46 protein-coding genes are annotated in these 57,671 nt (G+C 43.0%); 29 read left to right on the top strand and 17 right to left on the bottom strand.

The annotated features are described in order from the left end of the window. Positions 1-47 precede the first annotated feature (47 nt). Complete coding sequence (locus tag ACM0OZ_RS02160; protein ID WP_414581188.1) at positions 48-1,448, top strand: ferredoxin:protochlorophyllide reductase (ATP-dependent) subunit N; 1,401 nt, start codon at positions 48-50, stop codon at positions 1,446-1,448. A 2-nt stretch (positions 1,449-1,450) separates the two neighbouring features. Here ACM0OZ_RS02160 and ACM0OZ_RS02165 read toward each other — a convergent pair whose 3' ends face one another. Together ACM0OZ_RS02165 and ACM0OZ_RS02170 are read right to left on the bottom strand one after the other, a co-directional pair. Continuing rightward, on the bottom strand, positions 1,451-1,576 hold the full coding sequence (locus tag ACM0OZ_RS02165) for a hypothetical protein (protein WP_414581189.1): 126 nt from the start codon (positions 1,574-1,576) through the stop codon (positions 1,451-1,453). Next, positions 1,577-5,914 carry a hypothetical protein gene (locus ACM0OZ_RS02170; RefSeq protein WP_414581190.1) on the bottom strand — a complete coding sequence of 1,446 codons (4,338 nt, stop codon included), beginning with the start codon at positions 5,912-5,914 and terminating at the stop codon, positions 1,577-1,579. Between the two features lie 138 nt (positions 5,915-6,052). On the opposite strand from ACM0OZ_RS02170, the gene ACM0OZ_RS02175 reads away from it, so the two are divergent. Beyond that, on the top strand, positions 6,053-6,295 hold the full coding sequence (locus ACM0OZ_RS02175; RefSeq protein ID WP_414581191.1) for a hypothetical protein: 243 nt from the start codon (positions 6,053-6,055) through the stop codon (positions 6,293-6,295). A gap of 91 nt (positions 6,296-6,386) precedes the next feature. Here the strand turns inward: ACM0OZ_RS02175 and ACM0OZ_RS02180 are convergent, their stop codons facing one another. Continuing rightward, positions 6,387-6,578, bottom strand: a complete 192-nt coding sequence (locus tag ACM0OZ_RS02180) for a LysM peptidoglycan-binding domain-containing protein (RefSeq protein WP_414581192.1) — start codon at positions 6,576-6,578, stop codon at positions 6,387-6,389. A 443-nt stretch (positions 6,579-7,021) separates the two neighbouring features. Here ACM0OZ_RS02180 and ACM0OZ_RS02185 point away from each other — a divergent pair, with 443 nt between their 5' ends. Further along, positions 7,022-8,203 (top strand): hypothetical protein, encoded by a 1,182-nt coding sequence (locus tag ACM0OZ_RS02185; protein WP_414581193.1) that lies wholly within the window; start codon positions 7,022-7,024, stop codon positions 8,201-8,203. A 56-nt stretch (positions 8,204-8,259) separates the two neighbouring features. On the opposite strand, the gene ACM0OZ_RS02190 is transcribed toward ACM0OZ_RS02185, so the two are convergent. Beyond that, a complete protein-coding gene (locus ACM0OZ_RS02190) occupies positions 8,260-9,273 on the bottom strand; it encodes an alpha/beta hydrolase (protein WP_414581194.1) in 1,014 nt (337 codons plus the stop codon). A 56-nt stretch (positions 9,274-9,329) separates the two neighbouring features. On the opposite strand from ACM0OZ_RS02190, the gene ACM0OZ_RS02195 reads away from it, so the two are divergent. From ACM0OZ_RS02195 to ACM0OZ_RS02205, 3 genes are all read left to right on the top strand, one after another. After that, entirely contained in the window at positions 9,330-9,488 is a 159-nt protein-coding gene (locus tag ACM0OZ_RS02195) for a hypothetical protein (protein ID WP_414581195.1), read from the top strand. Positions 9,489-9,651: 163 nt separating this feature from the next. After that, a complete protein-coding gene (locus ACM0OZ_RS02200; RefSeq protein WP_414581196.1) occupies positions 9,652-10,209 on the top strand; it encodes a hypothetical protein in 558 nt (185 codons plus the stop codon). Positions 10,210-10,284: 75 nt separating this feature from the next. After that, the gene (locus ACM0OZ_RS02205) at positions 10,285-10,929 is read left to right on the top strand and encodes a DUF3318 domain-containing protein (protein ID WP_414581197.1); all 645 of its coding nucleotides are present in this window, start codon (positions 10,285-10,287) and stop codon (positions 10,927-10,929) included. Between the two features lie 71 nt (positions 10,930-11,000). Here the strand turns inward: ACM0OZ_RS02205 and ACM0OZ_RS02210 are convergent, their stop codons facing one another. Both ACM0OZ_RS02210 and ACM0OZ_RS02215 read right to left on the bottom strand, forming a co-directional pair. Continuing rightward, positions 11,001-12,527 (bottom strand): esterase-like activity of phytase family protein, encoded by a 1,527-nt coding sequence (locus ACM0OZ_RS02210; RefSeq protein ID WP_414581268.1) that lies wholly within the window; start codon positions 12,525-12,527, stop codon positions 11,001-11,003. Positions 12,528-12,769: 242 nt separating this feature from the next. Next, positions 12,770-13,567 (bottom strand): 7-carboxy-7-deazaguanine synthase QueE, encoded by a 798-nt coding sequence (locus ACM0OZ_RS02215; RefSeq protein ID WP_414581198.1) that lies wholly within the window; start codon positions 13,565-13,567, stop codon positions 12,770-12,772. Between the two features lie 352 nt (positions 13,568-13,919). On the opposite strand from ACM0OZ_RS02215, the gene ACM0OZ_RS02220 reads away from it, so the two are divergent. The 13 genes from ACM0OZ_RS02220 (at position 13,920) to ACM0OZ_RS02280 (ending at position 28,942) form a co-directional block, all read left to right on the top strand. Next, the gene (locus tag ACM0OZ_RS02220) at positions 13,920-14,942 is read left to right on the top strand and encodes an exopolysaccharide biosynthesis polyprenyl glycosylphosphotransferase (RefSeq protein WP_414581199.1); all 1,023 of its coding nucleotides are present in this window, start codon (positions 13,920-13,922) and stop codon (positions 14,940-14,942) included. A gap of 611 nt (positions 14,943-15,553) precedes the next feature. Continuing rightward, on the top strand, positions 15,554-16,825 hold the full coding sequence (locus tag ACM0OZ_RS02225; RefSeq protein ID WP_414581200.1) for a glycosyltransferase family 4 protein: 1,272 nt from the start codon (positions 15,554-15,556) through the stop codon (positions 16,823-16,825). Positions 16,826-17,235: 410 nt separating this feature from the next. Then, entirely contained in the window at positions 17,236-17,832 is a 597-nt protein-coding gene (gene yqeK / locus ACM0OZ_RS02230) for a bis(5'-nucleosyl)-tetraphosphatase (symmetrical) YqeK (protein ID WP_414581201.1), read from the top strand. 126 nt (positions 17,833-17,958) lie between these two features. Next, positions 17,959-18,420: a ribosome silencing factor gene (gene rsfS, locus ACM0OZ_RS02235; RefSeq protein WP_414581202.1), complete on the top strand. Its 462-nt coding sequence runs from the start codon at positions 17,959-17,961 to the stop codon at positions 18,418-18,420. Next, positions 18,417-18,917, top strand: a complete 501-nt coding sequence (locus ACM0OZ_RS02240; RefSeq protein WP_414581203.1) for a CGLD27 family protein — start codon at positions 18,417-18,419, stop codon at positions 18,915-18,917. Before rsfS ends, ACM0OZ_RS02240 begins: the two co-directional genes overlap by 4 nt. Positions 18,918-19,003: 86 nt before the next feature. Next, positions 19,004-19,957 (top strand): asparaginase, encoded by a 954-nt coding sequence (locus tag ACM0OZ_RS02245; RefSeq protein ID WP_414581204.1) that lies wholly within the window; start codon positions 19,004-19,006, stop codon positions 19,955-19,957. A gap of 465 nt (positions 19,958-20,422) precedes the next feature. After that, positions 20,423-20,893, top strand: coding sequence for a group I intron-associated PD-(D/E)XK endonuclease (locus tag ACM0OZ_RS02250; protein ID WP_414581205.1), 471 nt, complete (start codon positions 20,423-20,425; stop codon positions 20,891-20,893). Between the two features lie 52 nt (positions 20,894-20,945). After that, complete coding sequence (locus ACM0OZ_RS02255; protein WP_414581269.1) at positions 20,946-22,406, top strand: DUF697 domain-containing protein; 1,461 nt, start codon at positions 20,946-20,948, stop codon at positions 22,404-22,406. A 207-nt stretch (positions 22,407-22,613) separates the two neighbouring features. Then, positions 22,614-23,801, top strand: coding sequence for a DNA cytosine methyltransferase (locus ACM0OZ_RS02260; protein WP_414581206.1), 1,188 nt, complete (start codon positions 22,614-22,616; stop codon positions 23,799-23,801). Between the two features lie 163 nt (positions 23,802-23,964). Then, positions 23,965-24,645, top strand: a complete 681-nt coding sequence (gene deoC, locus ACM0OZ_RS02265; RefSeq protein WP_414581207.1) for a deoxyribose-phosphate aldolase — start codon at positions 23,965-23,967, stop codon at positions 24,643-24,645. 146 nt (positions 24,646-24,791) lie between these two features. Continuing rightward, positions 24,792-25,691, top strand: a complete 900-nt coding sequence (gene recO / locus ACM0OZ_RS02270) for a DNA repair protein RecO (protein WP_414581208.1) — start codon at positions 24,792-24,794, stop codon at positions 25,689-25,691. Next, complete coding sequence (locus ACM0OZ_RS02275) at positions 25,675-27,324, top strand: MFS transporter (protein ID WP_414581209.1); 1,650 nt, start codon at positions 25,675-25,677, stop codon at positions 27,322-27,324. Before recO ends, ACM0OZ_RS02275 begins: the two co-directional genes overlap by 17 nt. Before the next feature lie 466 nt (positions 27,325-27,790). Continuing rightward, positions 27,791-28,942, top strand: a complete 1,152-nt coding sequence (locus ACM0OZ_RS02280; protein ID WP_414581210.1) for a glycosyltransferase family 4 protein — start codon at positions 27,791-27,793, stop codon at positions 28,940-28,942. Positions 28,943-29,116: 174 nt separating this feature from the next. Here ACM0OZ_RS02280 and ACM0OZ_RS02285 read toward each other — a convergent pair whose 3' ends face one another. The 4 genes from ACM0OZ_RS02285 to gpmI all read right to left on the bottom strand — a co-directional run bounded on the left by ACM0OZ_RS02285 (position 29,117) and on the right by gpmI (position 34,609). Then, complete coding sequence (locus tag ACM0OZ_RS02285; RefSeq protein WP_414581211.1) at positions 29,117-30,775, bottom strand: fasciclin domain-containing protein; 1,659 nt, start codon at positions 30,773-30,775, stop codon at positions 29,117-29,119. Positions 30,776-31,336: 561 nt separating this feature from the next. Beyond that, positions 31,337-32,125 carry a peptidase gene (locus tag ACM0OZ_RS02290; protein ID WP_414581212.1) on the bottom strand — a complete coding sequence of 263 codons (789 nt, stop codon included), beginning with the start codon at positions 32,123-32,125 and terminating at the stop codon, positions 31,337-31,339. A 515-nt stretch (positions 32,126-32,640) separates the two neighbouring features. Continuing rightward, positions 32,641-32,874 (bottom strand): preprotein translocase subunit SecG, encoded by a 234-nt coding sequence (gene secG, locus ACM0OZ_RS02295; RefSeq protein ID WP_414581213.1) that lies wholly within the window; start codon positions 32,872-32,874, stop codon positions 32,641-32,643. A gap of 136 nt (positions 32,875-33,010) precedes the next feature. Beyond that, positions 33,011-34,609: a 2,3-bisphosphoglycerate-independent phosphoglycerate mutase gene (gpmI, locus tag ACM0OZ_RS02300; protein WP_414581214.1), complete on the bottom strand. Its 1,599-nt coding sequence runs from the start codon at positions 34,607-34,609 to the stop codon at positions 33,011-33,013. Positions 34,610-34,837: 228 nt separating this feature from the next. Between gpmI and ACM0OZ_RS02305 the strand changes: the two genes are divergently transcribed. Then, positions 34,838-35,020 carry a hypothetical protein gene (locus ACM0OZ_RS02305; protein ID WP_414581215.1) on the top strand — a complete coding sequence of 61 codons (183 nt, stop codon included), beginning with the start codon at positions 34,838-34,840 and terminating at the stop codon, positions 35,018-35,020. 62 nt (positions 35,021-35,082) lie between these two features. Here ACM0OZ_RS02305 and ACM0OZ_RS02310 read toward each other — a convergent pair whose 3' ends face one another. After that, a complete protein-coding gene (locus ACM0OZ_RS02310) occupies positions 35,083-36,777 on the bottom strand; it encodes an ABC-F family ATP-binding cassette domain-containing protein (protein WP_414581216.1) in 1,695 nt (564 codons plus the stop codon). A gap of 301 nt (positions 36,778-37,078) precedes the next feature. Between ACM0OZ_RS02310 and ACM0OZ_RS02315 the strand changes: the two genes are divergently transcribed. Further along, complete coding sequence (locus ACM0OZ_RS02315; protein WP_414581217.1) at positions 37,079-40,459, top strand: PAS domain S-box protein; 3,381 nt, start codon at positions 37,079-37,081, stop codon at positions 40,457-40,459. A gap of 299 nt (positions 40,460-40,758) precedes the next feature. Here the strand turns inward: ACM0OZ_RS02315 and ACM0OZ_RS02320 are convergent, their stop codons facing one another. Beyond that, positions 40,759-42,042 carry an RNA-guided endonuclease InsQ/TnpB family protein gene (locus ACM0OZ_RS02320; protein ID WP_414581218.1) on the bottom strand — a complete coding sequence of 428 codons (1,284 nt, stop codon included), beginning with the start codon at positions 42,040-42,042 and terminating at the stop codon, positions 40,759-40,761. Positions 42,043-42,119: 77 nt separating this feature from the next. Continuing rightward, positions 42,120-42,704, bottom strand: coding sequence for an IS607 family transposase (locus ACM0OZ_RS02325; RefSeq protein WP_414581219.1), 585 nt, complete (start codon positions 42,702-42,704; stop codon positions 42,120-42,122). Between the two features lie 621 nt (positions 42,705-43,325). Between ACM0OZ_RS02325 and ACM0OZ_RS02330 the strand changes: the two genes are divergently transcribed. The 3 genes from ACM0OZ_RS02330 (at position 43,326) to ACM0OZ_RS02340 (ending at position 49,219) form a co-directional block, all read left to right on the top strand. Next, complete coding sequence (locus ACM0OZ_RS02330) at positions 43,326-43,607, top strand: Nif11-like leader peptide family natural product precursor (RefSeq protein ID WP_414581220.1); 282 nt, start codon at positions 43,326-43,328, stop codon at positions 43,605-43,607. Between the two features lie 589 nt (positions 43,608-44,196). Next, positions 44,197-46,467 carry a TOMM precursor leader peptide-binding protein gene (locus ACM0OZ_RS02335; RefSeq protein ID WP_414581221.1) on the top strand — a complete coding sequence of 757 codons (2,271 nt, stop codon included), beginning with the start codon at positions 44,197-44,199 and terminating at the stop codon, positions 46,465-46,467. Positions 46,468-46,945: 478 nt separating this feature from the next. Continuing rightward, positions 46,946-49,219, top strand: coding sequence for a diguanylate cyclase domain-containing protein (locus ACM0OZ_RS02340; RefSeq protein ID WP_414581222.1), 2,274 nt, complete (start codon positions 46,946-46,948; stop codon positions 49,217-49,219). Positions 49,220-49,334: 115 nt separating this feature from the next. Here the strand turns inward: ACM0OZ_RS02340 and ACM0OZ_RS02345 are convergent, their stop codons facing one another. Next, entirely contained in the window at positions 49,335-49,778 is a 444-nt protein-coding gene (locus ACM0OZ_RS02345) for a hypothetical protein (RefSeq protein ID WP_414581223.1), read from the bottom strand. A gap of 512 nt (positions 49,779-50,290) precedes the next feature. Here ACM0OZ_RS02345 and ACM0OZ_RS02350 point away from each other — a divergent pair. The 5 genes from ACM0OZ_RS02350 to ACM0OZ_RS02370 all read left to right on the top strand — a co-directional run bounded on the left by ACM0OZ_RS02350 (position 50,291) and on the right by ACM0OZ_RS02370 (position 54,826). Then, on the top strand, positions 50,291-50,632 hold the full coding sequence (locus ACM0OZ_RS02350) for a hypothetical protein (RefSeq protein ID WP_414581224.1): 342 nt from the start codon (positions 50,291-50,293) through the stop codon (positions 50,630-50,632). 56 nt (positions 50,633-50,688) lie between these two features. Then, positions 50,689-52,842, top strand: coding sequence for a pentapeptide repeat-containing protein (locus ACM0OZ_RS02355; RefSeq protein ID WP_414581225.1), 2,154 nt, complete (start codon positions 50,689-50,691; stop codon positions 52,840-52,842). Between the two features lie 142 nt (positions 52,843-52,984). Beyond that, on the top strand, positions 52,985-53,476 hold the full coding sequence (locus tag ACM0OZ_RS02360) for a hypothetical protein (RefSeq protein ID WP_414581226.1): 492 nt from the start codon (positions 52,985-52,987) through the stop codon (positions 53,474-53,476). Positions 53,477-53,750: 274 nt separating this feature from the next. Continuing rightward, positions 53,751-54,035, top strand: a complete 285-nt coding sequence (locus tag ACM0OZ_RS02365) for a hypothetical protein (RefSeq protein ID WP_414581227.1) — start codon at positions 53,751-53,753, stop codon at positions 54,033-54,035. After that, positions 54,002-54,826 (top strand): phosphate/phosphite/phosphonate ABC transporter substrate-binding protein, encoded by an 825-nt coding sequence (locus ACM0OZ_RS02370; RefSeq protein ID WP_414581228.1) that lies wholly within the window; start codon positions 54,002-54,004, stop codon positions 54,824-54,826. The genes ACM0OZ_RS02365 and ACM0OZ_RS02370 overlap by 34 nt, the downstream gene beginning before the upstream one ends. A gap of 257 nt (positions 54,827-55,083) precedes the next feature. On the opposite strand, the gene ACM0OZ_RS02375 is transcribed toward ACM0OZ_RS02370, so the two are convergent. From ACM0OZ_RS02375 to ACM0OZ_RS02385, 3 genes are all read right to left on the bottom strand, one after another. After that, the gene (locus tag ACM0OZ_RS02375) at positions 55,084-56,334 is read right to left on the bottom strand and encodes a tetratricopeptide repeat protein (RefSeq protein WP_414581229.1); all 1,251 of its coding nucleotides are present in this window, start codon (positions 56,332-56,334) and stop codon (positions 55,084-55,086) included. Positions 56,335-56,762: 428 nt separating this feature from the next. Next, the gene (locus ACM0OZ_RS02380) at positions 56,763-57,170 is read right to left on the bottom strand and encodes a type II toxin-antitoxin system VapC family toxin (protein WP_414581230.1); all 408 of its coding nucleotides are present in this window, start codon (positions 57,168-57,170) and stop codon (positions 56,763-56,765) included. Next, the gene (locus ACM0OZ_RS02385; protein WP_073630354.1) at positions 57,167-57,406 is read right to left on the bottom strand and encodes a type II toxin-antitoxin system Phd/YefM family antitoxin; all 240 of its coding nucleotides are present in this window, start codon (positions 57,404-57,406) and stop codon (positions 57,167-57,169) included. Before ACM0OZ_RS02385 ends, ACM0OZ_RS02380 begins: the two co-directional genes overlap by 4 nt. Positions 57,407-57,671 lie beyond the last annotated feature (265 nt).

Consider the following 57,671-nt stretch of genomic DNA (forward strand, 5'->3'; position numbering starts at 1 on the left):
TTGTTCTATCTTCTTTCTTATAAAAATTAAGGGGAGAAAATACCAAAATGACTCTTGCTCAACCAGAAGCTTTAACTTTTGAGTGCGAAACTGGAAATTACCACACTTTTTGCCCAATTAGCTGCGTCGCTTGGCTTTATCAAAAAATTGAAGATAGCTTCTTTTTGGTAATCGGGACAAAGACTTGTGGCTACTTCTTGCAAAACGCGATGGGGGTGATGATTTTTGCTGAACCCCGTTATGCAATGGCAGAGTTGGAAGAAGGAGATATTTCCGCACAGCTTAATGATTATGAAGAGTTAAAGCGGCTGTGTTTGCAGATTAAGCGCGATCGCAATCCCAGCGTGATTGTATGGATTGGCACCTGCACCACGGAAATCATCAAAATGGATTTGGAAGGCTTGGCACCCAAGCTAGAAGGCGAAATTGGTATTCCGATTGTTGTTGCACGTGCCAACGGTTTGGACTACGCTTTCACTCAAGGGGAAGACACCGTATTAGCGGCGATGGCGACACGTTGTCCTGATAAAGCCCCCGTGGCGGAAACAGACAAGAACGAACGCAACGCTATTTCCAAACTGCTCAACTTTGGTAAGAAGAAAGAAGAAGTCGTTAAAGAAGAATCTGAGTATGTGGATCATCCACCATTGGTGCTGTTTGGTTCCCTCCCCGATCCCGTTGTCACTCAGTTAACTCTTGAACTCAAGAAGCAAGGTATTAAGGTTTCTGGTTGGCTACCCGCAAAGCGGTTTACCGAACTACCTACCCTTGAAGAAGGGTATTATGTCGCTGGTGTCAACCCCTTCCTTAGCCGGACTGCGACTACCTTGATGCGTCGCCGCAAGTGCAAGCTGATTGGCGCACCTTTCCCAATTGGTCCCGATGGTACCCGCGCTTGGATTGAGAAAATTTGCTCGGTGTTTGGTATTACTCCCAAAGGCTTGGATGAAAGGGAAGCTCAAATTTGGGAAGGCTTGGAAGAGTACGTCAAATTGATTCGTGGCAAGTCTGTGTTCTTCATGGGCGATAACTTGCTGGAAGTCTCCCTGGCGCGTTTCTTAGTGCGCTGCGGTATGACGGTTCATGAAATCGGTATCCCTTACATGGATAAGCGCTATCAAGCTGCTGAGTTGGCGTTGCTAGAGAAAACTTGCCAGGAAATGGGCGCACCTCTGCCTAAGATTGTGGAGAAGCCAGACAACTACAATCAAGTGCAGCGGATTTATGAGTTAAAGCCAGATTTGGTGATTACTGGTATGGCTCATGCTAACCCATTGGAAGCACGGGGTATCAATACTAAGTGGTCTGTTGAGTTCACTTTTGCTCAGATTCACGGTTTTACCAATGCGCGTGACATTCTGGAGTTGGTGACTCGTCCGTTGCGTCGGAATAACAATTTGAAAGATTTGGGTTGGGATAAGTTGGTGAAGGAAGAAGCTAAGATTTAACCTCAACCTAAAAGAAATTTTGTAGGGTGCGTTAGCGATCGCGTAACGCACCTTCTTTTTTTACGAACCGCCAAGACGCCAAGGACGCCAAGAGAAGGAAAAGAGCGATCGCTTTCGCTGTGTTTCATCTAAAATTCTCTATATGTTTTTATCTCCTGAAACACTTTATAGTATTCATGCTGGCTTGCAAAAGCATCACGCGGACTTATATCTCCGTGGAACTCTCGCTCACCCCAAATTACCCAAATTAACTCACTATTAGTTTCCGATAAAAAACGTTCTAACAAATCTTTGCGTAAGTACGTAAAGTCTTGTGATGAATGCCAATATTCTCCATAGCGAAAAGTTATTGATGCACGTCTACCACTTTTATCAAAAAGGTCATAAGTTTGGGGCTGGCTGCACAAATCAAGTTGTTGTGCAATTTCTTTAGCAGGGGTAGTTACACTTCGACCTGGAATGATGCTGCTGTGGTAATCCTCCCATCTATTGTTCCTTACTGGAATCAAAACCTCAAATTTTTCATTCCCTTCAAATTGTGCTTCGTTTTCAACACTTGTTTCTACAAGTTCTAATCCATTTTTAATGATTGCTGTATCTATAGCTTCATAATCATTAGCTTGCAATAGCTCTTTAATACTCTCGAAAAAAGAACTTACTTCTTTATCAGATAGAAGTTGACCGTTTCGCTGTAGTGCAAATTTTAACTCAAAGCTTAACTCAGTCTTCCCATTGTTAGGATAAGTATCACACCAAGGTATCTCTCCAGCATAAGTATAATAATCCTTTGGAATTTCTGGTAGCCACCTTCCTCCTAAATTTTGTTTTTCTAGCCTTTGTAATAAGTCATTAGCTTCTTCGGCTTTAACAATCAAACATCTCAAAAAAGTAAATCTACCTCGATTAAATTTAGAATCTTCCTGATTAATATAACCATCTAATAGCACCCAACTTCCTTCCTCTCCCAAAAGTTCATCAACTATTAAATATGATTTAACATCTGGAACTCCACCCGACAAAATCCATTCATGAAGAGGCATATCACGATTTCCCAAAAAATCTTCACAAACAAGGTTATGCTCTTGAAGCATGACTGGAAAACTAGGGTCAATATCTGCTTGCGAAGTTCTTTCGTAAGGTTCATCCCATTCATTCTTTAGTAAATTACTATCGTCTCGATAGCCCATAAGTTCGTAAGTAGCAATTAAGCAGTATTTCCGACCATAATGCTCTGAATAGTGTTCCTTTTGAGAATAACTATTAATGTAGTTAAGACGAACTATCCATTTGTCTACATCGCTAAAAATTTCCAACGAATAGCCAAGATTGTAAATGCGCCACCAAAGATTTGCTTTTGCTTGTAGATATTCTGGAGTCTTTGTTTCATATTTAGAGATAGGTTTTCCTAACCATTGCATTGGGTCATCATCAGCAAAGCCAAATGGGCAATTTCCATCTCGATACTCTTGATAATTTCTATCTTCACTTTTGCCCCATTCTCGAATACCGCCATCTTGAAATGGTGGTGTAATTCTTTGCCTTTCTTCTTTGGTTAGTAACTCTGGATAATGAAGTAAAGCAATATCAATTGTACGCCTTGCATAGTCACGCGCAAGTATGTGTGTTGTTGAGTGAGGCGCATTAGGTTTAAACATTGCTTCATATAATTTCCGTCCGTATAATGGAAGAAAGTTTTGAGTAAAGCTGGCATCTTTAAAATCATATTGGCGTGCCATAGCAATGCCGTAAGCAGCAGCTAACATTCTTTCATAAACGTAAGGGTCATTGACCTTTAGTGATTGAAGCAAAAGCTCCAAAAACTTTTCTGGTTTTCTTCGTCCATACCAGTACAATGCCCGTGTGACTTTATCTCGCAAAGGTCTTACTGTAGATGTTAATATCCACATTATGTAGACTGCCAAAAGGTAAAGTCTCTCCTCCATCATTTCGGATAAATTTTCATCACTTTTGCAGATGCCTTCAAATTGACCTAGAATTTTTTCAACACGTTCAATATTTTCTCGTATATACTCTGTCCAGCTAATATCTCTCTCTGGCATTGTTAATACCCGGAGTTGCCGAGACCAAAATGTAGCATTTAATGGGTGTTGGGCATATCCTATTGTGGAGGCTGATAAATTTAGAAGTTGTCTACGATTATCAGGTTTTTTAAATAAACTTTCGATTAAATTAAGGCATTCCTCACTAATATTTTCCGGTGGAATTTCAACTAGTGCTTTTACAGATAAGTCAAAAGCTTTTGAGTTATCGATTAGATTATGTAGATATAACCCTGTTTGTACTGGGATTAGCGCCGCTAAACAGCGTCCAATATCATTGTATAAAGGGTGTAATAGTCTAAAATTATCACTGAATAGTGCAGTTATTATCTCTTCGGATTGCACCATTAGTTGAATATTATTCTCAGCCTGTTTTATCAGATATTTTGCAATTAAATAACCTCCAAACAAGTCATAGGTGAAGAAAACAAACTCTCCATTAGTCCCCCAATCACGGCATACTAAAAGACCTTCATCTAGGATTGCATTCGTCTTAGATTGCTGCCAATTTAAAGTGTCTAGAGGTTGACCATCAACAATTTCAGCTAGGTCAGTCAAGGGGATACTACGCTCCATTGGTTGCCAAAAGCGTTTGGCTATTTTGAGCAGAGCTTGTGTAACTACGGGTGTTCCACGACGGAGACCTAGCCTTTCACTGATAACGCGATTACAGAGGTTTAAATAATCCTCAAAAACCTCGAAGAGCGTTTGTTCGCCAACATATATATGCTTCTCTTCTATACGCTCAGCGTTTTTATTTTTACAAAATATTTGAAGATAAATAGGATGCTGAAATTGCTCTAAAGGAGTGGCTGTTAAATCACCTTTTATTTTATAAAAGCGAAAATACTTTTCAACAGCTTTTTCTACGTCTTCATTAAAACCATTAGCATATTTTATATTTGATGGTTTATTATCACTCCAAATAGCATCTTGATAGGTGCTTCGAGAAGTTGTAATCAAAACAACATTTTTTAATTGCCCAATCTCTTGAATTAAACCAGGTAAACCTTGCCAAACTCTCGAAAATTTACCATTACAGGTTGCTTCATTTAAACCATCAATTACCAATGGAATGCGCGTCCGATATGCCTCGGCAGCAGCATCTAGAGCTTGGAGAAAATCATTCCAGCTATAGATAGGAGGAATATCGAGAATTCCTCGTAATTGTTCTTCTAAAGAGCGGTCACTTGTGAAACGGCTTCCTAAAACTAATAAGGCAGGTAAGCTAGAATTTAAGCGCTCATGACATATATTGCTAACAATATGAGTTTTACCAAAACCAGCATTACCTAATATATGTAATTCTGTTTGATTAATTGAATTAATTTGAGCAAATATTTCTATAATCTCAGCCATTAAGCTATATGATAATCTGAAAGGCTGAAATGCTTTGTTTTTAACTTGCTGAACCTCACGAGATATTTTATCCTTTTCTTTCTCTTTACCTATATAGGTAAGTTCTTTAGCATAAAGCTTTTGTTCTAATTCTTCGCATATAGCTTGATTTTTTTCTAATTCAATTTTTATTTTGTTAAAATCTAAGTTTAAACTGCGTATTTCGTTATGTTGATTTTCACTTAAAAAATACCTAGCAAGATTTATCTGAGAAGAAGCATGAGTTAGTAAACTATCTACAAAGTTATTAAAATCGATAATTACTGCTTTGATAGTATTCCAAGCATTCTGTTCAACAATTTCATGAAAACTGCTGCTTTCAAGTTCTCTGATAGATTTGTTATATTCGTTAATTCTATATTGAAGATTGTCTAGGATTTTGCCAATTTTTAAGGTAAAAACCTTATCATTTAAAACTTCATGAATATAATCGTTAAGATTTGTTTCTATATGTAGTACTGGATTAAACTTATGGCTAATTCCTGCTAACTGTTTGGCAAACTGATTGCGGAACCAGTCAATATTTAGCTCTAATTCACCAAAAAAATAGTTTTTCTTGCCATTGAAACGTGGTTCACTCAGCCAGTTGTTAAAGTCACTATCACCCCAATGAATAATCTCCACTTCCATATTTTCTGGAATTGACTTCGGAAGTGTTTTATCAAACCAAGCTTGTTCATCGCGTGTGAAGTTAGTTGGGGTGCATAAGAACCATTTCTTTAAAGCTGGATGCACCTTGCAAGCTTTTTCTAACGAACCTTGAATAGATGACTTACGACTACTGGCACTGAGTCGAGATTCGGGGTAATAAAATTTTGCTTGCCATCCCCATTCGTCACCATTAGGCAAAGCCATGTAAAATTCTATTCCATCTCCACCACCGCTATCGTCTACCGAGGTAAAACGCCCTTTATGTCCGTGTAGAACTTTGGCAATTTGAAAGCATAATTCTTCAAAACTTTTATACTTGTCGCTTTTGTAATGTTTTAACTTTGACCAATCAATCATGCTTTATGGTTTGGGAGGTGGAGTAAAAGAATGACTGCAAACTTTTATACTCTAGCTTAGAAACTATTAGAACGAGTTTTTTGCTTTAAAAATGCAACGACTCTGCTACTATCAAATCTACATATTATTGTTCATATTATGGAACTACCTATTGAGTCGCTACCGGATGAGCAAGTTTTAGTTCTGTGCGATCTACAAATGGAACGAGAACAGCAAGAGGTTTTCAGTGACCTTTTGGCGCGTAACCAAGAAGGACAACTTAATAATGCAGAAGTGAAACGATTAGATGATTTGATGGAGGTTTACCGATGTGGGTTGGTACGTAAAGCGAGAGCCATGAAAGTAGCTGTTGAACGTGGCTTAAAACCCCCTTATTCCTGAAATCAGGATTTTGATTACAGGAACTTTGCGCCTACTTCCGACTCAATCAGGAATTAGGTAATTATCAAAGCAAATAGCTTTCATTGTTATCCTAAACAACGATAATTTGCCATTCCCTTTGCAAATCAGAACATGAGTCAAGAGGAATGAAAAGTTCTACTCCAGGGATAAGTACAATCACATCCTGATTAGCATCGTAGATTGTTTGCCAACAAGTGCGATCGCCATAAAATTTTTCAGCAATCCTCGGTAGTGTGTCTCCAGATTCTACAGTATAAAACATAACTAGCCCCTTTCATGAGTTGAGTTTTGGTGAGTAGAAGGTAATCTCTTCAAAACCTTTGTTCTGATTCTAAAGATTTATTAAGACTATGAAAATTACGAAGTCTAAATAATTTTGGGCATGACGGTTGACACAGAATTACGCAAAGGCAAGGCTTCACACCTTATTCCCCCAACTACCCGCTCCTCTGATCCAGGGCGTCGGTAGGATTGGAACCAAAAATCGAGTTTAGGATAAGGATTAAGGGTCTTCTTAAGAGCGGATAACACGGTAAAAGTGCTTAGTGTGTTGTACCTCTAACTTGTCTTGCAAGACGAGTTAAGAGATCGTTTGTTTCAAAAAAAGAATCATTAAGTAGATATAGTAAAAATCCCCATTGGATTTGTATGCGATGAAGGCAATTTTAAATTAGTTAAGAATCATATTTTAGCCTAAAAAATACTATGAGACATGAGCAACCGCAGGATTTAGAGTCTACTTCTATTCAGGAGCCAGTGAGATCAGCAGATACTGGACAAAATTCCCAGAAAGTAGAAGAAAAAGTTTCTTTTGTACAAAAAACAGAGCGCATTAAAGCTTGGAGCGAGTTTATTAAGTCAGTGGCTCCCTTTATATGGGCTGTTGTAATTATTATTGTTATCATTCCCCTGCTAGGCAAAGCTTTAATAGCAGATTCCTCACCCGGAAAACCAGGAGATCCAGCTAAAAACACTAGTAAAGAAATCAGTATAGTCGTCCCACAAATACCCAAAGATATCGACCAAGCACTTGTTACTGCTCTCAGCAATGCACACTCGCAATCAGAGAGTTTTGCTTCCGAACAATTAGATAAGTGGGTAGATGAATTAATGACCCGTGTTGATGATAGTTTCCTTGATTGGTATTTTAATTACTTCAATCAAAAGAAGATGGAGTTGAGCACTCCTTTTAGATGGTTATATACAGCAGTTGCTCATTGGACAAATAAAAATAGTCCCCCTCCAGGACAAGCAGTCGCCGAAAAACTGACTGAGGATTTTCAAACAGAATTTGCCAAGCGTGTTCTTAGACCTAAAGTTGCACAGCTTGAACTTGAGAAAATCACAAGCGATAGTATAAATGTGTATGTGTCAGAATTGGATAAAAATCTTTCTAATATCCAAAGCAGTTACAAAATTCCCCAGGGAGATTGGGAGCGTTATCTGGGTGATATTGCAGTGACTATCAATGATACAGAAGGAAATATCTCTAATCTATCATTGAAAGTTTTGACTGGTGGAAGCGCTTACATACTTGCAAAGGCAATGATTCCAGCAGTGACAAAGGTAGGAAGTAAAATTGCTGTATCATTTGCCGGAAAAGCTGGTGCAAAAATGGCAGCAAAGACTGGTGGTGTAGTGGCTGGAAAAATTGGAGCACAGTTATTAGACCCAATTGTAGGTATAGGTATAATAATTTGGGATGTTTGGGATTATAATCATACAGTTGCGGTCGAAAAACCAATTGTAAGGGATGCTATTCACGATTATTTGAAACAAGTGAAAGATTCCCTGCTAGAAAACCCAGAAAATGGCATCCTGGTAGCCATTAATCAAGTAGAAAATGGTATTCTGAAGTCAATGAAAACATCTCCCCAACCATTATAAATTTTACAACACTTGTTCTCAATAACAGGCTTAGCTTGTTATTGAGAATTCCAAAATTAGCCTGTGTAAGCATCAATAATCATTTTCTTATCCATCACTGCCAACATCACTGATAAATCTGGAGAAACTCTTTCAGATAAATTTAGTTCTTTCACAGCAGTCTCAAAAGTTTTTCCTTGCAGTATTTGATAACCAATTTCCATGACTTCAGTCCAGGTAATATCGCTTTCAATATAAGCTTTAGCTACAGTTATGAGCAAATCTTGATATTTATTTCCCTCGGCTTGAGTCATCATAGTGTGAGGAATTTCAAAGATTTTATCAAAGCTGTGATACCAAGATTTTGGCTGTATATGAATTGCAGATGTCGAAAATTTTAGCAATTCATGGTGGTTGATGGTTTGGTCGCTTTCACTATAAATAATAAACACTGGCACTGCTAAATCCTTTTTGACTCTCTCAGTAATTTCTTGCCCCATATCTAAAAAGAGCCGCAATGCTGGAATGCGAAAGCCGTCATAGCCAAAATTCCCTGGATTATCTTTATTGAGCCATTCATAATAAATGGGCAGAACCTCCACGCTGAAATTGACTATTGCATTGTTACCGCTAATATAAGGAGCAAATAATAAGGCTTTCTCAATTTGTTGGGGATGTTCTAAGGCTAAAGTTACTGCCAAATTTCCACCCGTAGACAATCCACCGACTATCACTTGCTGTCCTAATTTTTGTGCAACCTCCAACCAGGAAAGCGCAAAATCTTGATAAATTTCCCGTTCGGTCGGTAAGGGAGGGGGATTATCTCTATTCCAATTTCCTGCAACTCCATGACCTGGTTGTAAGGGAACCAAAACATTGTAACCAGCGTCAAATAATTTTTTTCCTATCGGTTCAAATTGGTAGGGACCAGCAGTGAATCCATGAAAAAAAAGGAAAACTTTAGCAGTTGGATGTGGATGCAAAAAAAGTTTTGAGCGACAAGCATCATTTTTTATTGGTAGTTCCTCAACGGATTTTGCTTGTTCAATAATGGCTGCTGCTGTTGTTGAATAATCCGACATATTTGACATATTTTTTGACATATTTATGTATATTGAAGCCGCTATAATTTAAGTGGAAAACAAAATTGTTTAAACTCAGATCTTGCACCCAACAAGAGCCAGAGGCTCTAATATCTCGTTACCAGGTTGAACCTGGTAATGAGGGTTTGGACGGCGACGCAATGTCACTGTTGCAACTCTTGCAAGATCTCAGTTTAAATCTACTATCAGACGTAGAACTGTAAAAACTTAAATTTATTAGGTTTTTCGTATTTTTTTTTACATTTTTTTTGTACGTGGAGAACATAAGACAACAGAAAAGAAGGTAGCAATAGGATTCTATGCTCCTACCCTTGGCAGGTTAAACTAAATCTGATAACAGCGGCTCTGTCAACATATGAGGCTTTTATGGCAGCTGATCTGCAACAGATTGCTTATTTCTTAGACAACTTAGGTTGGGATTACCGTATTGACGAGGATGAAGACCGTATTATTACAGGTGTAGAAAGTGATAACGTCGAAGATTTCCTGATTGTTGTCCAGCTTGACGAGGACGGAAAATTTTTCCGGCTATTTGCGCCTCAGGTGCTATCAGGCGTGACAGATCATCCTCACAAAGCAGCTATTCTTCAAACAATGCTTTCCATTTCCTGGGAAACCAAAATGCTGCAATGGGAGTATGATCCATCGGATGGAGAGATCCGTGCGATAATTGAGTTTCCGTTGGAAGACTCGATTCTGACAGAAAAACAATTTAACCGTTGTTTGCATGGGTTAATTCAGCTTGTGGATAATGTCGCGATACCTCGCCTGATGGCGGTGATGGAGACGGGTCATGATCCAGGGAATCTAGAACTGGGTGAGAGAATTTTACTTAGCATTCAAGAACAGGCTCCTGGATTGCTAGAACTTTTAGAAAAGGCGATGCAAGCTCGCAAAAGGCGGGGAAGTTTTCCTAGCGAATGAGCCGGAACGCCAGTGAAATCGCTATACTCCAAAGTGATACCCTCAATATACTGAAGTTTTCTAAGGCTGGATATTATGACATCCTATGTAACCTCATCTGCTAAAGCGGAAATGAGTGAACTAAGGCGGTTAAAGGGCTTACTACCGCCAGAATTGCAGAGCTGGGTCACGGTTGAAGGTACGACTGAGGTCAATCCACCCATGATCCGCTGCGAAGAAATTGGCAAAGACCAAGTTGAAATTCAAATTGACTTGGCGAAATGGGATTCGCTGGCGATGGATCAGCGGAATTTGTTGTTCTGGCACGAAGTTGCCCGCATTCAAAATGACACCATTCCTAAAGATGGTTGGGAAATGGCAGCTCTGGCGATTGGTTTAGGTGGTGCTGTCGGCGAGTTGTGGGTACAGGATGGATTGTTGCTGGTATTAGCTTTAGCTCTGTGCGGAGTTTCTGGCTGGCGACTCTATCAAAAAAATAGTGGCGAAAAGCAATTAAAAGAATTAGTCGATGCTGACGATAAAGCGATCGCCTTGGCAACTCGCTTCGGTTACACTATGCCCAATGCTTACAAAAGTCTGGGAAGTGCCTTAAAAACCCTTATTGACACCACACCTAGCAAACGCCAACGCTCTAAATACGAAGCACGGCTCTCTGCTCTCAAACGCAGTGCCAATAAGGCAAAAGCGAAATCTAGAAATACTGAAGAGGGCGGAATTTAGAAAAATCACAAAAGAGGGCGTTCTTTTTCATGAGTCATTTGTCATTACAAAAGACAAGTGACAATTTCACGCTAACGCCGCCCTTTCAGCCATAAACCGCTTAAACCCAGCAACATGAGCCCAGCAGTTGCCGTGGGTTCTGGCACTTTTTGTGGTGGGACAAATTTGCCTAGTTCAGCAGAACTCACCTTAAACGAGTAAAGGAACCCAGGAATTAACTTTTGACCCTCTGGGCAGCCACTGTCAATCACTCTGCGGCTATAGCTGGTACCGTTGGCATTCGTACAAATATCAAACTGAGTTATAGAATTGTCCTCTTGAGTGACACTAAAATCGTTGTCAGTGCCTATAAGAAGCGCGTAGGAACCATCTTTAAGTTGCGGACCAATCGCCAGCCCCTCCATCTTTTCTGCTATCTTTGTCCAATCACCTGGATTGTCAGGACCTAAAGCCGCAGCAATATCTAGAAATAGGGATTTACTTACGGGGTTGACACCTGTGGGTAATGTATTGGTGTTTGCCAAACTAATCCCGCTCACATCGGTTGCGTTTGTGAGGTCAATTTTGTAAACTCGCTTGCTACCAACAGGTGGTGGTGTCTCGTTTGGATCATCCACCAAAGCGTTCAATGCGTCCACCCCAAATCCGCGATTATCTCTTTCCAGCACCAAAAATTCCTTGTCATTGAGGGCTGTAATTGCACTGATACCAATATTGCGCCCTTGGGAATTCGCTCCAAAATCATCTGTTGTTCCAGGAATGCGCTGATTAATTTCTGCCAGACTTTCTAGCTGATAGATGTACTGTGCCGTACTCTGTCCTGTTGCTGTGTCAAATTCTACCAATCTTAAATTGCGGCTGCGCCGTCCATCTGCTGAACCATCGTTAGAACCCTCATTCACCAAAGGGTCTTGCAGCAAGCCATAGAGCTTTTTGCCATCTGGGCTTATAGTCAAACCTTCAAATCCTCTGTTATCTTGGCGACCACTGGTAATGGTTGGACGACCATCAACAAAGTTGGGATCGCCATTAGCAATGGGAATGAGATTTTGTGGGGTCGTAAATGCTCTGACGAAAGAACCATCTGGTTTAAATTCATACACAGACGGACCATATTCATCCGAAACGTAGAAATTGCCATTAGGAGCCACAGCAAAGCCTTCTGGATCATGACTCAAACCAAGAGTTCCGGCATTGCCATTCAGTAACCTAGGATTCAGTCCGTTAAAATTCTTATCATCTTTGCTGAATAAAATTGTGTCTAGTATCTTAAAGTTGGCTATCGCTCCTGTATTTTGGTCAACATCTACAGAAAATTTCTGGACTCGTGTTTGGTAGGGTATCACCCCGCCACCAGGACCGCGATCGCCTAATGCATAGTACACATTGTTAAAGCGATCGTAGTAGATATCCGAGAAAAATCCAAACCGATTGACGTTTGCACCATTCCCAGGTTGTAAATCTGTCGTTTCACCAGGAATAGAAAGGGTATTGGTCAGGGAAATACCGTACGCTGATGATGCGTATCCTGTAATACTAACAGCAGACATTAGAAGCGTGCAACTTAATACAGAAAGCCAATGCCTTGCTTGAATCATGTATAAAACCCAAAGAATCACTTTTTTCAGCATCTGGCTCCCGTATTAAGAACAGTTTAACTCTCCAGTTATCTACTGTTTTTGACATCAAAAATTTATACAATTTGGCTTTTTCTTGATGACATCTTCATTAAGAAAAACTCATAACCCGATTTGGCTTTTCCTCTATCATGAATTTTCAATTCTTCATTGAAATCCTTTAAATTTCTTGGTCGAAACATTCTAAATTATGAGTTTTGTTCTTAGAGCTGATTAAGCATTTTATGTGTTTGAGGAACTACGCGTACTTGCTTGACAAAACGCTTCATCAGAGATTGCCAATTTAAAACTTGACTCGGAGAAGGAGCAAGGACAGGCGGTTGGTTGAACGCGATCGGATCATCTAATGGTGTGACAGGTTGTAGAAATACTGGGATAGATGGACTGACAGATGCTACCAATTGAGCGGAATGTTCCAACTCAGTTGGATCTGTGGTTTGAGAAACAATTATTTTGACAAAAACTTCTACTTGTGATTTCCAACAAAGTTGGAGAAATTCTGCGTGTTCTCGCCAACGGTTTTCGCCACTCGTGCTTGGCAGTTTGAAATCCATTCCTACAGAGTCTAGATAAGGTAGTATGGTATCCAGTTGTTCTGGTCGATGTCCCCCAGTCTCCAAGTATACAGGTAAACCTGTCACTGAGCGTACTTCGGGTAAAAATTCCAACAAAAATGGGGTATGAAGAAGTGGTTCGCCACCAGTTAAGCTAATGGTATCGTGTAGACATGGCAGATTTTGGCGCTCTACCCATGAGAGTAACATCGGTAGTGGAACAGGATTTGAGTAAATTTCAAAGTCACGTAATCCAGGGGTTTGCTCTATCTTACAAGTGGCGGGTGCGTTCCAAGTATGTGCGCTATCGCAAAAGTGACAGCGCAAGTCACAAAGAGCAAAGCGAATAAAAATCTGACGTGTTCCCACATTTAGTCCTTCCCCTTGTATGGCGGAAAAGACCTCTATCAGGCGTGCGGTAGGTGGAATAGTATTCTTAACAGTCATGTAATGATAGCAACAAGTATCTGCTATGTAGGCACAAAAACAAGGATGTTTTTTACTAAAAAAGTATGAAGTATCAAGTTAGAAATATGAAGTTACGGCAAAAGTGAGAAATAGAAAGTATGAATTGAAGTATAAAGTATTTCATACCTGAACTTTACGCTTTATCCTTTCTTTCATAGTTTATCCTTGATACTTCAAAGTTTAGTTAGCTTCTTGTTCTATTGTGAATCGTCCCTGATGATATCCAATCTCAACTGAAGTAACTAGCGATGAGTGGTTATTCGTACTGATTAACACTCATGAGGTAAGGCTACTTGCTAAGACACAATAATGTTTGGCAGATTATATTGACATGGCAACGAAAGTGCAGGGCTTCATGACTAGCCAACCCAAAGAGGTAAATTTTCCGGTGATGTTCTCAAATGACACGGCAATTGTGCAGGTATCCGCGCGGTTGAGTGTGCTTGAGGCTGTAGCTTTTAAGCAAACCTGCCAAGATATCACACGAGCAAATCCTGATACCAAACAGATTATCATTGACTTTCACCAAACTACTTTTATGGATAGTAGTGGTTTAGGTGCCCTGGTTAGCAATTTGAAAATTGCTCAGGAAACAAATATCGAATTTATACTGCGGAATGTCACTCCTCAGGTGATGTCAGTCCTTAACCTTACAGGACTGGATAAAGTTTTTTCAATTGAATCTCAAGGGGAAACGTCACCCCAAAAGAGTCAATTTGAAGAACAGTTACCAACTACACATCCTTCTGTCCGTTCTTGGATGAAACGATTTATAGATGTAGTTGGGTCACTTGTAGGATTGGTAATTACAGGAATTTTATTTATCCCAATCGCCGCTGCTATTAGACTCAATAGTCCTGGTCCAATTTTTTTCAGTCAAATCCGTTGTGGTTGGATGGGTAAGCGCTTTCAAATTTGGAAATTCCGCTCAATGTATATTGATGCAGAAGCGAGAAAAGCCGAATTAGAAAAGCAGAACCAGGTTCAAGGGGCATTTTTCAAGATAGACAACGACCCACGAGTTACCAAAGTCGGGCGCTTTTTGCGTCGAACCAGTCTAGATGAACTGCCCCAATTTTTGAATGTTTTAAAAGGAGAGATGAGTTTAGTAGGCACTAGACCACCTACGCCTGATGAAGTTGAACGCTATGAAGTCCCAGAGTGGCAACGTTTGGATGTCAAACCGGGAATGACCGGAGAATGGCAAGTGAATGGGCGGTCTACTGTCCGTAAATTTGAAGACGTTATTCGCCTAGATTTGCAGTATCAAAAAAACTGGAGCTTAATGTACGATTTGAAGTTGATTTTTAAAACAGTAGCTATCTTGTTTAACAAAAACAGTGGTGCTGTTTAAAACTATTTTTAAGGGTGTAAAGAACTAAGAGTGTAGCCAACCTACTTAACTTCTTCACTACAAAATTTAAACAACTCATGTTGAATCTCCTGGCATAAATGCCGGGTTTTTTATTGTCTGATGATATTACCAATCCGCGCAGGATTCGTGAAAAACAAGATCCCCGACTTCTTTAAGAAGTCGGGGATCTGAAGGGTGTCAATTTATGCGCTTCCCTTCAGGACGCTTTGCGTTAGCACAAGCCTCGTCCGGACTTACAAAGCAGGTTACGCCCATAAAAATATACAGAGGATTGCCATATCTAAATATATTTTTTCTATATATAAAACCTATGTAACAAGAATTTTACATAACAATAAACAATACAGACACTGTTTACGTAATTATAAGGTTAAAAGAATATATAATATTCAACCCTTAACACAAATACCAATCCATTTTTCAGAAGGTCGCGTCAAATTTTACTCAATCTTCAATGAAGAATGACTGATATTAAAAGAGTCTAAAGGCAAAATACAACAAGGAGGCATACTTACGTGCGAAATGATGTTGTGAACAAATGTTGTCATAAAACAGGACACCAGGTTTCTTCGGACGAAGACTAATTTGTAATGCGCATTTTGATTTACTCGTACAACTATTACCCAGAACCAATTGGTATCGCCCCTCTCATGACTGAATTAGCAGAGGGACTGGTCAAGCGCGGACACCAAGTGCGCGTAGTAACTGCTATGCCCAACTACCCTGAACGTCGGATATACCCGGGCTATCGGGGCAAGTGGCATCTCACTGAGTACAAAAATGGAGTTCAAATCCAACGTAGTTATGTTTGGATTCGTCCGCAGCCCAACTTTATAGATCGGGTATTGCTAGATGCTAGCTTCGTGCTTACAAGTTTTCTGCCAGCGCTTGCAGGGTGGCGTCCAGATGTCATTCTCTCAACCTCACCATCCTTACCTGTTTGCTTACCAACAGCCCTTTTGGGATGGCTACACGGCTGCCCTGTGGTCTTAAATCTTCAAGATATACTGCCGGAAGCTGCCGTACATGTTGGTCTTTTGAAGAACAAATGGCTGATCAAATTGTTTACAGCGTTAGAAAAATTCGCTTATCACAGTGCTACTAAAATTAGCGTTATCGCTGATGGCTTTGTAGAAAACTTGCTTAAAAAGGGCGTAGCCTCTAAAAAAATCGTACAAATTCCCAACTGGGTGGATGTCAATTTCATCCGACCTTTAGCGAAAAAAAATAATGCTTTCCGAGCAGCCCATAACCTAGATGACAAATTTGTAGTACTTTACTCTGGCAACATTGCCCTCACTCAAGGCTTAGAAACTGTTGTCAAAGCTGCTTCTTTGTTGCGGCATATTCCAGATATTGCCTTTGTGATTGTTGGTGAAGCAAAAGGTTTGCAGCGATTGCTTTATGTTTGTCAGGAATCCGGTGCAACTAATGTTTTACTACTGCCTTTTCAACCTCGTGAACATTTGCCAGAAATGTTGGCAGCTGCTGATGTGGGTTTGGTGGTACAAAAGAAAAATGTCATATCTTTCAATATGCCATCGAAAATCCAATTGTTACTCGCCAGTGGTCGCGCATTGCTGGGATCTGTGCCTGCAAATGGCACAGCAGCACGAGCTATCAAACAAAGTGGCGGTGGAGTCGTTGTTCCTCCAGAAGATCCTCAAGCTTTAGCAAAGGCAGTTTTGGATTTGTACAACCACCCAGAAAAAGTGAAAACATTTGGTTATAAGAGTCGCCAATTTGCAGTTGAGCAATATGCTTTTGAACAAGCATTAAATCAGTACGAGTCTTTGTTCTACTCACTGACGGCTGAGCGTTCAGCAATTGAGCCAGTCGTCGTGTCCAAGCAGGAAGTTTAACCTATCTAGCTTTTGGTCGCTCGACACTTACCGCAAATCTGGATATCTCGAACTCACGATTGAAAACAAGGCTGATCACCACAACAGGGTACTTTCTACTTAACAGTCATAGCTCAATCAGCGTATGGTTGCCCTACTAAACAGGACTAAGTAGGTGTAGCCTTGATGATTTATTTTCCGGCTAGGGAATATTTTGATAGACTCATATGACAGCAGAATTGTCAGGCTTGCACCTATAGCTCCCGTCGCCCACGCATATGGTGAACATCTAGGCTGAAAAATAGGTCATGGGTGGAGCGAAGGAATCCAAAGTAAAACTTCGTTAGAATAAAACTACATCTTTATTATTCAGTGTATTCCTGCCACAAAGTATTCCTGCCACAAACCCCAATTCTAAGAGTACAGCCATTATGCACGAAAAAGTCTTAGCCTGGTTAACAGAGAATGTTCCAGTTTCTAGGGTCAACCACATTCTTAGGGTTGAGCAAATGGCGGTGGATCTGGCGGTACACTACAAAGTAGATCAGCAAAAAGCTGCAATGGCAGGGTTGATGCACGATTTAGCAAAATATTTTAAGCCGCATAAACTCTTGCAGATGGCACACAAAGAGGGATTGGAAGTAGACGAAGTGATGCAAGCAAATCCGCATCTGTTGCATGCAGACGTGAGCGCTATCGTAGCAAGAGATACATTTGGCGTAGAAGATAAAGAAGTATTACAAGCCATTGCCAATCACACTTTGGGTAGACCAGGCATGAGTGTACTGTGCAGTATCGTATTTTTAGCAGATAGCTTAGAGCCAGGACGTGGGGATACCTCGGAATTACAAGCTTTACGACAACTTAGCCGTCAAGATATTAATCAAGCTGTGTGGAAGACAAGCGATTACACTCTCAAATTCTTACTCGAAAGTTCTTGTTTAGTTCATCCGCGAGTCGTGTTTACGCGTAACTGGTTCCTACAAAAGTGGAAGGCAAAACAGGCAGTTGTACAACAAACCGCGTAGACACCCCTTTTTTTTGTTAGTATTCAAAAAAACCAGTTCTCACAGTTGCAATTCCATCTTAATTTTTGTTTGTTAGTAGAAATTGTCAAAAATAGTTACACAAAAAGATAAAGCAGCTGAGGTTTAATGTCTGATTATTTCCAACCAAATTTCCTAAGACAATCCGTCGCCGTGACAAACAGCCCACTAGGAAATCCAGTGGGTGACGCCAACGATGTAAGTGGAAAGATAGCTTTGAGCATTGCCGAAGCGGCATCAGACCGCAAAGCAGGTGATATCTTACTGTTGAGGGTAGCAGATGTCTCTTACCTGGCGGATTATTTTGTGGTGGTGACGGGCTATTCGAGGGTACAAGTCAGGGCGATCGCACAAGCAATTGAAGACAAAGTGGAAACAGAATGGCAACGGCGTCCCCTGCGCTCAGAGGGAAAATCTGAGGCAAGTTGGGTGGTGCAAGACTACGGCGAAGTCATTGTTCACATTATGATGCCTTCTGAGCGGGAGTTTTATAATCTTGAAGCGTTCTGGGGACATGCGGAACGTATCGAGTATCCAACAACCGTTGACGGTGGGGGTAAACCAACATGATTAAGTCTTCAGTCTCAAATTGCCCAGTTCCTGCAGAACAGCAACCACTCAATGAGTACGAAGAGTTAAAATCCTCTTGGCTGTTTCGTGACTGCACCTTAAGTTGGCGCGACTATATTACAAAAATCGCTCTGATTTGGGGTTTATCGTGGTTTGTGGCAGGACCAGTAGCAGCCACTAGCTTTCCCCCACATAAGCATACTGCACAGTTTATTCTCAGCAGTTGTGCAGGAGCAAGTGTCGCTTTAGTGCTGGTACTGGTGCGATTATCTTTGGGCTGGTCTTACATTCGGGATCGCCTGATAAGTCCAGTCATCTTTTACGAAGAGTCAGGTTGGTATGACGGTCAAACTTGGACGAAACCAGAGGAAGTGGTAACACGCGATCGCCTGATTGTTTCCTACTCGATTCAACCAATTATTAAGCGATTACAAATTACCTTTGCTGGCTTGGCTGTGTTGTTCGTTGCTGGTACGATAGTTTGGCACCTAGTGTAAATAGTTAGGAGTTAGAAGTTAATAAGTTGTAACTCCTAACTCATAACTCATAACTCATAACTCAAAAAGGTGGTACATTTTAACCCATGACAATGGGAAAACGAACACAAGCCGCCGCATTAGAAGTCAGGTTACTGCGTGAAGGCATTATAGAATCAAAGCATATCGTCCAAGCTGTGGTATGCGACGACAAAGGACGGGTGCTTTCCGTTGCCGGAAACTCCGAAACTGCAACATTTGTCCGTTCCGCACTCAAACCATTTCAGGCGATCGCCGTAACCAGCACGGGTACTTTAGAACGCTACAACCTAAGCGATAAAGACCTAGCAATTATCACAAGTTCCCATAAAGGAACAATAGAGCAAGTCCGACAGGCATTTAATATACTTTGGCGAGCTGATGTAGACCCAACAGCACTCCAATGCCCAATTCCAGAAGGCAAGCACAGTCGTTTAGAATACAATTGCTCAGGCAAACACGCCGGAATGCTAGCCGTTTGTCAGCTATGCAATTGGTCCTTAAACAACTACTTACAGCGGAAACACCCAGTACAGCAGCTGATTTTAAGCAAAGTATCAGAATTGCTGCGAATGCCAGCAGAGGAATTCATCAGCGTTCATGACGACTGTGGCGCACCAACGTATCTGATGCAACTCGCTCACATGGCGTCATTGTATGCTCATCTCGCTGCTCGTAGCAATTTGGATATGGAGCGTATTGTCCGTGCCATGACTCATCACCCAGTGATGGTGGCTGGAGTTGGAGAATTTGATACAGAACTGATGCGCTTAGCCCCTGGGGAAGTCGTTAGCAAAGCTGGTGCTGAAGGAGTACAGTGCATTGGCAGACTGGGTGAAGGCATGGGATTGGCAATTAAAGTTATGGATGGAGCCAAGCGAGCAAAATATGCCGTTGCCATTCACTTACTTCAGCAGTTGGGCTGGATTAGTCCCAGCGTTGCCGAAGCCCTATCGGAAAAGTTTATGAACCTCGGTAAATACAAGCGTTTAGAAGTTGTTGGAGAATTATCGATTTTATAGTTGCCAAATTTCGGACTATGGTGTTATAGTTAAAAAGACGAGAAGGCGACGCGGGATAGAGCAGCCTGGTAGCTCGTCGGGCTCAATCGGCAAGGCAAACTAAACGCTTATCAGTTAGTCTTGCAGTGGGCGGTACATGAGGAAACTTATGTGCGATTACCTGTCAAACTCGGGGAAGCCACTAGCGCGGTAATCCCGAACCAAGCCCCAGAAGTGGGGAAGGTGTAGAGACTGGGAGGCAGGCACCCTAACGTGAAAGACGAGGGTGAAGGGACAGTCCAGACCACAAACTGGTTAATCCAGGCAGTGAAAGCTGTAGATGGTAAGCATAACCCGAAGGTCAGTGGTTCAAATCCACTTCCCGCCACCAAGTGAAAGATAAAGCAAAGCCCTACAATCCTAAAAGGTTGTAGGGTTTTGTTTTAGGCTAATTAGCAGCTATTCCTATATTCCTTGTGGTGGCAGATGGACACAAAGCTCAAAGGAGACATAGCAGAACAAGCTGCTATTGTTCATGCCTTGAAGCGTGGTTGGGGAGTTTTAAAACCTGTTGGCGATAGGCTTCCTTACGATTTAGCGTTTGATGTTGAAGGAACTTTAATTAAAATTCAAGTCAAGTATGCTTGGTTTGATGAACCTTCTAGCAATTATGTTGTAGATAATCGGCGGACAAAAACAAATCGGCGGTTTATGCTTAGAGAAGTCTACAAGGCATCAGACTTTGATTTTGCCCTGGTCTATGTAGAGACACTTGACCTGTTTTATGTCTTCCCTGTAGATGTGTTCATAGGTTACGGTAGCGAAATACACCTCGTTGAAGCTGAGAAACGACAGCGCAAACCTCGTTCCGCAAAGTATCGTGACGCTTGGGACTTCATCTTAGAAGCAGCCGTATGTAAAGAAAATGTTGTGCCTCTACCAATCGGGTTCCCATAAGCGGGTTTTGAGCTAATCTGGAGTAGAAGCCATCCAAAAAGCGGGGAGAATCATAGTTGTGAAGTTGCGGCGACCGATTTTAGTGGGAGGATTGGGACTGTCCTTTTCTTTATGGATGTTACAAAGTTGGCAAGATTCACTTGTGCAGGTGGGTGAATTCGGCTTATTGAGTCTCTTAGCAGTTGGCGGCGGTTTGTGGTTGTTAAAACAAAATCGCGCCAAAGACGGTTCTGAACTGCTAGATAGTCTACCTGTAGATCGGGCAACGGTGTTCGGGGCGATCGCCAAAGCCGAAGCCGTCGTTAACCAACTGGCACAAGAAGCAGAAAATCATCAAGCCTTGGCGACACTGCGAGAACAAGTTGCCAATCTCACAGCTGAGTTAGACAGACAAGAGATGATCGCTGCTGTCACTGGCGGTAAGTCGGTAGGTAAAACGACTTTAATTAAAGTATTAAAGCAAAATCTAGAACTCTCGGATACAACGCCTCTACAATTCCAAGAGACACAGCCTTTGTTTGTAGAAGCAGCCGAAAATTCAGATTGTGCTGTTTTGGCAGAAGCAAAGACATCTGATGTTGTTTTGTTCCTGACAAACGGGGATTTAACAGATTCAGAATTCCAAAGCTTGCAGCAGGTAAAAGCAGCAAATCAAAGCACAATGCTGGTTTTTAACAAACAAGACCAGTATTTGCCAGAAGAACGCGTGTGCGTGTTGGAGTCGCTGAAACAAAAGGTGTCCTCAATTGTCGTAGCAACTGCGGCGTCTCCTATTCCCATCAAAGTACGTAAGCATCAACAAGATGGTTCCGTGCAAGAGTCGCTGGAAGTGCCAGCGCCAGATATCCAACAGTTGACTTCTCAGTTGGGTGAAATGGTGGCACAGCAAGGACAGCAGCTGGTGTGGGCAACTACCATGAGGAAAAGCTTGTTGCTGAAAGCGGAGGCGAAAAACTGGCTGAATGGAATTAGACGCGATCGCGCTGTACCAGTCATTGAACAATACCAGTGGATAGCTGCGGCGGCAGCATTTGCCAACCCAGTACCAGCGCTTGATATCCTGGCAACAGCGGCAATTAATGCGCAGATGGTTATGGATTTAAGTGGTATCTATCAGCAGAAATTTTCCTTGGAACAAGCGCAAACTGTTGCTGGAACAATGGGAAGTTTGATGCTGAAATTGGGTTTGGTGGAACTGTCTTCCAAGGCGATCGGTACGGTGCTGAAGAGTAACGCTATCACCTTTGTTGCTGGTGGCGCAGTACAGGGAGTCAGTGCGGCTTACCTGACTCGCATAGCCGGTTTAAGCCTAGTCGAGTATTTCCAACAGCAGGAAGTCGCTATGAATTCTGAAGGTGGCTTAAATCTCGACAAGTTACGGCAAACCTTGCAAAACGTGTTTCAGCAGAACCAGCAGATTGGTTTGTTGCAAAGTTTTGTTAAGCAAGGAGTGGGGCGTTTGTTGCCAGAAGCACCTGAGGCTGAACTTATTACTGCTGAAAAGGCGGTGTGATAATTTCACGCAAAGACGCAAAGGCTATCTTAGCATCATTAAACTAGTATTGACCTTGCAAATCCCGGTCTTAATACCTTTTATTTTATAGCCCGCCCAGGCGGGCTTTGTTGTATAGCCCCAGTCTTGTAGACTGCGGGCAAAACAGTTTTCATCTGTGTTTATCTGTGGTCTCATTAAATAATACCGATTTTTGCAACAAGTTTAATGAGTACTACCCCTAAAATCTTCTCCTTTTTTGCAGGTTCAGGTTTCCTTGATTTAGGTTTTGAAACCACTGGTTTCAATATTGTTTATGTCAATGAAATATTTTCCCCATTCATGGAAGCATACCGTTATTCACGGAATGTTATGAATTTGCCATCACCAGAATACGGTTATCATTATGGGGAAGAAGGAGACGTAACTAAACTTACTGAAGGATTACAAGCACTTCGTTTGCAAGAATTACTAAAAGATTGCCGCAAGTCTACTGATATTGTCGGATTTATTGGTGGTCCTCCATGTCCTGACTTCTCGGTAGGTGGAAAAAATCGAGGACACTTAGGAGATAATGGAAAAATTTCCGCTTCCTACGTTGAATTAATTTGCCAACAGCAACCCGATTTCTTTTTATTCGAGAACGTCAAAGGTTTGTGGAAGACAAAAAAACATCGTTTGTTTTTTGAAGCGCTTAAAAAAAGCTTAAAAAAAGCTGGTTATGTCTTAATAGAACGGTTAATTAATGCTATCGAATACGGCGTGCCTCAAGATAGAGACAGAATTATTCTTCTTGGTTTCCGAAGTCAGTTAATCAAGGACATAGGAATAGAACTTGAGAAGGAAAATGTTTTGCCGGAAGGTGCTTTTCCTTGGAAAAAATATATTTTCCATCCTAGAGATAAAGTTTTTTCTTACACTTGGTGTCAATCACAACCATTTAAAGAAGATTCTATTCTGTCTTGCCCTGATGGTATTCCTCAAGAACTCACAGTAGAATACTGGTTTAGAAAAAATGATGTGCTAAACCATCCCAATGCTGGACACTATTTCCAGCCTAGGGCGGGGATGAAAAAATTCGTTACCATAGATGAAGGAGATGATTCCAAGAAATCTTTTAAACGCCTCCACAGATGGCGTTACTCTCCCACAGCTTGCTATGGAAACAATGAAGTCCATTTACATCCCTATAAAGTTCGGCGCATTTCAGCAGCAGAAGCTTTAGCAATACAATCTTTGCCTGCTAACTTTGTGCTTCCAGAGAATATGTCTCTAACTAATATGTTTAAAACAATTGGTAATGGGGTACCTTACTTAGCATCAAAGGCACTAGCTCAAACTATTCTTGAGTTTTTAGCAATTTATAATAAAAACTATTTTGCACTAACGAGCTTAACTAAACTTAATGTAAGTTAGAAGACTTGCAAGAATTCAGTGATTTTTCTAGCAGTGGTCAGTGACACTCAGTAAGACCGTAAAGTTCAGGTAAAGAACGTAAAAATTATGATTTAATTTATCTAAATAGTTTTAAATTTTTTATAAAGGTTAATAATTCATTACTGGTACGAAAAAGAAAGCGATGGCAGCAGACTATCCAGACATTGATATTGCGCCATTTATCGATCACTCCCTGCTGATACCAACGGCTACCTTTGAGCAGGTTGAACAATGGTGTGAAGAAGCAGATAGATTTCATTTTGCGGCAGTTTGTCTATACCCGGCATACGTAAGGCAAGCAGCAGAACTCCTCCACGGCAAAAAGCCCAAGGTTTGTACAGTCATTGGCTTTCCTACTGGGGCGACTACTTCGGCAACAAAGCTGTATGAAGCTCAAGAAGCGGTGGAAAATGGTGCTACTGAGTTAGATGTGGTGATCAATTTAGGCTGGTTGAAAGCAGGCAAAACTGACGACGTGCATCGGGAAATTGCGGAAATTTGTGAAGAAACTGGGCAAACTGTGAAGGTGATTTTGGAAACTAGCCTGCTGACAGATGAAGAAAAAAGAATAGCCGCAGAAATATGTATGGAAGCGGGTGCGGCATTTCTTAAAACCAGTACCGGTTGGAATGGTGGTGCAACAATAGAGGATGTACGACTTTTGAAGGAAGTTGCACGGGAGAGGGTTGGAATTAAAGCCTCAGGGGGTATTCGCAGCATTGACCAAGCTTTAGACTTGATCCTAGAAGGTGCCACTAGATTAGGTACGTCTCGCGGTATCGATTTGCTCCGCCAGCGCGGTAGGCTGGAAAAAAGTGAGTAGTCATTTGTCCCAAGTCCAATTGCTAATGACTAATGAACGCCACTTGCGGGACTCGGGGGGAACCCCAACGCCAGTTACCTGCGCTCGGGTTACCCTCCTTCAGTACTGGCTCCGCAACGCAGTGGCTCACTAATAACTAATGACTAATGACTAAAACGTATCAAGCAACTGGAATTAATCTTAAGGCACAGCCTCTGGGAGAATCAGATAGACTAGTGACAATTTTGACACGAGAGTTTGGTTTGATGCGAGCAGTTGCGCCTGGTTCACGCAAGCACAATTCCTCCCTGGGTGGGAGGAGTGGGATGTTTGTAGTCAATGAGTTAATGATTGCTAAAGGGCGATCGCTCGATAAAATTACTCAAGCACAAACTGTAAAATCTTACCCAGGTCTTGCAAAAGACTTGGGAAAACTTGCTGCCAGCCAGTATTTAGCGGAAATAGTACTGTATCAGGCGTTAAGCGAACAACCCCAAGAAGAACTTTATGAGTTACTAAACGAACATCTCAGTCGCTTAGAAGCATTGCCCAGCAAAAATGCATTTGATGTTCTTGCACATCTATCTCATGGGGTATTTCACCTTTTAGCTTTGGCAGGACTCACTCCGGAAGTACAAGTTTGTTGCCTCTCTGGACGCTCTCTGATACCAGATTTCACAGACCCCAACTGGCATGTGGGATTTAGCATACCAACTGGTGGAACAGTTTGCTTAACTGCTTGGGAACAGCTCAAACAGGAGATGAGACAAAATCTTCCTCATCGTTCCCACTCTCCTGCTACTGTGAAAGAGAAGGCTTCCAGCTACCAAACAGTCATTCATCGGCAAGAAATACCAGTCATATCTAGCCGCTTGAATGCCACAGAACTTACTATACTCCAGCATCTGTCGCAACCAGAGATAATACAAGATGCAGCCAGAAATGATGCCTGGTTATCTGTTGAGCAAATTTTACGTTCCTATGCTCAGTATCACTTTGGTCGCCCTATTCGCTCCGCTGCTTTAATAGATTCTTATTTTGCTGCCAACCATGATGCAACCGTCTGATTTGGATACAAAAATCCTGCCGTTGTCACAAAGCTATGCTAAAAAACAGCATAGGGCATCGGTACCTAAAGGAACCAAGCACCCAAGTGTTCCAAAGTCTTTATCTAGTCATATTCCTTATCATGAAATGTCGGCAAAAGACGTTTCTGGAAACCAAAAAAATTCCACATCGGAAATACCAAAAACTGATGTGACTAACCTAAGCGAACAAAAATCGGAAAATCAATCAACCCATAGTCAGGCAAATGGCAAAAATAGTGCCTCTGAGCATAGTATACAATCTGCTACAGCCACTGTAGTGAAAACACCAGATACAGAGGCTTCTGATTCAAATACAGACGCCGCGTCAGGTGATGAACAAGGGTTTTTGCCGATCTTAAAAAACTCCAATTTTTTAGCACTTTGGGGTGGTCAAGTCTTCTGTCAATTGGCAGATAAAGTGTACCTGGTTTTGATGATTGCCATCATTAATACTCAGTTTCAAAGCAGTGACCAAACTATTAGTGGTTGGGTTTCGACGCTGATGATGGCATTTACCATTCCCGCAGTTCTTTTCGGTTCCGTGGCTGGTGTATTTGTGGATCGCTGGTCGAAAAAGACGGTGCTGGTAGCAACGAATATTTGGCGCGGCATACTGGTTTTGGCAATTCCACCATTACTATGGTTGACTCACGATTGGCAACCATTGGTGGGAGTGTTGCCAGTGGGTTTTACTATCCTTTTAGCGATGACTTTCTTAGTTTCCACGTTGACGCAGTTTTTTGCACCAGCAGAACAGGCGGCAATTCCTTTAGTGGTTAAAGAGCAGCATTTACTTTCTGCTAATTCACTGTATACCACAACAATGATGGCGTCGGTGATAGTCGGGTTTGCTGTTGGGGAACCATTGTTAGGTGTCGCAGATCAAGTATGGTCGCAATTAGGTGGTAGCAGCGGATTGGGCAAAGAATTGGTGGTTGGTGGTAGTTATGCGATCGCCGGACTCATTTTGTTGCTGCTTGTCACAAAAGAAAAACCCCACCAAACAGAAACAGAAGCGCCTCACATTTTTGCTGACTTGCGAGATGGTTTCCGCTATCTTGGAGAAAATCGTCGCCTCCGCAGTGCCCTAATCCAACTTATCATTTTGTTCTCCATATTTGCGGCATTAACCGTTTTAGCGGTTCGTATGGCAGAATTAATTCCGGGTTTGAAAGCTTCCCAATTCGGCTTTTTACTGGCAGCTGGAGGTGTCGGTATTGCTCTTGGAGCAACGATTTTAGGTATATTTTGTCAACGCTTCTCTTACACCCAGTTAAGTGTGTTCGGATCTGTGGGCATGGCAGCATCTCTGATTGGTCTGTCGATATTTACAAAACAGTTATGGATCGTCCTGGTGTTGATAACACTGTTAGGTGTCTTTGGTGCATTAGTGGGTATCCCCATGCAGACTGCTATCCAAACAGAAACTCCACCAGAAATGCGTGGCAAAGTCTTTGGTCTGCAAAACAACGTGATTAATATTGCTCTTTCCTTACCTTTGGCATTAGCAGGCGTAGCAGAAACCTTTGTCGGATTACAGACAGTGTTTTTGGGATTAGCTGCGATCGTCTTTTCAGGTGGTATATTAACCTGGTATACCTCTTCTAAGTAGCCATCATGAACTGCGTACACCAGGACAGATGAAAATTTATTTTTTCTTCTGCGTTCTGCGTTCCTAGCTGCGGAGTTCTATTTTCAAGCTAGCTATTAGATAAAAGGAGTTAATTTCAGCTTTCTGCAACCGCTTATTGACCGAAAGCTTTTGTTTTCGTGGTAAACTTAGCTCAGTAAGAAATTCTCACCGACTTGCTGGCGAACAATCTCAACTTTAGCTAGACGTTATGTATAGCGTCTAGATAAGTTGTTATGAAATTCTATAAATTAACAACTGAAAAATAAAGTTAAGTCAAGCCAAAAGTGTGCTGTTTGGCGAAATGTAAAAAATTTTCCAACAGATGTAACAATGAATTGTGTTTGGTGATACTTGAATAGCCAGCAAGTAGAGCGAGACAAAGGACTTATTAAACAAGGACAAAAAGCTAATATAATAATTTCGCTTTCCTGATAGCTAACAAAGAATGCGTATAGCCTGGATTGGAAAAAAATCACCCTTTTGTGGCAACGTCACCTACAGTAGAGAAATTACAAATGCCTTGCTAGACCGGGGACACCAAGTTAGCTTTCTCCACTTCGCCCAAGAAGAATCAGACTTGGATAACTGGCCCAATTGCCCAGAAGTCACCCTACCCTTCATTTACAAGTCCCAGGTTTACACAATTCCGGCTTTCAAAGCGACTAAGGTTTTAACTCAGTCGCTGCGACGCCTCAAACCTGATATAGTCCATGCTTCTCTCACCCTGTCTCCCCTTGACTTTGTTCTGCCAGAAATTTGTGAGAAACTGAAATTGCCACTGATTGCCACTTTTCATACACCGTTTGCCGGAAAGGGAGCAAAACTGGTATCAGGAACACAACTTTTGGCTTATCAACTCTACGCACCCTTTTTGGGTAACTACGATCGCGTGATTGTATTTTCCCAAATTCAACGAGAATTGTTAGCTCGCATGGGTGTCCCGGAACAAAATATTGCGGTTATTCCCAACGGTGTGGATGTTGAGAAATATTCTCCGGGTCCAAGCAAAGTTAAAGAGGAATTTCGAGCTGAACGCTTGTTTGTCTACCAAGGTCGGATAGCCCCAGAAAAAAATGTTGAAGCCCTGCTTCGTGCTTGGAAACAGGCAGAAATGGGACCAAACAGCAAATTACTCATTGTGGGTGATGGTCCCTTGAAGCCTTCCTTAGAACCATTTTATGGTTCGGAGTACAACATTACCTGGTTGGGATTTGTTGCTGATGAACAACGACGCATCGAAATTTTACGGGGGGCAGATGTCTTTATTTTACCATCTCTAGTAGAGGGTTTGTCTCTGTCTCTATTAGAAGCAATGGCTTGTGGGTTGGCTTGTTTGGCTACCGATGTGGGTGCAGATGGAGAAGTTCTGGAGAAAGGAGCGGGTGTCGTTCTTAACACTAAAACGACACGTTTTCAATTAAGAACCCTTTTGCCACTCTTCCAAGACCATCCCGAGTTGACAACTTTGCTAGGGCAGAAAGCAAGAAAGCGGGTATTAGAACAGTATACCCTCAGCGGCAACATTACTCGACTTGAAGAACTTTATACCAAAGTTTTGGAACAGCGACGACGCGTACCGCTAAGTTGGGGAGCGTAGAAAGCATAGGCGACAGGATAGGGGAAAAACCCATAACCTGTAACCTATCGCCTTACTACTTGTAGCAGACTGCAAATCGTTTCAAGTAAATTTGAGGCTGTCAAACAAGCGTTCAACTGCACTCTCATCCCTGCACCACAGACATCTGTAACAATAACAGGAATGTCTACTTGGTTAGAAATTGAAACCAATTCCTAGCATCAGCCCTACATCAGTCTCATCTAGGAAAGCTGCATTTACAGAACCTGTTAATGTAAATCTATTACCCAAAGGCACATCTACACCACCAGAGAGAAGGAAAGCAACATCAGCATCATCGCTAGTTTCAATAGCTACACCAGCACCTATGTAAGGGGCTATGTTAAACCCTTGTCCTGTTCCTCGTAGGGAAAGGTCGAAGGTAATGGGAACTAGAACAATGGGATCATCCCCAATTACTGCTGAAGGTCGCACCGAGAAGTTTCGTGTCAGCCCAATTTTACTGAAAACTGCAAAATTTCCTTCACTAAGCGCTGAATCACCGCCTAACCCAATATTGCCACCAACCCCAATATAGCTGGAGACACCACGAGTGGCTCTACCTGGTGTAATGCCGTCTCCACCATTCTGCGGCTGCTGATTGAGACTCACATCAGACGGTATAAGGACTTGATTAATCGCATGAATAACACCATTGCTTGCTTGGATGTTTGGCTGAATCACACTCGCGTTGTTCACTGCAATTTGATTACTACCAGCATTGACGTTAACGTTTAAGGGTAAGCCCTCAGCAGTTTTTAGATTGCCAGTCGTAAGTTCATTAGCAGTGATACCACCAGGCACCACATGGTATCTCAAAATTTTAATCAGTGTTTCTCTGTTTTCTGGCTGCTGTAACCGCTGTAGAGTTTCTTGCGGCAAAGCAGCAAATGCCTCATCAGTCGGAGCGAAAACAGTATACGGACCTGGTTGTTGTAGAATATCTGCTAAACCTGCTGTCTTTAGTAAAGAAGTTAGAATTGTAAAGGAATTACTAGAGGCAGCAAGGGATACAATGTCTTGGTTGGTTTGAGTGGCACTAGTGGTTCCACCTACAACATAACTAGCCGCTGCGATATTCTTAGGAATAGGTTGTAACTGTCCCTGTCTGACTAAAGCTTGATATAAATGTGCTGCTGCTTCTGCACGAGTTAGAGGCGTAAGGGGATTGAGCGTCCTTACATCTGGATAGTTAACCACAAGATTAGCTTGTGTTGCAGTTGCTACATTATTTAGGGCGTAGCTTGGAATAGCATTGGCATCTGTATAGTAGGTACTAAGAATATTTGTTGCATCACCGCTAGCAGTCAAACCAAGACCACTTGTTAAAGCAACGATCGCCTGCACCTTGGGAATTTGCTGATTTGGCAGAAACAAATTCTCTGGATAGCCTGACAGAAATCCAGTCTCATAAGCTGTCTGAATTGCAGAAGCTGCCCAAAAGCCAGAAGGAACATCCTTAAATCCACCAGGACTTAACTGCCGAACTCGGTTTTGGTTGAAAGCTTTTTGAATCATTGCTGCAAATTCAGCACGAGTCACGGGTTGATCCGGTCTATAAGTGCCATCAGGAAAGCCAGTAATTACGTTTCTTGCGGCTAGGGCTTGAATAAATGGTTGTGCCCAGTAATCCGCTGCAACATCAGGAAAGTTAGTTGCTGGAGTTGTCGTTGGAGTTGTCGTTGGAGTTGTCGTTGGAGCGGTTTCTTGAGCTATAGTTTGAGCAGAAATGAATGTGGGACTAACTGTAGCAGTTATTATTCCTAGCGCTATCAATGCGGTGCTTACTGTTGACAAACGCCTTAAGCTATACATAAGTTTTTTCACTCCTCACATAAAAGATGACACCCATCTCGCCTACCGAAAAATCCTGAGAAGTCATGAGACTCAGTTGATCGATTCCACTTGAATCAACGACAGAACAAGCGATCGTTGCAACTTAGACCTCAATAGAAAGAACAACTCATGGAAAATTCAAAATGTTTTGATACACCTAGGTATCAATTAGCTAAAAACGTAGAAAACAATACAGTAATAAACTTTTCATTTTAGAAAAAGACAATTACTGCAACCAATGAAGTATTTATATAGCTTGATATAGCTCTTTAAGAAGAGACTCAACATCTATCTCAGGCAAGGATTTAGTTTAGTTGTCACTAAATAAAATAATGACTTTTGTATTACTTTCAGCAGAGAACAATCGTAAATCCTGGCTTTACAGCGTTTTTCTGTAAGGTGGGCATTGCTCACTACTATCTCAAACACATAAGCTTTTCTGAGCAATGCCCACCCTACGATTTGTGGTCTATTCATATGAAAACCGCTGTAACTTAGTTTCACAACAATTTTTGATTGAAACTCAAATGCTTCTATCAGCTATTTCAAAGGTATTGAGACGGATTTTTCCTGCACAGACCATCCCAAACTCGTTGACTGTTCATAAACCCGCTTGAGGGTATTCACATCTCTAGGAGAAATTGGCGGCGGGTTGCGAACCTGGGAGAAGTATAAGGCGTCACTTGGTTGCGGACTATGTCCCCAAATTCCTAGCGCATGACCAAATTCATGGCGCGTCGCTGCTAAAAGATATTGACCTGTTTGGCTGGGACTCAGCAGAATTGTGAAGCGGTGGGATAAAAGATTATTTTTGCTGACGTAGAACTCGTAAGTCGTTTGAGCAGAACGCGCACGAGGAATTTTACTATTAGGAGAAGTTTGCAGTGGTGGAGCTTTCCGCATAATAGTAATATCTGCATCTTCTGGCTGTTTAACTACCACCAAAGGTAAGTAAACATTCCACTCCTGTACAGCTTGTAAAACGCTATTTACCCATTCTTCTGCCTGCTTAGCGTTCACTACTTTCGGTGGTTCTACGTAAACCCGAACGGGAAACTGCGACCAAACTAAATAACCGACTTGGATTGGGTTGACTTGAGAAAAGTAGTCACCACTGTTGGTGCTATCTTCCCATTGTGCCAATGTTGGTGGTAGAGGATGGGGTTTGAGGGGAGATGAGGGAGTAGGGGGAGATGAGGGAGATGAGGAAGATGAGGAAGATGAGGGAGATGAGGAAGATGAGGAAGAGGTAACAAAAATGGCGCTTGATGGGAGGTTTGTCAAAATAATAAGCAGCGCTGTACCAATAGCTAATGCTAAAGAGGTCATTAAGCGCTGCCAAAATACAGTTTTTGTGATGATCACCGGAAAAATCCAATGACGGGTGCTAGATGTAGAGTTGTTGGTTATTTTATCTGCCCATCTGCTACACAGAACATGACTAAACTTGTTTAAAGTTTATCATTCAACTAAAGTTTTCTTTAGAGGGTCTGCTTCCCGCTTCATTCAAGGGAGTCGGCTCCTTCTTGTCCACGGGCGTAAAGAAAGGATGTAGCCCATCCTATTTATCAAAAGTTTATGAGCTTTGAAGCTTTTAGCCACTTTAAACCGCTATTTTCAGCAAATTTAACAAATCGTGGACTTGACCTTTGACCTTTTTACAGGCTTGCTAGTAATGACCGCGACTATGGTTTACAAACCATTTTTTTAAGCCTTGGTTTTCGGCATGAAATTAATTTTACAACACAAAGTCAAAAAAACTTACTCATATTGAAGAGATATAAGTAAGTTTAATAATGTTTTTAGCTATTTAATTTAGCTCTTCATCTCCCCGTCTCCCCATCTCATTTAGGGAGCCAACCAGCACTCAAAACTACGGTTAAACCGAGAAAAATGACTGTGAGCGCCCAAGTGACTCGGTTTAATGTGTTTTCTGCACTCTTGGTGCTGCTAAACAACTGAGCCTGTCCGCCAATGGCTCCTATGCCGTCGCCTTTTGGACTGTGTAGCAAAACTAAGACAATCAAACCTACAGCGGAAAATGCCCAAATCGCTTCTAGGACGTTATTAATGGTCATGGTAGCTAATGTAATAGATGAAAAATTTCAAGAAATAAGAACTATAAATTATAAATTATAAATTAAATTATAAATCATGAATGATGAATTATGAGTTGTGTTCCGTCTGTTTCATAATTCATCATTCTTAACTCTTTTACAGCCCTAGTTTTACAGGAGTGCGAGAGAGTTGCACTTCATACTCAGCGTTTTGCAGCAGCGATCGCCCTGTCATTTCCGATGGCTGAGGTAGTTGTAAAATATCCAGAATCGTGGGTGCAATGTCGGCTAGGTTGCCATCGCTGCGCAAGGCGACATCTGTACCGTGTCCTGGGATTTTCGCTTTTTCTCCTTCCACTAAAATGAGGGGGACTGGGTTGGTTGTGTGCGCTGTCCAGGGATTCCCGTCACTATCTAGCATATGCTCGGCGTTGCCATGGTCAGCAGTAATAATTGCTGTACCCCCAACTTTACTGATGCTGGCTAGTAAGTTCCCCAAACACTTGTCAACAGTCTCAAGTGCTGTCACCGTTGCTTCGATGTTACCCGTGTGTCCGACCATGTCTGGGTTGGCATAGTTGATCACAACTAACGAGTAGATGCGCTTTTCAATAGCCGCGATCGCCACGTTTGTCACGGCTTGAGCTGACATCGCTGGAGCGCTATCATAAGTCGCCACCATCGGAGAGTTTACCAGTTCCCGGTCTTCTCCTTCAAAGGGTTCTTCCAGACCGCCATTGAAGAAGTAGGTGACGTGAGCATATTTTTCTGTTTCTGAAGTGCGAAACTGCTTCAAACCATGCCCAGAAATCACTTCCCCAAGAATATTACTCAAATTTTGAGGCTCAAAAGCAACCCCAACTGGTAAGTCTGGCTCGTACTGTGTAAACGTGACAAAAGACAGCGGCTTGACTTGCTGTCTTTCAAAACCGTTAAATTCTGGATTGACGAAAGCTTGGGTAAGTTGTCTGGCGCGATCTGGGCGGAAGTTATAAAATATCACGCCATCCCCTGGTTCTACAGCTCCGGGTGCAATTCTGACTGGGACAACGAATTCGTCCGTTACCCCTTGTGCATACGATGCTTGTAGAACTTCCACAGCCTTGCGACCATCTGATGGTCCATCAATAGTCATCACGTCGTAGGCGCGTTTGACCCGATCCCAACGGCGATCGCGATCCATAGCGTAGTAGCGACCGCTGATGGTAACTATGCGCCCAACTCCTACACGCTCGATGTAGTCTTGAAGAAGACCCAAAGCTTTCACACCTTCAGTTGGGGTGGTGTCACGCCCATCGGTGATCGCGTGTATGCAAACTTGTGATATTCCCTGAATCTTTGCTAAGTCAAGTAGTCCGAATAGATGACTAATGTGCGAATGCACCCCACCCTCAGAAGTCAGCCCCACCAGATGCAACTTGCCATTTCGACTACACACTTCCTGGCAGATTTTGACAAGTGCTGGGTTTTTGAGAATGGAACCGTCTTCTACCGCATCCGAGATGCGTACCAATTCTTGGGGCACAACTCTACCAGCGCCTATGTTCAAATGACCAACTTCCGAGTTGCCCATTTGACCCTCTGGTAAGCCCACCGCTTTCCCTGATGTTCGGATGAGGGTGTGGGGATAAGCCGCCCACAAGCTATCCATCACCGGAGTTTTAGCAACGGCAATAGCGTTTCCATGAGTTTCCTCGCAGTAGCCCCATCCGTCTAAAATGACTAGCACCACGGGAGCAACAGGTGCTTTGGTCATAGTAAAACTGCCCTTTACTTTTTGTAATACCCGAATGATACCATTGCTAATTACAGCCGCAAGTGAATTTCTGCCTACTACCCATTTTTTTTGCAGATTGGCGACTTTTTAAACATTTCTTAAATTTTCGTTATCTTTGGAAACTCGTTGTGGTGGTACTGAATTGCTGCTTGTGAGTTCTCAGATAACAACTCGCTACTAAGTAGATAGGTAGAAATAAACCGAACTATGTTAAGAAATGTAAAAGCCTCTAAAACCCTTACTAATGAACGGCAGGTGACGCCAGTCCGCTCAAGTCGGCAGAGCCGCCCACGCGGCTGGCTCCTTTATGCCGGGGAACCCTTTCGCCAGTTCCTCAACGGGGGGAACCCCCGCACCGGACTGGCTCACCACCGCACTGCCTCCCAATGACTAATGACTAAGGACTGCCGAAACTCGTTAACTTTATTTGTACCGACCTACTTAAATGCCTATCATTTCTTTTTTGTACCGGCTTTAGCTGCTTTGGCTGCTTTCTTTGCCGCTTTTTCCGCAGCAATTGCCGCTAATTTTGCCTGTTCTTTTTCCTCTTCTATTTTCTGCAAGTAATAGTGGTAATCTCCTAGATAGACACGAAAATCTCCTTCGCGGATTTCCACGATTTTGTTTGCTACCTTGGAGATAAAATAACGGTCATGGGAAACAACAAGTACCGTGCCATCATAGTTTTGAATGGCTTCTTCTAACATTTCTTTTGCTGGAATATCTAAGTGGTTTGTAGGCTCATCCAGGATTAACAAATTTGCTGGCTGCAAAAGCATTTTTGCTAAGGCAAGACGTGCTTTTTCACCCCCACTTAATGCCGCAACTGGTTTCAATACAGTATCGCCACTAAATAAAAATCTTCCCAAAAGTGTGCGCACTTCTTCATTTTTCCAATCGGGAACTTCGTCATGGATAGTTTCCATGACAGTTTTTTTCAAATCTAAAGCTTCTGCTTGGTTTTGCTCAAAATATCCAGGTAACACGCCGTGTTCACCCAATTTTACATTACCTTCTGTGGGTTGCTCAATACCCATAATCAGGCGTAGCAAAGTGGATTTGCCGGCACCATTGGGAGCGATAAAAGCAATGCGATCGCCCCTCTCAATCAAAAGATTAGCACCCAAAAACAAGATTTTATCATCATATACATGAGTTAAATCTTTGATTTGTACAACCTCGCGTCCGCTACGGGGTGAAGGCGGAAAACGGAATTGCAGGGTTCTTACTCCAGACGTGGGTGCTTCGATGCGCTCGATTTTTTCCAGTTGTTTTTCCCGGCTTTTTGCCTGAGTGCTGCGCGTTGCACTGGCGCGGAACCTATCAACAAATGCTTGTTGTTTGTCTAGTTCTTTTTGCTGGCGTTCGTACGCGGCAAATTGTGCTGTTTGGTTTTCAGCTTTTTGTTGCAAATATGCCGAGTAATTACCAAGATAAGTGGTGGAAACGCCGCGTTCGGTTTCCACAATTTGGGTGCAGAGGCGGTCAAGAAACTCGCGGTCATGGGAAACTATGACCATAGGGGTATTCAAGCCTTTGAGGTAATTTTCCAACCACTCAATCGTTTCTAAGTCTAAATGGTTCGTTGGCTCGTCTAACAGCAATAAATCAGGTTCTTGCAACAAAATTTTCGCTAAACCCATTCGCATTTGCCAACCGCCACTAAAAGCACTGACAAGGCGATCGCCATCTTCTAGCCCAAACCCCATTTCTGGTAAAATTTTCCCAATCCGTGTATCCAACACATAGCCATCCAAAGCTTCAAACTGTCTGTAGAGGCGATCCAACTTATTAATGAGTTTTTCCAGTTCCTCTGGAGAGGCGCTTTCCATGTCTCGCTGCACCTGCGCCAAAGACTGCTGCACAGAGTTGGCTTCTTTAAAAACTGTCCACAATTCTTCTTTAACAGTGTGAGTCGGGTCTACTTCAAATTCTTGATTCAGGTAAGCTATATGTAAGCTGGCAGGACGAATAATTTCCCCAGAGGTTGGTTCAACTTCCCCTGTGATAATTTTGAGTTGGGTTGATTTTCCGGCACCATTGACACCAACTAAACCAATGCGATCAGAAGCTTTGACTTCCCAGTTGATATCCTTGAGGACTTCGCCTGTGGGGTAGATTTTACTGATGTGTTCAAGTCGCAGCATGGGGTGTCTCCAAAGTAGGCAATGAATAGAGATGGCAGAAGTGCTTGTATCGAGTCCAATCTTAACAAAATTTAACTAAAATTTCTTGGGTGTAAACTGCTTGGAGACAGAAAGTTTTGCAGGTAAGGCAAGATCACGAACAAGCGTGATTTTGTCAAACCTGAGTCAGTTACTCAACTTCTCAAGCGAAAACTTACACAAATTAAAATTGTTCTATGCTGTCTAGAGTTTCTCCTTGTGGCACTAAATTCAACAAGAAACTCGAAAGCAACAGAAAACTGATACTAGCGGGGATGATCGAATGAGTGTTAGGCAATTGGCTCAGTTCATAGAGTCGTTTCGCGATCGCCTCAACACGCTACAGCAGCAAATCAGCGAGCTGCCCAAAACCCAAATGCAATCTGAGCAAATTTCCCAAACTTTTGCCGCCTTGCAAACCAGCTTGGAAATATTGATACGGGATTATACCACACAAGAACCCTCCGAAGAAAGATTTTCGACTGGCGAATACGAACTACAGGCGTTATTTAATGAAGCTTTGGATGCTATGCTGATTGCTGATGATGCAGGCTCTTATGTAGATGTCAATCTCGCCGCTTGTGAACTGCTGGGGTTGTCCAGAGAAGAGATTTTGACCAAAAGCGTTGGTGACTTTCTAGAACCTGGTGTTGATTTTTCTCAAGGGTGGCAACAGTTTCTGGAACAGGGAAGGGTTAGGGGCGAATCTCGTGTCCTACGTCCAGATGGCACGGTACGGGAAACGGAAAACACAGCGGTAGCAAACTTTGTGCCACATCGTCACTTGTCGATTTTACGAGACATCACTGAACGCAAGCGCATTGAAGCCGAACGCAATCAGATAGAAGCGGAACTGCAACAGAAGCAGCGATTTATTGAGCAGATTGCTCAGTCGATGCCAGCAATATTGTATGTCTACGACCTATGTGAACAACGGAATGTCTATGCAAATCGGCAGTTGATGGAAGTATTGGGTTTGTCTGCCGAAACCGTTCAGGCAATGGGAACAGGAGTGCTGCAAATCCTGATCCATCCTGACGATTGGATGAAAGTGGCTGAGAGTTTGAAGCAATATGCCACAGTCAGAGATGGGGAAGTTATAGAAATTGAGTATCGAATGCGTCATGCGAATGGAGAGTGGATCTGGCTCTACAGCCGAGAAGTGGTGTTGACTAGAAATGCCGATGGCTCTTCCCGGCAGATACTTGGTACGGCAACAGATATTACACGGCTCAAGCAAATTGAGCAGGAATTGCGCCAGAGTCAAGCAAAGTATCGCGCTTTGAGTGAAGAACTTGAGCAACGGGTGACGGAACGAACTACTGAGTTGACCAGGGAAACTTCTAAACGCGAAGCCGCGATACGCGATCGCCAAGCCGCACTACGCGATCGCCAAGCCGCGCTACGCGATTACCAAGCCATGCTACGTAATTACCAAGCCATGCTATGTGATCACCAAGCCATGCTACGCGATCACCAACGCCTACAACATGAGTTACGCACCAGCCAGCAGAAGTACAAAACCCTGTTTGATATCCTACCTATCGGCATTGCTATTACCGACCCCGAAGGCAAGGTAATTGAAGTCAACCCAGCTTCTGAGGAAATTTTTGGCATTTCTGCTGCTGAACATTGTCGGCGGCGGTATGACAGTCCTGAGTGGCAGGTTATCCGCCCGGACGGTAGCCCGAAGCCCAGTTCTGAATATGCCGGTGTGATAGCGCTAACCGAGCAGCGGGTTGTTCGAGATGTGGAAATGGGCGTGTTTAAGCCCAATGGTGAAATTGCTTGGATCTGCCTGACATCAGCCCCAATTCCCTTGGAGAGTTACGGGGTTGCATCTGTTTATGTGGATATCACTCAACGCAAACAAGCAGAGATAGCGCTGCGCCAAAGTGAGGAACAGTTGCGCCTCATCACCGATTCTCTACCAGTGTGCATTTCCTACGTTGATCGAGAGCAACGCTATCGGTTTGTTAACAAAACGTATGAGGCGTGGTTTGGCTGCAACCGAGACGAAATCTACGGTAGAACCGCAAGGGAGTTTGTTGGTGAAGCTGCCTATAGTGCTATTGAGAAACATATCGAACGGGTGCTTGCTGGGGAGACGGTATACTATGAATCTCAAATGCCCTATCGACTAGGTAGCAAACGCTACATTTCTGGGACCCTTGTCCCAAATTTTGATGCTCAATCTCAAGTTAAGGGATTCTACGGTCTAGTTACTGACATCACGGAACGCAAACAGGCAGAAATGCAACTCGTGGAGACTCGTAATTTCCTGCAATCGGTTTTAGATCATTTGCCCGTTGCTGTCTTCACTAAAGAAGTCAGCAATCTCCGGTTTGTGCTTTGGAACCCCGCGTGTACTGAGTTGATGGGGTATACAGCAGAGGATGTTTTAGGTAAGACTGCCTATGAGGTATTCACAACACAGCATGCAGATTTTTGCACTGCTAAAGACCAGGAAGTGTTAGCCACCTCTGAGGCGGTGGAAATCCTTGAAGGGATGATTTGCACAAAGCAGGGGGAAACAAAGATTGTCCGCGCCAAAAAAGTCGGTATTTACGACGAGCAAGGAAATCCACAGTTTTTGCTGGGGTTTGCCGAAGACATCACAGAACGCAAACGAGCAGAAATTGCCCTGCGCGAGAGCCAGGAACGTTTGGCAAACATCATTGCCAATATTCCAGGGGGAGTCTATCGCAACATCTACCATGCAGATGGCAGGTTCTCCATTCCCTACCTCAGCCCTGGCTATCGAACACTCATGGGAATCGACCCCGATGAGATGATGAATCATCCAGAAGGGGTATGGACAATGATTCACCCAGACGACCGCGATAAGTTTTCAGCCGCAATCGAAGTTGCCAAACAAACTGGTGAACCGGAGTATCTCGTCGAGTTCCGCCTGGTTTCACCCGAATGCAAGGTGACCTGGATTCAAGACAACGCCCGATTTTTCTGGAGTGAAAACGGGGATTTTATAGTGGATGGAGTAGACATTATTATTAATGATCGCAAACTTGCCGAAGACCGACTGCGAGCCTCACTGCAAGAAAAAGAAGTTTTGTTAGCAGAAATTCACCACCGAGTCAAAAACAACCTGTATGTCATTTGCAGTTTGCTTGAGCTTCAAATGGATCGCCTGAGCGATCCACAAGCCAAAACCGCTTTAGAGGATAGCTGCAATCGAGTTAATTCAATGGCGCTGGTACACGAAAACCTCTACCGGGCTAACGACTTTTCCGGAGTCGATTTTGCCGAGTACGTTCAACAACTAGCAGGTGATTTGTTGGCAAACTACGAATCTCTTGCCAGCAATGTGATGCTCAATTTTGGAGGCGATCCGGTCTTCCTCAGTCTTGATCAGGCTATTCCCTGCGGATTGCTGCTCAATGAGTTAATGAGCAACGCTCTGAAACATGGCTTTCCAGAAGGTAGTTCCGGGCATATCTACATCCTGTTGACCTGTCTAGCTGATGGCTGGATTGAGCTAAAACTGGGCAATGATGGCGATCGCCTCCCTCCCGATTTTGACCTTGAGCAAAACGCCTCAATGGGGCTGAGGCTAGTCATAATGTTTGTTGAACAACTCACAGGCTCTCTTGAGCTAGAGCGGGGTGAGGTAACATGGTTTAAAGTTCGATTTCCTCAAAGGTAAGTAAGCGGACATAATTAAACGTAGGATGTGTTAGGCGCAGCCATAACGCATCAATCCCTTGAGCAGCATAAGATAGTGATTTTCACCTGCATAGAATAGAACTCTTGGCAGTCAATGTTTTTGAGATTACAGCGCTTTTTAAGTAAATAAACCATAGGGCGTTGCTGATTAAGAGTATGAATTTTGTTTCGCGCAAAGGCGCAAAGGCGCAAAGATTGTATTTTTTTGATTTTTGCAATATTTTGTTTCATAGTTCCAAATCACATAGTCAAATATAGTCAGACATCTGCAATTTAGGTTTAAGCAACCCTACTTTCAGCATGGACACGCCTAAATAGTGGAGTTATCCGCCTTGGATGTACTACCAGACATCCCCTATCCCTTAGAATAGACTTGAGAGTGTCGAAACCTTCAGGATTACTTTTTCTGCCGATGTTAAATGCCGCATTTACGTCGGCGTGAATTTTAAAACCATTTTTACTCAAATACCATGCGCGTTGCACACGCTTACCGGAGAATGCGTGTCTTATCTTGTTGTTAGGTTGATAAGTTGGGATAATGTCCCAATCAATAAAAGATGCCTTGCTGGTATAGCTTTCTTCTGCAACGTTGACGGTGATGCCGACTCGTTCTAATTTCAGGGTCAGCATCTCGATAAATTTAGCGTGTGGTATTTGAGTAAAGTTTTGGTTTGTGCGCTTTCCTAAATTAAGATGTGTTTTCCATTGCCCGTTTTTTCCTATTGATACGTGAGTGACACCCAGGCGCAGAAATTCATCCACAATCATTTTTGTGGATTGATGTAGATATGAATCTACAAATTGATTACGATTGCGAATGATGTTTGCAATTCGCCGCGACTTACCAATGCCCAAGGTGAGGAAACCTCTGAACTTCGCAACCTGCTTATTGTAAAACTGGTTTGCTGATTTTAGTGGTTTTCCGTTTAGAATAATTGGCTGTATCGTTAAGTCGTTAAAAACAATCGTCGCTAGATTATCTAAGCCAATATCTATCGCCGCATTTAGACTCTTGTTCAAGCTGCTGCATAATTGTGAGTGGTCTGGAATTTCATAAACTACTTCGATAACAAAACATCCGGTTTTTGGGATAATTCGTAGTTCGCACAAATCTTCAAATTTTAGTCCAGACTTTACCGGAATCCTGATTGGTGACATAGACGGGATTATCCAACCTTTCTTGAACTCCCTCTTTCCAATTGCCTGATGATTAAATTTAACTAGGTTTTTATCGTCAACGTAGTTAGGTGGTTTGGGTCTACCTGTAAACTTACTTGAATCGATTTTGTAGGCTGACAATGCTTTGTAGTAAGCAACCCAAGCGTCTGCATTTTGCTTTAAAACAAGTTGCGCTACCTTCGCAGGCATTGATTTATAGTTCTCGTTTTGTTTAAATAATGAGTCTAAAGAAGCTGAAGAAAGTGTACTCCAACCATAGAAAAATCCCTGGCGTTGGCTAAATTGAGCCGTGTTATAAAGCTTGCGAGAAACTGTGGTAATAAGAGCGCAATAACCAAACCATTTATGTGCCTCTTTTATTATGTGCTTTTCAACCTGACGCATATTTATCAAATTTTGGCAATGAAATTAGTATATCAAACAAAAGATATAATTAGATATACTTGACTATAAATTTTATTTCAATCTGTGGGAGAATTTAAAGCTTCCACAATTTTTTCTGTTTTGCGCTTTGCCCTGCGCTGGCCATATAATCGCGCAGCAAAGCTGGTAATTATCGCCACCAAGTCTTGCATTAATTCGTCCCGACCATTATCAGCTAGATTAACAACCTCTAGATTTACTCCTAATCTTTTAAGCAGAATGTCTATGTAATGTGTACCAAAACGTCCTAGTCTGTCTTTATGTTCGACTAGTAAAATATCATAATCATCTTTGAGAAAAAGCTTTTCTAGCTTTTTGCGATTGTCGTTTAATCCGCTCCCTACCTCCTTTATGACATAGGCAATCTGATATCCTTTAGCCATAGCGTATTGAGACAACCTTTCTGCTTGTCTATCTAAGTTATCTTTATTCTCAGCACTTGAAACTCTGGCATAAATCGCAACTTTAACAACACCCCCTGACATCTTTTTTGGATCGTAATCAACAATTACCGTGCCTGTAGGGAGTTGTTCTGTTGGGTATGGTATTTTACCTGCTTTGTAATGTCGCCAAGCTGTAAGATAGGAAATCCCCAAAGTTTTAGCATAATCAGACAATTTCATCAGCTTGAAACTTAGACTACATCTGACTATGTTAGACTATGTTTTGTTTAAAGTTTTATTATACCTAAATTCAGCAACGCCAACCATGGGGTAGGGACTAAGAAATGCCCATACGTGTCAACTTAACCCAAAACCCTTCTAAATACGCTCTTATCATGCTCTGATCTTACCCACAATTCTCGCTTCACCCCACCCCGGTTTTGTCTCGTGCCAAAACCTCCCCTCCCCTTACCAAGGGGAGGGGCTGGGGGTGGGGTAAATCAACGTGGAATAAAGGTTTAAACGTTAAGTTGACACTAATGAGGCTAGCCTTTACCCCTATAAATAATCTGTATTACACCCAATTGAAAACCGCTATAAATTCCGTGAATTCCTTGCTAGGGCTAAAAAATTGGGAATTTTGGGTTCAGTACTGACACATTACAGAGATAGCGATCGCACAAAAGGAATGTGGGTTCTATCGTTTCTTTTGGTAATTAAATTGCTGATAGAATACAACAACCTTAGCTTGCAAGCTTAACTTTGCGAATAAGCATCAGTAGAGACTTAACCACATCTTAGAAAATTTTTGGCGTTAGTCCTACATTTTTAACACCGATTTTTCTTTATTAGGATAAAAATTTGACGACTGCAACATTAACCAAGACAAATTCTGACCTTGAACTGTTCTACAAAGAAGTATTGCGGGACTATTCACTGCAAGAGCAACTCAAAGCCGCAACTAGTCCAGAAAGCTTGATAAAGCTATCTGTCAAGCTGGCTGGCGAGCGCGGCTATCATTTCGCTATCGAGGAAGTGCTTGATGCTGTGAATGGAAACAACACCTATGAAGAAGTCAATCTCAATACTGTGATGCCCACTGCTATAGGATCTTCATTCTGTATTCGCCTTTGCTGGAAGTGATTGCTTATAATAGCGTGTGCTACCAGCAATGTATCACATTTTCAGTCTTTGATACTGACACTTGAAACGCAAGTTTGTAGTAAGCGCTTGAGCCGCTTGTGTAGAGCGCTAAAGCGCTTACTACGAACAAAGATTGCATAAAATGTTTAATTTCAGCCAGTGACTTAGTTAACTTTCCCAGTTAGACAAACTGGCTGGTTTTGCTGTGGGTTTGTACTTACAGGGCTTCTCAATTGCATAAACTACAAACCACATCGTAGGGGCACAGCATTGCTGTGCCCCTACAGCACTCTGCCCTGTCTACCCAATTAACTAATCCGCCGTAATACCCCAATACGATTGCTGATCAGACCAAAACCCTTATCAGGAACACAATGTGGAGGCGCGCCATTGTGCGTCTCTACAGATCTTACTTTTCACGGTATCTGGAAAACCTCGCTTCTATTTCTCTCTCCTATAAGGAGAGAGACGCAAGAATTTTGGGGAAAGAAAGTTAGATTTTTTGTGGACTTTTCCACATGACGTGAAAAGTCAGCTCTACACATTAGAGGCTTCAAACAGCGCTACAAATTAGCTTCAGGCAATCATCATGTATAACAAACCCCAGTTTAAACCCCATTTCCACGTCGAAGTCGTAGAACCAGAAACAGTTTATCTACTTAGTGAGCAAGGACATTTTGCTCTGCGTGGTCGCCTTTACGTGCAACTAGCGCCGTTACTAAATGGTCGCCATACAGTTGATGAAATAGTGCAACAGCTAAAAGCAGAAGTATCTATTCTTGCAATCTATCATGCATTAGTTCACTTAGAAAGCAAAGGCTACTTAACTGAAGCAGATTATACCCTGAGCCATTCAGAAGCAGCATTTTGGAGTGGGCTGGATATACACCCTAAAGTCGCTGTTAACAAACTACAAAATACTAAAGTTTCTGTTATTACCTGCGGTGCAGTCGAGAGTGACTCCTTTGTTTCTGCTTTGGAAGCACTAAACCTCCAGGTTGATCAAGCGGGCGATTTTACAGTTGTGCTAACCGATGATTACCTGCAAGTGAATCTGGATGAATTTAACAAAAAAGCTTTGGAGAATCAAAAACCTTGGCTGTTAGTGAAACCTGTTGGTAGTGTGATTTGGCTGGGACCGTTGTTTATTCCCAACCAAACTGGATGTTGGGAATGTCTTGCTCATCGCTTGCGGGGAAATCGGGAAGTGGAAACGGCGGTACAGTATCAACAGAAAATGACCACACCCTTTCCTATCTCTCGTGCAATTCTCCCCAGTAGTTTGGCAATTGGGGTCAATTGGGCGGCGATGGAAGTTGCAAAAGCGATCGCACGGGAGACGCATCCACAATTAGAAGGTAAGATTCTCACCTTTGATTTAGCAAAATTATCACTGCAAGAGCATACTTTGGTGAAGCGTCCTCAATGTCCAGCCTGTGGTGTTTCTGTGGATTTGGACTCTCAAAAACCAAAGCCTGTTGTACTCAACAGCCATAAGAAGCAATTCACTGCTGATGGCGGACATCGCAGTTTGTCCCCAGAGCAGACTTTGAAAAAATACGAGTATCACATCAGCCCCATTACCGGAGTCGTTAGCGCTTTACCTAAAGTTGAGATTGGTAACAAGGACTTGATTCAAGTTTACACTGCGATTCATAAGAATGGTGAAGGAAAACTAGATAATTTAACTGATCTGCGCCTGAATTTAAGGCACAAGAGTGCTGGTAAAGGGAAAACTGACCAACAATCAAAAGCTAGTGGTTTTTGCGAAGCGATTGAGCGGTATTCCGGTATCTTTACCGGGGATGAAATCCGCATTCAAGCGATTTATACCCAACTGGGTTCCGTAGCAATTCACCCGAATGACTGTATGCAGTACAGTGCTACCCAGTATCAAAACCGGGAAACCTTGAACTCTCAACAACATACTAATTTTGCTTGGATACCTCAACCCTTTGATCAAGAGCGAGAAATTGAGTGGACGCCCGTTTGGTCACTCACCAAACAAACGTTTAAATATGTGCCGACGGCTTACTGTTATTACGATTATCCTCTTCCAGATGACCATTGCTTCTGCAAAGGAGATTCTAACGGAAATGCTGCCGGCAATACATTGGAAGAGGCGATTTTGCAAGGGTTTATGGAATTGGTTGAACGGGACAGCGTGGCGGTGTGGTGGTACAACCGGGTGCAAAGACCTGGTGTCGATTTAGACAGTTTTGACGAGCCGTATTTCCAAGCTTTGCAGAACTATTACCACACACAAAATTATCACCTTTGGGTAATAGATATTACTAACGACCTAGGAATTCCCTCATTTGCTGCTCTCGCCCGACGCACTGATAAAACATTAGATCAAACATCAAATAAAATATCAGAAGAAATTCTGATGGGTTTTGGTACCCATTTTGACCCCAAAATTGCCATCCTCCGGGCAGTTACTGAATTGAACCAAATGTATGTGGTCGTTCTCAATCAACCAAATGATGTCCCGTTTGACGACCCAGACATGGAATACTGGATGAAAAATGTCACCGTAGAAAACCAGCCTTATCTTGCTCCTGATCAGAACGCCGCACCGAAAGTATACGCAGATTATCCGTACTTGTGGAGTGATGATTTACGGCAAGACGTTCTCACCTGTGTGGAGATTGTTGCCAAACACGGTATGGAAACCCTTATCCTTGAGCAAACCCGCCCTGATATTGGGTTGAACGTGGTTAAGGTGATTGTCCCCGGAATGCGCCACTTTTGGCCGAGATTTGCTCCAGGAAGACTCTATGACGTTCCTGTGAAACTGGGTTGGTTACCTGCACCACTTAAAGAAGAAGAGTTAAACCCGATACCCATGTTTTGTTAATCACTTCTCCCCATCTCCGCCGCTGTTGTAAAGTGGTGTGATATCAAGCCCGATAAAATACTTATTATTACCCTAAGAACCCCACCCCGGTAAAGCTGCGCTATGGCTAACGCCACGCTAGTCCCTAAGAGGGACGCTGCGCAAACGCTATCACGTCCCCTCTCCGCTTGCGGGGAGGGGATTAAGGGGTGGGGTCAAATCAACGTGGAATAAAGGTTTGAACGTGATTGTTAACACCAATGCTCTTATACCATTTCACGAAATGCCTGATACAAATGATTGGTCTCTAATTCTTTCCCCCTGCTCGGGTGCTGCCCACCATGTTCTAACCTTAAAGTGAAACGGTATTAGCCCCTGCCTTGTAGGGGAACTTCGGTTTCAGATAAGAATTATAAATTGTAAACATATATAAAATTCTATGATCAAGAAATAAGATAAAATGTAAAGTCGCAGGTTGCAACTGTAACAATAGCCATATATGGCAGGCATTTTGATAGTTGAAGATGAGAGGGTGGCTGCCTGGAATATTCAATCGGCTTTAGAGAAGTTTGGGTATACGGTGGTAGCAAATATTAGTTCTGGTGATAAGGCAGTTGGTCTTGCCGGAACACTCAAACCAGATTTGGTACTTATGGATATACGGCTGCCTGGTGAAATTGATGGTATTGAAGCAGCCGCCAGAATACGCAATCAGTTTAGAATCCCGGTTGTTTATCTGACTGCTTACACCGATGATCAAATCATAGAGCGGGCGATCGCCACTGACCCCTACGGCTATCTAACCAAACCCTTCAAACGCGCCGAGCTTCACACTACAATAACCACAGCTTTGCATCGTTTTCAATTAGAAAAACAATTACAAGCAACACAGCAATGGCTAACATCGACCTTAAACAGCATCGGCGATGGCACAATCACCACTGATCAAGAAGGTCGCATCACTTTTATGAACCCTGTCGCGGAAGCTCTCACAGGCTGGCTCTTAACAGAAGCGATGGGCAAGCCAGTCAATCAGGTGCTTGAACTATATAATCCACAGACGGGGCAAGCAATTGAAAATCCAGTGTTGTTAGCCATGCAAGAGGGTATCCCTTTTGAGTTGCCCAAGCAATGTCAGTTGCGAACAAAACAGGGCAAAGAACGCTTAATTGATGATGTGGCGACCCCAATTCGCGACACTTTTGGTCAGGTACAAGGTGGGGTGATCGTTTTTCGGGACATCACCGAACGTCAGCGGATACAAGCAGCGCTACAGGAGAGCGAAGCCAGATTTCAGAGGCTGGCTACAAACCTACCCGGCGTGATTTATAGGGTGGTGCATCGGCTGGATGGCTCAGTTGAATGCCTCTACCTGAGTCCCTGCTTCCAAACGCTGTTTGAAATGGAGCTAGAGTCCTTCCGGCAGGGAAGAGATTCGATTCTGGCTAGTATCCACCCTGATGATGCGAGTTCTTTGCACAGAGCCTTTGAGGCGATGATGCAAACGGTGGAACCTTACATATGGGAGGGACGGATTCTTGTTCCTTCAGGACAAATCAAATGGATTCAAATGATCAACCGCTCCTCCCAACAGGCAAATGGAGACATTATTTGTGATGGCTTGATTGTAGATATCAGCGAACGGCAAGCCGCGCTTCGCGAACGCAAACGAACTGAGCAAGCTTTGCAAAGGCAAATGCAGCGCGAACGGTTACTGAGTGAGGTTGCCCAGCAAATTCACAATTCTTTTGATTTGCATGAAATTCTCACCACAGTAGTGACTAAAGCGCGTCAAATGCTTCAGGTTGATCGAGTGTTAATTTTTCAGATCAATCCAGATGGTTCGGGAACTGTTATTCAAGAATCAGTAGATTCTGTCCCGCCAACACTAGGGCTTACCTTCTACGACAAATGTTTTCCATCCGATTGTTATGAGTTTTACTGGCATGGGCAGTCGCGGGTGATTCCTGATATAAGTGAAGATGAGTGGAGCAACTGTTTAAGGGAATTGATGCAGAAATTAGGCGTTAAATCCAAGGTTGTTATCCCGATTATTCAACACCAAGGAACTGCCACAACAAGCCTCAAATCTCCAGCAAGAAAATTATGGGGTTTGCTCATTGTTCACGCTTGTGATGACTACCGTCAATGGCAAAGCGAAGAAGTTGACTTACTGCGCCAAATTTCCAATCATTTGGCGATCGCCATTCAGCAGTCAGAACTTTACCAAAAACTACAACAAGCAAACGAACACTTAGAGTCTCTTGTCACAATTGATGCGCTCACTCAAGTTGCTAACCGTCGCCGCTTTGATGAGTACATACAGCAACAGTGGAATCAATTAGCACGCGAGCAAAAACCCCTATCGTTAATTTTGTGCGATATTGATTTTTTCAAACGCTATAACGATACTTACGGTCATCCAGCTGGAGATGCATGTTTAGTGCAAATTGCTGAGGCAATCAACCATTCCGTTAAACGCCCAGCAGATTTGGTAACGCGTTACGGTGGTGAAGAATTTGCCGTAATTTTGCCTAACACTGATCACAAAGGCGCGGTTCATGTGGCAATAACTATTCAAAACCAAGTGCGCCAGCTTCAGTTAAAGCACATTGGTTCTGATGTAGCAGATTATGTCACCGTGAGTATGGGCATTGTCACTAGTGTTCCCAGTGACAACAGTTCGCCCCAAGCCTTAATTGCAGCAACGGATCGCTCACTTTACCAAGCAAAGCAGCAGGGGCGCGATCGATACTGCATCAAAACACTTTGACTAACAAAAAACTTTTGACACTCCCCTAACTGTTGACACTTAACCGTTAGCCGGAGGACGAGCCACGGGTGCTATTTGAATGTATTTTAGCCGATCAAGCCCGGTTGATAAGTGTTTATTTATTTTTAGGTGTCTTTTGTTGCGAAATTGATAAACTATAGTTATGCTGTCCTTTGGATAAGTCTCCTACATATAAAGAGTAGTTTCCTGCCTGCCAATAACCAGAAATTTCTGGCTTGCCTCCAGAGTAGCTATCTGGTAAAACACAGAAGCGTCCACCTGGACCATCAATTAATAAAGTAGGCTGTCCACCACTTTCAACTGTTAATCGTAGGTAAGGCAGTGATTCTGTCACCTGGATAACTTGATTGGGTTTAGGGGCAATGTTGCCACAGTTGCTTTGGAGTGTTCCCCCAGATGTACCATTTACAATTAGCGGATCTGTCTGCAAATTAGAATTAATTCGCACAACTTGTGCCTCTACCAAATGAGCATTGGTCAGAACCAAACTGATCGCTAATGATGCGGGAACAACTTGAAATCGCGTACGCATCTTCATATTCTTCATATTATTGTTTTATTTTTTTGTTTTCTTGTTATGCTTCGGAGTTTTTTATAGCAATTATTGATACATATATCTTAAAGTGAAAAGACGATAACAAACTGTCTTTGTTCCAAACTAAACATTCTAAATTTTTCTTGGGCAGATGAATTCCTATATGGTTAAATATTAAAAAAATAAACATTGGTCAGAATGTCAGCTAGAAACTCAATTGGGACTCCACCCATAAAGGGATGGAGTTTCAACAAGAAAGAAAATTTTAGTATTGGTTTCGCCTAGAAGCAGCCAGTTCTTAAGGGGAGTCTTATCACCCACTTACACAGAACTAAAGCTGAGTTCTGAGTTCTTCTTTATAAATTTTTTAGGCAAAGGTAACACAAAAAGCTTGTCTAACTACCAACAGGGGTCTTTCAAACAAAGGTATTCGCTAAAATCACGCTAAAAACTATCAACAAAGGGATTTTGTTGGTTCGTTGTTCATAAGAGTGTTTAAGCTAAGGTAGAAACAAATGAATCCTCAACCAGAAGAAGACTTAAAGCGTCGCCTCGAAAAGCTAGAGGCTGAGATTAATACCTCGTATGTGATCACACCGTCACAAAAAAGAGTGAAGTCCTCTGAGTTTGGTTTTGCAAGCTTGGAGTCTCACTTGGTGCGATTTGTGACTTGGTTCAACAATCTGTCAGTCGTGAAAAAGGTTATAGTTTCTGGTGCTGCTTTGTTGTTGGGGTTTGCCATACTGCAAGCAGTCCTGAAACTCGTCGCTGCTGCGATCAGTTTGGCACTATTGGCAATATTAGTGTACCTTGGATACAAATTTTTAGTATCTAATAACTCTCAAAAAAAGCAGTAGTTTATTTTTAAACGTGCAGAGAGTGGCGTAGAAATAAAGTTAAAGGGAATTATCCAATGGCGACCCCAGGTGTGAGGAGAACGAATCAATCTAGTCAAGCTAAAGAACCGGGAAAATCTAACTCATTGCCTTTAGCAACTAGGCGCATTGCCGCTTGGGCAGTAGAAATCACACTGGTGGTTGCCAGTGGATTAGTGCCCTTTGGTATGGGTGCTTATGCCAATTCTAGAAGCGATTTGGATCGATCGCCACTCAACCCTTTGTTAGTACAAACGGAACGAGCGATCGCCCGCCCACTTGCTTTGCCTATCAGCTACGGTACCCGGAATGTAGCATCAATCACGAATTTTTTATGGACAATCGCCTTGCTCGCACCCCTGACAGTTTCGGGCTGGCAATTATATTTACTAGCGAAAACTGGAAGCACACTGGGGAAACGTCAGTTTGGGATTAAAGTTGTCAACGATCTTGGTAAACCGCCAGGTTTCAAAGCCGTTTTCGTGCGAGAAGGACTCGGTCGTTGGGGTTTACCGACGGCGATCGCTTATTTTCTGTGGCGCAACAGCTTCTTGTTTCCCAGTTTCGGTGCTTTTACCAGCTTGGCGACAATCATGCTTGTGTTAGAAGCGACTGGCTTCCCCTGGCAGCAAAACCGCCGCGCACTGCACGACAGGCTGGCAAGGACTTACACGATAGATGCCACCGAACCATTCACATCTCCATATAAAGATACCAAGCAGAGCCAATCTCCGTTGACCGAACCACATGAAGAAGCGGCGATCGCATCAATTGTGATCACTCCAGAAGAGCCAAGCCGAGAGTATTCCAAAGTATGGCAGTGGACGCAACAAAATCCAAACCAAACGCTGACCGCAGTTGCACTCCTGAGCATGAGTGCAGTTTTAGCACTTTTAGTAGGTACTCAAATATACATTCAGCAAGCGCAAACTCAACGTGCTGTCGAGCAGCGCAACAGCCAGCAGTTTCTTGCACTGATCAAACAGTTAACTCCCAACTCGACAGCGACAAACGACGAACGCCAGAAAGCAATTTTGGCTATGGGTACTCTCAAGGACCCTCAGGCAACCCAATACCTTGTCAACTTGCTGTCTAAGGAAACCAACCCTATCTTAGTTGAAACGATTCAGCAAGCTTTGGTCAGCATCGGACCGAATGCCATCCCCGATTTAAAACACATGAATCAGTACCTGAGTGGCGAGTTAGACCCAGCAAGAGGTAGCAAAGCTTTACCACGAGAAGTGCTACAAAAGCAGTTGCAAGCAAACCAGCGTGTCATGAATAAGATTTTGGCTGTCTACAACGGTCAAGCCAATGGCTCAGATCTAAGCAATATCAACTTAGGTCAAAACGGCTCTGAGCAAAGCTCCTTCAACTTGGTACTAGATAAAACTGATTTATGGGGAATTAGGTTCAAATCCGCGAACCTATCTTTTGGCAGTTTCAAAGGGAGTCGCTTCCGGGGAGGAGGCGAGGATGGTCGCTGGGATACCTACGACGATTGGATTGCTGATTTAACCCAAGCACGGATGAGGCAAGCTAATCTTACTGAAGCTAACCTCAGCCGTGTTTTGATGATTCGTACTGATTTAAGCCGCGCCATTCTCAATAAAGCTAACTTATCCAACGCACGCTTAACTGGTGCTAACCTCAGCAGCGCTCAGCTAGAGGGAGCCGATTTGGAAGGTGCTGTGCTGGAAAATACCAGCCTGACAGGAGCCAACTTGAGCAATGCACAGTTGAAAGACGCGGATTTGTATGCTGCTCGTCTGGGTCGCGTGATTGCAATAGGAACGCAATTGTCATTCGCCAACTTAACCAAAACCGATTGGCAAGGAGCAGACCTGACAGGAGCTTATTTAGATCATGCCAATCTCAGCAATGCCAACCTCAACGCCACTCGCCTTGCTAATGCTATTTTACGCTCTGCGAACATGGAAAATGCTAACTTGCGAAACGCCGACTTGAGCCTTGCAGATTTAAGGGGCGCGAATCTCACAGGAGCCGATTTTCAGGGAGCAATTCTTTCCCCTAGCAAACAAGACCAAGCAGAGCAATTTGTCCAAATCCCAGCTATAGGGGCAAAATCTGCTGTTGTCGATGGAGTGGATTTCACTCAAGTCAAAAATTTAGATCCCAGGCAAATAGCTTACATTTGTACTCAAGGAGGTATTCATCCTCGTTGCCCCTAGTGATTTGTTTCATTAATTCTAATGGGTTACAAGATCCCCGACTTCGTAAAAGTTGTCGGGGATCTGACCTCGGGGGTGACTTCTGACTAACAGAAGGTATAAAATCTACAATTAACTCAGCAATTGTGTGAGGAGCGGGCAAATGAAGCGTCTTCAGTACTTAGTATCACTTGTTTTGGCTAGTTTACTTTTAAGTTTTGCTCAATCTACCCAGCCAGCACAAGCTCAAGTCGCATATGGCAGCTATGTTGGTGTTGGTCCGGCAGTTGGTTTTGCAGATGGTGCGCGAGTCGGAGGAGTAATTGCTGCCCGCTATAAGCTTCTTGAAGTTCCCGTTTCTTTCCGCGCTCAGGCTTTCATTGGTTCAAATGTCGCCCTTGTGCCAACAGTTTCCTACGACTACCCCATCAACTGGCAAACTGATGCCTACATAGGAGCTGGGGTTGTTTTAGCTGGCGGTGATACACCTTCCCCAGTTGGCAATAAAATTGGTTTTGCCCTGCAACCAGGAGTTGATTACGTTGTTCCAAATAGCAATACGGTGATTTTTGGGAACGCTATCATTGCCTTTGACGCTGTCCGTGACGGCGGTACCGCTTTCTCCTTGCAAGGTGGGGTTGGTTTAAGATTCTAATTCATCAACATATTCAGGATGTAGAGGACAAAAGTAGGACAAAAGTCGTCTTAGGTGAACTCCGCAACAGAGGTTGAGGGGTTCTCACTTTAGCTATAAGTCTTTAAAGTTTTCAAAATACATACATTTTTCAGTAGCCATTAGCCTGAGATCTTGCTTTTTTCAGCAAGCTATGAGATATTGCTTACAAATACCACTATATCTATCTAATTACCGTAGTTTAAACTGCAAAATTGAGTAGCTTAGGTAGGGTGTTAAAGGAGCAGTAATGAAAATGGCAATGGCGAATAGAGCAACATCCTTGGTTGTCAGCATCGACGATTCAAAAAGTGTAACTTCCCGCTTATGGGAGCCTGTACAACTGGGTACAGCACTGCTTGTGCGGTTTTGGTGGTACAGCAAGGCTTATGGAACAGTTTTGATGATCGGATTACTGACGTTACTAAGTTTGGTGTTCTTGCGTATTCATTGGGCTTGCCGCAAGCTAGTGTTAGTTTCCATTCATCAAGGCGTTGCAGGACACAAATGGCATCCCACCAGCCGCAAGTTACTCGATTAACTCAGCTCAGAGCTGTGTCTTACCTAGCTCCCAACTGGTTCAATTTCTACGAAACCATTTTGGCTTATCTGGGTAGCGTTTTGGGAGTTGAAACACAGCTTTATCCAGGTGAATGCGACCCATTAGAAGACCCGGTACTCTTAAAAGACCAAGTGGATCTCGCCTTCATCTGTGGATTACCTTTGATTCGGTATTGCCAAGTTGTTCCACATCAGTTGCAACCGTTGGTTGCTCCAGTGATGCAAGCACCACGCTATCAAAACCGTCCCATTTACTTTTCAGATGTGATTGTGAATGCTACCAGCAACTTGGCAAACTTTGAGGATTTGGCTCTTAAAACAGTCTGCTACAATGACCCAGGTTCCAATAGCGGCTACAATTTGCTGCGCTATCGGTTAATTCAAGGCGGACATCCCAAAAACTTTTTTAGCAAGGCAATACAATCAGGTTCTCACCAGCGTTCAATTCGGTGGGTGGCAGACGGGTTGGTAGATTGTGCAGCAATTGACAGTGTTGTCTTAGAGCAGGAACTGCGCGACTTTCCGGAAATATCTCATCATCTGCAAGTTGTGGAAGTGCTTGGACCTTGTCCTATGCCGCCTTTGGTCGTGAGCCAACGTCTCGGTGCATCTGCCATTCAGCAGCTTCAGTTTGCTCTACTTCAGCCAGATGCAGAACTACAAGCCGCGATGGAACAAGTGGGAGTTCAGCGTTTTGCAGCAGTGAAGTTGGAAGATTACAATGTACTTGCGCAAATTTACAATGCGGTGTCGGCTGAATCGGTATTGTAAATTATGGATATCTTGCACTATTCTCGATGACTGCCCTCACCCGTCGTATGTAGAGACGTAGCATGCTACGTCTCTACAGCTGTTCTGGAGACAAACGACATTAGGGACTTCCAATAAAAAAAATCTCCAATTTGTAGTGATGCACCGAATATTGGTGGGTTACGGCGCAATGCAAGTCCTGCATGTAAAACCTCAAGTGTCGTGCGCCTAACCCACCCTACATAATGGATAATTTATTTTTTGGTACTTTCTTAATCTCAAGCAATTGTGCAATGAACTCTACTGTGCTTTTCACTTTGCAACAAAGCATCTAAATAAACTTGTTCAAACAAAGCTCGCTGAGCATGGCTACCACCAATCTTATGCAATAGAGGCAAGACAGGTTTTAGTTGAGCGATCGCCTCTAACCAGTCACCTTTTGCATGAGCAATCATACCTCTAGCAGCCGGAATTGTCACAACAGCCCAGTTTCCACGTAAATAGGGATTGACAGTGGTAGCGTATTTGTGCATACTGATTTGCATTTCGAGCAACCATTCGCTACGTCCTGCTCTTGCCAGTGCATAGATATAATGCAAGTCTTGAAAGGGCAATGCGTGTTCGTGAAGGCGGGGAAAAAGATATCCACTCAACTGTTGCCAACGTCCGCCGACATCAGCACCACGCAACTCCAAGCGTAACAGTAGGGCGATCGCCCCCACCTGGTCTTTTGGAGATTCTTTCTCGGCGCGTCCCCATACGTGAGTATCGTACAGCGTCAAAACCTTTTCTTCGTCGCCTCGTTCTAAGTAGTACAACGCCACGTGCCACCAATTGTGCGTATATAGCATAGAGTTGCAGTTTTGCCAAGTGTCAGCATGGGTTTCCATCCAAGCAATGCCTTCATCCACTCGTCCTTGAGTTTCCATCACATGAGCAATAGCATGATGCGCCCAAGGATCATGACGATTGAGAGTCGTTGCCATTCGAGCCATTGCTTCTGCTTCCCTCAGCCGATGACACTGTTCCAAACCAAACGCCAGCATACCGTACAGATAGTGATTTTCCTGATTAGCAGCAAGAACTTTTTCCGCAATTTTGAGCAATCTCTCTTTATCGCCCAAATAGAAGTAGTGATATTGTCCCTGTTGAACTGAGATCAAGTCAGTGGGAAAGTCTTGAGCAAGAGTCTCGTGTAGGGCGATCGCCCAGTCAATTGCTCCGGAAGCCCAAGCGGCGATCGCTTGTATGTATAACCGTTCTCGCTTTGTTATTTTTGCTAAATGCTGTTGAGCTGTTTGTAAATGGGGTGTGGCTTGCTTCCAAGCCGTAGCGTTTTCTTGACACAGGTAATGAGCAGCTGCATAGGCATGAATCAATGCACAGCTTGGATCTGCGGCAATTGCTCGTAAGATACAAGCTTCAGCATCCTTACCATAGCTGAGGGCTTGTTCGATGAAACAGTCAATGGCTGCGATCGTCTCTTTTGAGTCTGTTGTTACTTCAAGTCCTTGAGCGTCTTTTAGCATTGTTCATTCCTAGTTCAAGATTGGCTTTTCTCTTTCAACACCCGTTAACGCACGAAATTTTAGAGTCGATTCTTAATTAACGTGAGTTCGATGTATCCTGATTTGACCCCTCTCCAAACCTCTCCCCTACAAGGGGAGAGGCTTAAAAATCCCATTTTTATATAGCTCCTCCCTCTCCTACAAGGAGAGGGAGGTTGGGTGGGAGAGGTCATCGAACTCACGTTTAATTACACTAATCCTACCAAATAACCGTATTTTATTTGAGTATGTCACAGCCAATCTTCAAATGGCAAGAACAATGCAAGACTTACGCAAAAAACCCTCTGTTCTCTCTTCCTCTGGGTTCTCTGCGTCTAAAGCCCTTTGGGTATGCGCCTTCAGCGTAGTGCGGTTTATTTATTTCAAGGACAAGCAACCACCAATTCTGATCAGAGTATGGTGACACCAAGGTTGTTGGCAACTCGTTTGAGTTCTTCATCCAGTGTTGCAAGAGCGAATCCTTCACGCAGCGCAAGCTCTAAATATGCTGCATCGTAGGAGGTAAGCTTATGGGTTCGCGCAAGGGTAAGCACATCAGTAAATGCCTTCTCCCCAGTTTTTGCATCAACGGTAATGGGAAGACAGCCCAAGAGTCTGAGGAATTGAGTTATCTTTGCCTGATTGCTTCGTCCCCTTCGTTCACTTATCGCTAGGACATTTGCAATCTCCAGAAACCAGATGGATGGCACTTTTGCACTTCCTTGGGCAAGCCCCTCAAGTAGTGAGTCGGTAAATTCTGTTGCTTCGTCCTCAAAGCACCATGCCATGGCTATTGAGCAGTCAAGGACAAAGTTCATCGTCTGCCCTCGTTAATCATCTCTCGTACTGAGAGTCCTCCCAAAGTGTGCCCTTTGCGGAACTGCTTTAACTCTTCAATCACTGAGCGAACGTCACGCTGTTGGTTTTGATCCACGGGAACAAGTCGCGCAATGGGGACTCCGTGCTTTGTAATCACAAATTCTTCTCCCTTTGCAACTCGTTCAAGGAGCGCAGGAAGGTGCGTTTTTGCTTCGTATGAGCCTACTGATTCCATAATTCTTATTAGACTAGTCTAACGCTAGTCTAAATATTTCTTGGTGAGATGCGCAAGTTTCATAACTGCGATCGCCGAAACCGCTTACTAAGGAATGTGGATTAAATAACTTGCAAAATTCATAAGCTCCGTAGGCGCTCTTCTTTGCCCATGCGTGTCAAAAATCATGCTCAAACACTCAATTTACCGTCGTTTTAGATCCCCCAACCCCCTTAAAAAGGGGGCTTTGATTTTATTTCCCGCCTTTCTAAGGGGAGATTAAGGC

Source organism: Scytonema sp. PCC 10023 (assembly GCF_963920835.1).
GTDB lineage: Bacteria > Cyanobacteriota > Cyanobacteriia > Cyanobacteriales > Nostocaceae > Kalymmatonema.

Bases quoted from the DNA above. Each gene is read 5' to 3' on its own strand.
- ACM0OZ_RS02360 (WP_414581226.1), top strand. From the start codon at position 52,985: ATGAAGCGTCTTCAGTACTTAGTATCACTTGTTTTGGCTAGTTTACTT.
- ACM0OZ_RS02220 (WP_414581199.1), top strand. From the start codon at position 13,920: ATGGCAACGAAAGTGCAGGGCTTCATGACTAGCCAACCCAAAGAGGTA.
- ACM0OZ_RS02280 (WP_414581210.1), top strand. From the start codon at position 27,791: ATGCGTATAGCCTGGATTGGAAAAAAATCACCCTTTTGTGGCAACGTC.
- ACM0OZ_RS02260 (WP_414581206.1), top strand. From the start codon at position 22,614: ATGAGTACTACCCCTAAAATCTTCTCCTTTTTTGCAGGTTCAGGTTTC.
- ACM0OZ_RS02315 (WP_414581217.1), top strand. From the start codon at position 37,079: ATGAGTGTTAGGCAATTGGCTCAGTTCATAGAGTCGTTTCGCGATCGC.
- ACM0OZ_RS02385 (WP_073630354.1), bottom strand. From the start codon at position 57,406: ATGGAATCAGTAGGCTCATACGAAGCAAAAACGCACCTTCCTGCGCTC.
- ACM0OZ_RS02210 (WP_414581268.1), bottom strand. From the start codon at position 12,527: ATGATTCAAGCAAGGCATTGGCTTTCTGTATTAAGTTGCACGCTTCTA.
- rsfS (WP_414581202.1), top strand. From the start codon at position 17,959: ATGTCTGATTATTTCCAACCAAATTTCCTAAGACAATCCGTCGCCGTG.
- ACM0OZ_RS02205 (WP_414581197.1), top strand. From the start codon at position 10,285: ATGACATCCTATGTAACCTCATCTGCTAAAGCGGAAATGAGTGAACTA.
- secG (WP_414581213.1), bottom strand. From the start codon at position 32,874: ATGACCATTAATAACGTCCTAGAAGCGATTTGGGCATTTTCCGCTGTA.
- ACM0OZ_RS02365 (WP_414581227.1), top strand. From the start codon at position 53,751: ATGGCAATGGCGAATAGAGCAACATCCTTGGTTGTCAGCATCGACGAT.
- ACM0OZ_RS02355 (WP_414581225.1), top strand. From the start codon at position 50,689: ATGGCGACCCCAGGTGTGAGGAGAACGAATCAATCTAGTCAAGCTAAA.
- ACM0OZ_RS02160 (WP_414581188.1), top strand. From the start codon at position 48: ATGACTCTTGCTCAACCAGAAGCTTTAACTTTTGAGTGCGAAACTGGA.
- ACM0OZ_RS02185 (WP_414581193.1), top strand. From the start codon at position 7,022: ATGAGACATGAGCAACCGCAGGATTTAGAGTCTACTTCTATTCAGGAG.
- ACM0OZ_RS02165 (WP_414581189.1), bottom strand. From the start codon at position 1,576: ATGAAACACAGCGAAAGCGATCGCTCTTTTCCTTCTCTTGGCGTCCTT.
- ACM0OZ_RS02350 (WP_414581224.1), top strand. From the start codon at position 50,291: ATGAATCCTCAACCAGAAGAAGACTTAAAGCGTCGCCTCGAAAAGCTA.
- ACM0OZ_RS02250 (WP_414581205.1), top strand. From the start codon at position 20,423: ATGGACACAAAGCTCAAAGGAGACATAGCAGAACAAGCTGCTATTGTT.
- ACM0OZ_RS02200 (WP_414581196.1), top strand. From the start codon at position 9,652: ATGGCAGCTGATCTGCAACAGATTGCTTATTTCTTAGACAACTTAGGT.
- ACM0OZ_RS02335 (WP_414581221.1), top strand. From the start codon at position 44,197: ATGTATAACAAACCCCAGTTTAAACCCCATTTCCACGTCGAAGTCGTA.
- ACM0OZ_RS02240 (WP_414581203.1), top strand. From the start codon at position 18,417: ATGATTAAGTCTTCAGTCTCAAATTGCCCAGTTCCTGCAGAACAGCAA.
- ACM0OZ_RS02370 (WP_414581228.1), top strand. From the start codon at position 54,002: ATGGCATCCCACCAGCCGCAAGTTACTCGATTAACTCAGCTCAGAGCT.
- ACM0OZ_RS02215 (WP_414581198.1), bottom strand. From the start codon at position 13,567: ATGACTGTTAAGAATACTATTCCACCTACCGCACGCCTGATAGAGGTC.
- ACM0OZ_RS02340 (WP_414581222.1), top strand. From the start codon at position 46,946: ATGGCAGGCATTTTGATAGTTGAAGATGAGAGGGTGGCTGCCTGGAAT.
- ACM0OZ_RS02170 (WP_414581190.1), bottom strand. From the start codon at position 5,914: ATGATTGATTGGTCAAAGTTAAAACATTACAAAAGCGACAAGTATAAA.
- ACM0OZ_RS02380 (WP_414581230.1), bottom strand. From the start codon at position 57,170: ATGAACTTTGTCCTTGACTGCTCAATAGCCATGGCATGGTGCTTTGAG.
- ACM0OZ_RS02190 (WP_414581194.1), bottom strand. From the start codon at position 9,273: ATGTCAAATATGTCGGATTATTCAACAACAGCAGCAGCCATTATTGAA.
- yqeK (WP_414581201.1), top strand. From the start codon at position 17,236: ATGCACGAAAAAGTCTTAGCCTGGTTAACAGAGAATGTTCCAGTTTCT.
- ACM0OZ_RS02290 (WP_414581212.1), bottom strand. From the start codon at position 32,125: ATGACCTCTTTAGCATTAGCTATTGGTACAGCGCTGCTTATTATTTTG.
- gpmI (WP_414581214.1), bottom strand. From the start codon at position 34,609: ATGACCAAAGCACCTGTTGCTCCCGTGGTGCTAGTCATTTTAGACGGA.
- recO (WP_414581208.1), top strand. From the start codon at position 24,792: ATGACTAAAACGTATCAAGCAACTGGAATTAATCTTAAGGCACAGCCT.
- ACM0OZ_RS02275 (WP_414581209.1), top strand. From the start codon at position 25,675: ATGATGCAACCGTCTGATTTGGATACAAAAATCCTGCCGTTGTCACAA.
- ACM0OZ_RS02345 (WP_414581223.1), bottom strand. From the start codon at position 49,778: ATGAAGATGCGTACGCGATTTCAAGTTGTTCCCGCATCATTAGCGATC.
- ACM0OZ_RS02375 (WP_414581229.1), bottom strand. From the start codon at position 56,334: ATGCTAAAAGACGCTCAAGGACTTGAAGTAACAACAGACTCAAAAGAG.
- ACM0OZ_RS02320 (WP_414581218.1), bottom strand. From the start codon at position 42,042: ATGCGTCAGGTTGAAAAGCACATAATAAAAGAGGCACATAAATGGTTT.
- ACM0OZ_RS02305 (WP_414581215.1), top strand. From the start codon at position 34,838: ATGTTAAGAAATGTAAAAGCCTCTAAAACCCTTACTAATGAACGGCAG.
- ACM0OZ_RS02310 (WP_414581216.1), bottom strand. From the start codon at position 36,777: ATGCTGCGACTTGAACACATCAGTAAAATCTACCCCACAGGCGAAGTC.
- ACM0OZ_RS02245 (WP_414581204.1), top strand. From the start codon at position 19,004: ATGACAATGGGAAAACGAACACAAGCCGCCGCATTAGAAGTCAGGTTA.
- ACM0OZ_RS02285 (WP_414581211.1), bottom strand. From the start codon at position 30,775: ATGTATAGCTTAAGGCGTTTGTCAACAGTAAGCACCGCATTGATAGCG.
- ACM0OZ_RS02175 (WP_414581191.1), top strand. From the start codon at position 6,053: ATGGAACTACCTATTGAGTCGCTACCGGATGAGCAAGTTTTAGTTCTG.
- deoC (WP_414581207.1), top strand. From the start codon at position 23,965: ATGGCAGCAGACTATCCAGACATTGATATTGCGCCATTTATCGATCAC.
- ACM0OZ_RS02325 (WP_414581219.1), bottom strand. From the start codon at position 42,704: ATGAAATTGTCTGATTATGCTAAAACTTTGGGGATTTCCTATCTTACA.
- ACM0OZ_RS02180 (WP_414581192.1), bottom strand. From the start codon at position 6,578: ATGTTTTATACTGTAGAATCTGGAGACACACTACCGAGGATTGCTGAA.
- ACM0OZ_RS02225 (WP_414581200.1), top strand. From the start codon at position 15,554: ATGCGCATTTTGATTTACTCGTACAACTATTACCCAGAACCAATTGGT.